This window comes from Imperialibacter sp. (genome assembly GCF_040222815.1).
Classification (GTDB): domain Bacteria; phylum Bacteroidota; class Bacteroidia; order Cytophagales; family Cyclobacteriaceae; genus Imperialibacter.
This window is the reverse complement of sequence record NZ_JAVKCH010000025.1, coordinates 1-57,671: the sequence shown is the minus strand read 5'-3', so window position 1 is coordinate 57,671 and position 57,671 is coordinate 1. Positions and strand designations below refer to the sequence as shown.

Annotated in this window: 51 protein-coding genes (1 of these 51 running past the window's edge); 21 read left to right on the top strand and 30 right to left on the bottom strand. The window is 46.1% G+C overall.

Annotated features, from left to right (window positions below; translation table 11 throughout):
• From RIF36_RS13190 to RIF36_RS13170, 5 genes are all read right to left on the bottom strand, one after another.
• Positions 1-1,988: the 5' portion of a DNA gyrase/topoisomerase IV subunit A gene (locus RIF36_RS13190; protein ID WP_350119137.1), read on the bottom strand. It extends 748 nt beyond the left edge of the window; only the first 1,988 of its 2,736 coding nucleotides appear in the window; its start codon is at positions 1,986-1,988; its stop codon lies off the left edge, out of view.
• 3 nt (positions 1,989-1,991) lie between these two features.
• Entirely contained in the window at positions 1,992-2,324 is a 333-nt protein-coding gene (locus RIF36_RS13185) for a hypothetical protein (protein ID WP_350119134.1), read from the bottom strand.
• The gene (locus RIF36_RS13180; RefSeq protein ID WP_350086084.1) at positions 2,321-2,950 is read right to left on the bottom strand and encodes a SatD family protein; all 630 of its coding nucleotides are present in this window, start codon (positions 2,948-2,950) and stop codon (positions 2,321-2,323) included. The genes RIF36_RS13185 and RIF36_RS13180 overlap by 4 nt, the downstream gene beginning before the upstream one ends.
• A gap of 92 nt (positions 2,951-3,042) precedes the next feature.
• A complete protein-coding gene (locus RIF36_RS13175) occupies positions 3,043-4,920 on the bottom strand; it encodes a DNA topoisomerase IV subunit B (protein ID WP_350119131.1) in 1,878 nt (625 codons plus the stop codon).
• A gap of 174 nt (positions 4,921-5,094) precedes the next feature.
• Entirely contained in the window at positions 5,095-5,574 is a 480-nt protein-coding gene (locus RIF36_RS13170) for a hypothetical protein (RefSeq protein WP_151998605.1), read from the bottom strand.
• 90 nt (positions 5,575-5,664) lie between these two features.
• On the opposite strand from RIF36_RS13170, the gene RIF36_RS13165 reads away from it, so the two are divergent.
• From RIF36_RS13165 to RIF36_RS13145, 5 genes are all read left to right on the top strand, one after another.
• Positions 5,665-6,891, top strand: a complete 1,227-nt coding sequence (locus RIF36_RS13165; protein WP_350119128.1) for a sterol desaturase family protein — start codon at positions 5,665-5,667, stop codon at positions 6,889-6,891.
• Positions 6,884-7,276 carry a hypothetical protein gene (locus RIF36_RS13160; RefSeq protein WP_350119125.1) on the top strand — a complete coding sequence of 131 codons (393 nt, stop codon included), beginning with the start codon at positions 6,884-6,886 and terminating at the stop codon, positions 7,274-7,276. The genes RIF36_RS13165 and RIF36_RS13160 overlap by 8 nt, the downstream gene beginning before the upstream one ends.
• A 68-nt stretch (positions 7,277-7,344) precedes the next feature.
• Complete coding sequence (locus RIF36_RS13155; protein WP_350119122.1) at positions 7,345-7,833, top strand: RNA polymerase sigma factor; 489 nt, start codon at positions 7,345-7,347, stop codon at positions 7,831-7,833.
• Entirely contained in the window at positions 7,830-8,135 is a 306-nt protein-coding gene (locus RIF36_RS13150; RefSeq protein WP_350096225.1) for a hypothetical protein, read from the top strand. The genes RIF36_RS13155 and RIF36_RS13150 overlap by 4 nt, the downstream gene beginning before the upstream one ends.
• Positions 8,136-8,145: 10 nt before the next feature.
• A complete protein-coding gene (locus tag RIF36_RS13145; RefSeq protein WP_350119119.1) occupies positions 8,146-8,865 on the top strand; it encodes a Spy/CpxP family protein refolding chaperone in 720 nt (239 codons plus the stop codon).
• Here the strand turns inward: RIF36_RS13145 and RIF36_RS13140 are convergent.
• The 4 genes from RIF36_RS13140 to uxaC are packed head-to-tail and all read right to left on the bottom strand — an operon-like array spanning position 8,862 to position 13,018.
• Positions 8,862-10,160, bottom strand: a complete 1,299-nt coding sequence (locus RIF36_RS13140) for a TRAP transporter large permease (RefSeq protein ID WP_350071299.1) — start codon at positions 10,158-10,160, stop codon at positions 8,862-8,864. The genes RIF36_RS13145 and RIF36_RS13140 overlap by 4 nt on opposite strands.
• The gene (locus RIF36_RS13135; RefSeq protein WP_350119116.1) at positions 10,157-10,630 is read right to left on the bottom strand and encodes a TRAP transporter small permease; all 474 of its coding nucleotides are present in this window, start codon (positions 10,628-10,630) and stop codon (positions 10,157-10,159) included. Before RIF36_RS13135 ends, RIF36_RS13140 begins: the two co-directional genes overlap by 4 nt.
• Entirely contained in the window at positions 10,605-11,567 is a 963-nt protein-coding gene (locus tag RIF36_RS13130) for a TRAP transporter substrate-binding protein (protein ID WP_350119113.1), read from the bottom strand. The genes RIF36_RS13135 and RIF36_RS13130 overlap by 26 nt, the downstream gene beginning before the upstream one ends.
• A gap of 47 nt (positions 11,568-11,614) precedes the next feature.
• On the bottom strand, positions 11,615-13,018 hold the full coding sequence (gene uxaC / locus RIF36_RS13125; protein WP_350119110.1) for a glucuronate isomerase: 1,404 nt from the start codon (positions 13,016-13,018) through the stop codon (positions 11,615-11,617).
• Positions 13,019-13,158: 140 nt separating this feature from the next.
• Between uxaC and RIF36_RS13120 the strand changes: the two genes are divergently transcribed.
• Positions 13,159-13,461 (top strand): hypothetical protein, encoded by a 303-nt coding sequence (locus RIF36_RS13120; protein WP_350119107.1) that lies wholly within the window; start codon positions 13,159-13,161, stop codon positions 13,459-13,461.
• Positions 13,458-14,123, top strand: a complete 666-nt coding sequence (locus RIF36_RS13115; RefSeq protein WP_350071286.1) for an ATP-binding cassette domain-containing protein — start codon at positions 13,458-13,460, stop codon at positions 14,121-14,123. The genes RIF36_RS13120 and RIF36_RS13115 overlap by 4 nt, the downstream gene beginning before the upstream one ends.
• An 8-nt stretch (positions 14,124-14,131) precedes the next feature.
• Here RIF36_RS13115 and RIF36_RS13110 read toward each other — a convergent pair whose 3' ends face one another.
• Together RIF36_RS13110 and RIF36_RS13105 are read right to left on the bottom strand one after the other, a co-directional pair.
• Positions 14,132-15,610: a T9SS type A sorting domain-containing protein gene (locus tag RIF36_RS13110; protein ID WP_350071283.1), complete on the bottom strand. Its 1,479-nt coding sequence runs from the start codon at positions 15,608-15,610 to the stop codon at positions 14,132-14,134.
• 195 nt (positions 15,611-15,805) lie between these two features.
• Positions 15,806-17,152 carry a GntP family permease gene (locus RIF36_RS13105; RefSeq protein WP_350119104.1) on the bottom strand — a complete coding sequence of 449 codons (1,347 nt, stop codon included), beginning with the start codon at positions 17,150-17,152 and terminating at the stop codon, positions 15,806-15,808.
• 77 nt (positions 17,153-17,229) lie between these two features.
• Here RIF36_RS13105 and RIF36_RS13100 point away from each other — a divergent pair, with 77 nt between their 5' ends.
• Entirely contained in the window at positions 17,230-17,931 is a 702-nt protein-coding gene (locus RIF36_RS13100) for a uracil-DNA glycosylase family protein (RefSeq protein WP_350071278.1), read from the top strand.
• A 19-nt stretch (positions 17,932-17,950) separates the two neighbouring features.
• On the opposite strand, the gene RIF36_RS13095 is transcribed toward RIF36_RS13100, so the two are convergent.
• Positions 17,951-20,179 (bottom strand): alpha/beta hydrolase, encoded by a 2,229-nt coding sequence (locus RIF36_RS13095; protein WP_350119101.1) that lies wholly within the window; start codon positions 20,177-20,179, stop codon positions 17,951-17,953.
• Positions 20,180-20,306: 127 nt separating this feature from the next.
• Here RIF36_RS13095 and serA point away from each other — a divergent pair, with 127 nt between their 5' ends.
• Complete coding sequence (serA, locus tag RIF36_RS13090; protein WP_350071272.1) at positions 20,307-22,199, top strand: phosphoglycerate dehydrogenase; 1,893 nt, start codon at positions 20,307-20,309, stop codon at positions 22,197-22,199.
• A 221-nt stretch (positions 22,200-22,420) separates the two neighbouring features.
• Here serA and RIF36_RS13085 read toward each other — a convergent pair whose 3' ends face one another.
• From RIF36_RS13085 to RIF36_RS13060, 6 genes are all read right to left on the bottom strand, one after another.
• Positions 22,421-23,329: a PorP/SprF family type IX secretion system membrane protein gene (locus RIF36_RS13085; RefSeq protein ID WP_350071269.1), complete on the bottom strand. Its 909-nt coding sequence runs from the start codon at positions 23,327-23,329 to the stop codon at positions 22,421-22,423.
• A 195-nt stretch (positions 23,330-23,524) separates the two neighbouring features.
• Positions 23,525-24,466 (bottom strand): type IX secretion system membrane protein PorP/SprF, encoded by a 942-nt coding sequence (locus RIF36_RS13080; RefSeq protein ID WP_350071266.1) that lies wholly within the window; start codon positions 24,464-24,466, stop codon positions 23,525-23,527.
• 149 nt (positions 24,467-24,615) lie between these two features.
• Positions 24,616-25,056, bottom strand: coding sequence for a DUF2214 family protein (locus tag RIF36_RS13075; RefSeq protein ID WP_350119098.1), 441 nt, complete (start codon positions 25,054-25,056; stop codon positions 24,616-24,618).
• A gap of 7 nt (positions 25,057-25,063) precedes the next feature.
• Positions 25,064-25,612, bottom strand: coding sequence for a DUF2911 domain-containing protein (locus RIF36_RS13070; RefSeq protein ID WP_350149360.1), 549 nt, complete (start codon positions 25,610-25,612; stop codon positions 25,064-25,066).
• A 66-nt stretch (positions 25,613-25,678) separates the two neighbouring features.
• On the bottom strand, positions 25,679-26,725 hold the full coding sequence (locus RIF36_RS13065; RefSeq protein WP_350119092.1) for an Ig-like domain-containing domain: 1,047 nt from the start codon (positions 26,723-26,725) through the stop codon (positions 25,679-25,681).
• 12 nt (positions 26,726-26,737) lie between these two features.
• Complete coding sequence (locus tag RIF36_RS13060) at positions 26,738-27,838, bottom strand: hypothetical protein (protein WP_350119089.1); 1,101 nt, start codon at positions 27,836-27,838, stop codon at positions 26,738-26,740.
• 382 nt (positions 27,839-28,220) lie between these two features.
• On the opposite strand from RIF36_RS13060, the gene RIF36_RS13055 reads away from it, so the two are divergent.
• Positions 28,221-29,318, top strand: coding sequence for an acyltransferase family protein (locus RIF36_RS13055; RefSeq protein WP_350119086.1), 1,098 nt, complete (start codon positions 28,221-28,223; stop codon positions 29,316-29,318).
• Positions 29,319-29,374: 56 nt separating this feature from the next.
• On the opposite strand, the gene RIF36_RS13050 is transcribed toward RIF36_RS13055, so the two are convergent.
• From RIF36_RS13050 to RIF36_RS13015, 8 genes are all read right to left on the bottom strand, one after another.
• Positions 29,375-30,280, bottom strand: a complete 906-nt coding sequence (locus RIF36_RS13050) for a Cbp1 family collagen-binding glycoprotein adhesin (RefSeq protein WP_350119083.1) — start codon at positions 30,278-30,280, stop codon at positions 29,375-29,377.
• Positions 30,281-30,522: 242 nt separating this feature from the next.
• Positions 30,523-31,152, bottom strand: coding sequence for a hypothetical protein (locus RIF36_RS13045; RefSeq protein WP_350071245.1), 630 nt, complete (start codon positions 31,150-31,152; stop codon positions 30,523-30,525).
• A gap of 29 nt (positions 31,153-31,181) precedes the next feature.
• Entirely contained in the window at positions 31,182-33,476 is a 2,295-nt protein-coding gene (locus RIF36_RS13040) for a transglycosylase domain-containing protein (RefSeq protein WP_350119080.1), read from the bottom strand.
• A gap of 44 nt (positions 33,477-33,520) precedes the next feature.
• Positions 33,521-35,977 carry a leucine-rich repeat domain-containing protein gene (locus tag RIF36_RS13035; protein ID WP_350119077.1) on the bottom strand — a complete coding sequence of 819 codons (2,457 nt, stop codon included), beginning with the start codon at positions 35,975-35,977 and terminating at the stop codon, positions 33,521-33,523.
• A complete protein-coding gene (locus RIF36_RS13030; RefSeq protein ID WP_350119074.1) occupies positions 35,964-36,806 on the bottom strand; it encodes a hypothetical protein in 843 nt (280 codons plus the stop codon). Before RIF36_RS13030 ends, RIF36_RS13035 begins: the two co-directional genes overlap by 14 nt.
• On the bottom strand, positions 36,803-37,351 hold the full coding sequence (locus RIF36_RS13025; RefSeq protein ID WP_350119411.1) for a hypothetical protein: 549 nt from the start codon (positions 37,349-37,351) through the stop codon (positions 36,803-36,805). Before RIF36_RS13025 ends, RIF36_RS13030 begins: the two co-directional genes overlap by 4 nt.
• Positions 37,352-37,413: 62 nt before the next feature.
• Complete coding sequence (locus RIF36_RS13020) at positions 37,414-37,923, bottom strand: nucleoid-structuring protein H-NS (RefSeq protein WP_350119071.1); 510 nt, start codon at positions 37,921-37,923, stop codon at positions 37,414-37,416.
• Between the two features lie 174 nt (positions 37,924-38,097).
• Positions 38,098-38,667 carry a hypothetical protein gene (locus RIF36_RS13015; protein WP_350119069.1) on the bottom strand — a complete coding sequence of 190 codons (570 nt, stop codon included), beginning with the start codon at positions 38,665-38,667 and terminating at the stop codon, positions 38,098-38,100.
• A 255-nt stretch (positions 38,668-38,922) separates the two neighbouring features.
• Between RIF36_RS13015 and RIF36_RS13010 the strand changes: the two genes are divergently transcribed.
• Positions 38,923-40,380 carry an alpha-L-fucosidase gene (locus RIF36_RS13010; protein WP_350119067.1) on the top strand — a complete coding sequence of 486 codons (1,458 nt, stop codon included), beginning with the start codon at positions 38,923-38,925 and terminating at the stop codon, positions 40,378-40,380.
• A gap of 69 nt (positions 40,381-40,449) precedes the next feature.
• Here RIF36_RS13010 and RIF36_RS13005 read toward each other — a convergent pair whose 3' ends face one another.
• Complete coding sequence (locus RIF36_RS13005) at positions 40,450-41,163, bottom strand: GDSL-type esterase/lipase family protein (protein WP_350119064.1); 714 nt, start codon at positions 41,161-41,163, stop codon at positions 40,450-40,452.
• Positions 41,164-41,379: 216 nt separating this feature from the next.
• Here RIF36_RS13005 and RIF36_RS13000 point away from each other — a divergent pair, with 216 nt between their 5' ends.
• Positions 41,380-42,159: a hypothetical protein gene (locus RIF36_RS13000; RefSeq protein WP_350119061.1), complete on the top strand. Its 780-nt coding sequence runs from the start codon at positions 41,380-41,382 to the stop codon at positions 42,157-42,159.
• A 554-nt stretch (positions 42,160-42,713) separates the two neighbouring features.
• Here RIF36_RS13000 and RIF36_RS12995 read toward each other — a convergent pair.
• Entirely contained in the window at positions 42,714-43,709 is a 996-nt protein-coding gene (locus tag RIF36_RS12995; protein ID WP_350119058.1) for a sugar phosphate isomerase/epimerase family protein, read from the bottom strand.
• A gap of 265 nt (positions 43,710-43,974) precedes the next feature.
• Here RIF36_RS12995 and RIF36_RS12990 point away from each other — a divergent pair, with 265 nt between their 5' ends.
• From RIF36_RS12990 to RIF36_RS12960, 7 genes are all read left to right on the top strand, one after another.
• Positions 43,975-46,119, top strand: coding sequence for a pyrroloquinoline quinone-dependent dehydrogenase (locus RIF36_RS12990; RefSeq protein ID WP_350119055.1), 2,145 nt, complete (start codon positions 43,975-43,977; stop codon positions 46,117-46,119).
• 110 nt (positions 46,120-46,229) lie between these two features.
• Positions 46,230-48,131 (top strand): right-handed parallel beta-helix repeat-containing protein, encoded by a 1,902-nt coding sequence (locus RIF36_RS12985; protein WP_350119052.1) that lies wholly within the window; start codon positions 46,230-46,232, stop codon positions 48,129-48,131.
• 227 nt (positions 48,132-48,358) lie between these two features.
• Positions 48,359-49,444, top strand: coding sequence for a sensor histidine kinase (locus RIF36_RS12980; protein WP_350119049.1), 1,086 nt, complete (start codon positions 48,359-48,361; stop codon positions 49,442-49,444).
• Complete coding sequence (locus RIF36_RS12975) at positions 49,441-50,223, top strand: LytR/AlgR family response regulator transcription factor (protein ID WP_350119046.1); 783 nt, start codon at positions 49,441-49,443, stop codon at positions 50,221-50,223. Before RIF36_RS12980 ends, RIF36_RS12975 begins: the two co-directional genes overlap by 4 nt.
• A gap of 95 nt (positions 50,224-50,318) precedes the next feature.
• The gene (locus RIF36_RS12970) at positions 50,319-52,742 is read left to right on the top strand and encodes an ABC transporter permease (protein ID WP_350119043.1); all 2,424 of its coding nucleotides are present in this window, start codon (positions 50,319-50,321) and stop codon (positions 52,740-52,742) included.
• A gap of 261 nt (positions 52,743-53,003) precedes the next feature.
• Entirely contained in the window at positions 53,004-53,210 is a 207-nt protein-coding gene (locus tag RIF36_RS12965; RefSeq protein WP_350071193.1) for a hypothetical protein, read from the top strand.
• 282 nt (positions 53,211-53,492) lie between these two features.
• Positions 53,493-53,843 carry an arsenate reductase family protein gene (locus tag RIF36_RS12960; RefSeq protein WP_350119040.1) on the top strand — a complete coding sequence of 117 codons (351 nt, stop codon included), beginning with the start codon at positions 53,493-53,495 and terminating at the stop codon, positions 53,841-53,843.
• Here the strand turns inward: RIF36_RS12960 and RIF36_RS12955 are convergent.
• Positions 53,840-54,985 (bottom strand): carboxypeptidase-like regulatory domain-containing protein, encoded by a 1,146-nt coding sequence (locus tag RIF36_RS12955; RefSeq protein WP_350119037.1) that lies wholly within the window; start codon positions 54,983-54,985, stop codon positions 53,840-53,842. The genes RIF36_RS12960 and RIF36_RS12955 overlap by 4 nt on opposite strands.
• A 95-nt stretch (positions 54,986-55,080) precedes the next feature.
• Here RIF36_RS12955 and RIF36_RS12950 point away from each other — a divergent pair, with 95 nt between their 5' ends.
• Together RIF36_RS12950 and RIF36_RS12945 are read left to right on the top strand one after the other, a co-directional pair.
• Entirely contained in the window at positions 55,081-55,521 is a 441-nt protein-coding gene (locus RIF36_RS12950; protein WP_350071185.1) for a peptidylprolyl isomerase, read from the top strand.
• Between the two features lie 205 nt (positions 55,522-55,726).
• Positions 55,727-56,962 (top strand): serine hydrolase domain-containing protein, encoded by a 1,236-nt coding sequence (locus tag RIF36_RS12945; RefSeq protein ID WP_502880855.1) that lies wholly within the window; start codon positions 55,727-55,729, stop codon positions 56,960-56,962.
• Between the two features lie 150 nt (positions 56,963-57,112).
• Here RIF36_RS12945 and RIF36_RS12940 read toward each other — a convergent pair.
• A partial coding sequence (locus RIF36_RS12940) for a T9SS type A sorting domain-containing protein (protein WP_350119034.1) occupies positions 57,113-57,671 on the bottom strand: 559 nt, incomplete at its 5' end.

Genomic DNA, 57,671 nt, shown 5'->3' with positions numbered 1-57,671 from the left:
GTTGACCTGCCTGCTTCCTTCAATACGATCTTTCTTACTGGATATTTCGTCAGAATATTGCCCTGCGAAGCACGGCCTTTGATCTCTATTTCCGAAAAATCAAAATCAAAAACTTTCTTCTTGGCCTTCGAGCCGGATGTAAGGCTGATATTAATGATTTCCGCCTCTCCATTAGGATTGGCCGAAAAATACAATACCCTGGAGCCTTTTTCGCCTTTGCTGACGTCATATTCTTTGTCACGGGTAACGCCCAGCACCTGGAAGCGCTTGATCATGGATCGGCCTGATTTGCCATCTACATACACGGCATTGTACACCATGCGTTCATCGTTTTTCTTGAACACACCTGCGTAAAGGATGTCCTTACCGACAAACACCTTGTCCTGTATTTTGACGACAGAAAACTTCCCATCCCTCCTGAAGGCGATGATATCGTCCAGATCAGAGCACTCGCATATGTATTCGTCCTTCTTCAGTCCGTAGCCTATGAAGCCATCTGCTCGGTTGACATACAGCTTCTGGTTGTTGGCCGCCACCACGGTAGCCGCAATAGTATCGAACTGAGCTATTTCGGTAAGCCTCTCTCTTCCTTTACCGTATTTATCAAGAAGGCTTTGGTAATACTTGATAGCATATTCCACCAGGTTCTCCAGGTTATAGTTGACTTCTTCCAACTCTTCCTGAAGTTTCTTCATCAGCTCGTCGGCCTTGAAGGAGTCAAATTTGGAGATTCTCTTGATCTTGATTTCAGTCAGTTTCAGAATGTCGTCCTGTACAATCTCACGGTAAAACTGGTTTTTGAAAGGATCAAGCCCTTTATCAATAGTATCCAAAACAGCTTCCCAGGTTTCACATTCTTCAATGTCCCGATAGATTCGGTTTTCGATAAATATCTTTTCCAATGAAGAAAAGAGCATTTTTTCCATCAATTCTGCTCTTCTTATTTCCAGCTCCCGCTTGAGCAGGTTGACCGTTTGATTGGTACAAACCTTCAGAATGTCATTGACCGACATGAATACAGGCTTGTCTTCAACAATCACACAGGCGTTGGGAGAAATGGATACTTCACAATCGGTGAAGGCGTACAAGGCATCGATAGTGATATCAGGCGACACGCCCGGTGCCAGATGCACCTCAATTTCAACATCCTTGGCCGTGTTGTCCACCACCTTTTTGACCTTGATCTTTCCCTTATCGTTGGCTTTCACGATAGAGTCCATCAGGTTAGTGGTGGTGGTGCCAAATGGAATGTCTTTGATGATGAGCGTCTTTTTGTCGAGTTCCTCTATTTTGGCTCTCACACGGACTTTGCCGCCCCTCTTGCCTTCATTGTAGTCAGAAAAGTCTGCCAGACCACCTGTAGGAAAGTCGGGCATAATATTGGTCTTTTTGCCTTTAAGCACGGCAATGGAAGCTTCGATCAGCTCCCGGAAGTTGTGCGGCAACAGCTTTGTGGAGAGGCCAACAGCAATACCTTCCACTCCCTGCGCCAGAAGTAGCGGAAATTTAACCGGAAGAGTGACTGGCTCACGTTTACGGCCATCGTAAGAAAGCTGCCAGTTGGTGGTTTGCGGATTGAAAACCACTTCGAGAGCAAACTTCGACAATCGGGCTTCGATGTAACGGGGTGCTGCGGCTCTGTCTCCTGTGCGGATATCTCCCCAGTTGCCCTGGGTTTCAATCAGCAGGTCCTTCTGACCAATATTAACAATGGCATCGCCAATGGAAGCGTCGCCGTGCGGATGGTACTGCATGGTACTACCTATGATGTTCGCCACTTTGTTGAAGCGACCATCGTCCATTTCCTTCATGGCGTGCAGGATACGCCGTTGTACTGGCTTGAATCCGTCTTCAATCGCCGGCACGGCCCTTTCCAAAATTACATAAGATGCATAATCGAGGAACCAGCTTTCGTACATACCCGAAACTGCTACCACATCGTGAATCTGATCTTCTCCTTCGTGACTGTTAAGGTTCTCTTCTTCCATACTTTACTTCAAAACTTCTCTCCAGATAATAAAATAGGCAATGGCCAGGCTGATCGACAGCAGGTTGCCTACTAAAAAGTAATCGTTTGATATTTTGTTTTCATCCTTAATTCTCGTAGCAATTTTTAGCGCTCCCAGCAGTGTCAGCACATGGGGCAAGTCGTGTGTTAGTGCGAAAAAAAGGAATAGACGCTCCACTATGCCTTTGAAAACGGATCGCTTGCTTATGCCTGCCCCGTCCTTGCCTGTGAATATTTTTGACAAGAGCCAAAACAACAGCACCGACAATGCTTCGCCGCCAATTAAAACCAGTATGATGTATACCCAGTGGCTCATTCAAATGCGTTTGCTGTTGATCTTATCAACTCCTTAGCTATGTTAAATTCATCCAGCTTGAGGGAAATACGTTTTCTCCAAACTGTGGATGGGTCTTTTGAAAGCTGCTCTCCTACCCACTTATAATCGTCCTGCTCAAAGAAGCGCTCCAGGTATTCACGGTCATTTTTTGACCAGTCACTGTAGAAAGAGTCGTACAATCGAAACAACCCATTCAACATATCGTCGGTTTGACTATCCGTTGTTACCATGCGATAGTGCAACTTCTTTTGCTTCATCTCTTCCAGGCCTTTTCTGGCCCTGGTAAGTCCTTCACCCAGCATGCCATGGGCATTTTCCTTATTGACCGGTGTGTCAATGGGGCCATATTGCATGCTGTATCGGATCCTGAACTCAGGGTTTGTGCCAATGAGCGACTGGTCTATATGAAAGATGATATCTATCACTGACCTTAGATCATGCACTACTCCCTGAAACTCATCACCTAACGTGATAGTGAGTGGAGACAATATCTGGTTCGAAAAGTTGCCGTTTGCCGATTGAATGACCGATTTAAAACTAGTCATTAAGGTCGCTCCTTTCTTTTCTGAGCTCCCAACAATGTCCCCCATTAAAACAAAGTACATAATTGCAATTTTTACTATTTTGTAATATAATTACAATTATATAAATTTTGTATAAAATTTACAATAAATGAATAATTGCAATAAAATTACAATCAATCCTCTATCACCACTTCTTCCACCAAATCCTTTTCTATCTTCAGGTTATCGATAATGAAGATCTGCCTGTCTGGTGTATTCTTGCCCATAAAAAACTCGAGTAATTGAGGAATTTTGGTTTCCTTCTTCAAAATGATAGGCTCCAGTCGCATATCTTCCCCGATAAACTTGCCGAACTCCTCTGGTGATATCTCCCCCAGTCCTTTGAATCGGGTTATTTCCGGCTTAGACCCAAGCTTGTTGATGGCCTGCTGCCTCTCCTCATCGCTATAGCAATAGATAGTTTCCTTCTTATTCCTAACCCTGAAAAGCGGTGTTTCCAAAATGTACACATGGCCGTTTCGAACCAGATCAGGAAAAAACTGCAGAAAGAAAGTCAGCATCAGTAGTCTGATATGCATCCCATCCACGTCAGCATCAGTAGAAATAATGATTTTGCGGTAGCGAAGCCCTTCCAGCCCATCCTCAATATTGAGTGCATGTTGAAGAAGGTTAAACTCCTCGTTTTCATACACAATTTTTTTCGTCAGGCTGTAGCAGTTCAATGGCTTACCACGCAAACTGAACACAGCCTGCGTTTGAACGTCCCGTGACTTGGTGATGGAGCCAGAAGCGGAATCACCCTCGGTAATGAAGATCATGGAATCATCCCGGCGCTCATTCTTCAGGTCGTCGAAGTGTATGCGGCAATCTCTCAGCTTCTTGTTGTGCAGGTTGGCCTTTTTTGCCCTGTCATTGGCCAGCTTCTTAATACCTGCAATTTCTTTGCGTTCCCTCTCAGACTGAATAATCCGCTTTTGCAGTGCTTCCGCCACAGAAGGATGACTGTGCAGAAAGTCGTCGAGGTATTTTTTAATAAAGTCGTTGATGAAAGTACGCATGGTTGGTCCTTCGGGGCCAACGCTTTGAGACCCTAGCTTGGTCTTGGTTTGAGACTCAAACACAGGCTCCTGCACACGCACGGCAATAGCTCCTACAATACTTGTACGCACGTCTGATGCATCAAAGTCCTTTTTGTAGAACTCTCTCACCGTTTTCACCAGCGCTTCCCGGAAAGCCGCCAGGTGCGTACCTCCCTGGGTTGTATACTGACCATTAACAAAGCTGTAATATTCTTCGCCGTACTGGTTATTATGTGTAATGGCTATCTCAATGTCCTCTCCTTTCAGGTGAATAATTGGGTAACGCAACTCCTCTTCGTTGGTCTTACGGTTCAGGAGGTCAAGAAGTCCGTTTTCTGAATAATACTTAACTCCGTTGAAATTGATCGTCAATCCGGCATTAAGGAAAGCATAGTTCCAAAGCAGATTGTCGAGATACTGAGGAATAAAATGGAAGTTCTTGAAGATGGTGCCATCGGGTTCAAAGACGGTCAGCGTACCATTTCTTTCAGAAGTAGTTGTTTCCGGTGCATCTGTGGTCAGCTCTCCCTGGTGAAACTCGGCCAATTTAGTGCGACCTTCTCTGAATGACTGCACCTTGAAGTAGTCCGAAAGGGCGTTCACAGCTTTGGTACCCACTCCGTTCAAGCCTACCGATTTTTGAAAGGCGTTAGAATCGTATTTTCCACCTGTGTTGATCTTTGACACACAGTCGATGACTTTACCAAGAGGTATGCCACGCCCAAAGTCACGCACCTCCACCCTATGGTCGGTCACCTTCACGTTGATCACCTTTCCATTGCCCATCATGTGTTCATCGATACTGTTGTCGATGATCTCCTTTACCATCACATAAATACCGTCATCCATCGCAGCACCGTCGCCGAGCTTGCCGATATACATACCGGGCCTGAGCCTGATATGCTCTTTCCAGTCAAGTGAACGAATATTGTCTTCGGTGTAATTTGATACTGCAGCTTGTTCGTTTGCCATAAGTCCTTCAATCGCAGAAAGTTTCCATCATTTTGACCGTATCTGGGGCCAAAAATTGCAGTGAATTTAGGATAATTATGGAAATTTTCTGGAATATAATTTCTCTTAACTTGCTGTAAATGAAGGATTTATATTCAACTATTGATTGAATACCCCAGCACTAAAATACTGATATTAAGAGGGTTGATAGCTCCGGTAACGGAGAACAAAACCGTAAGAAAGAATCCAGGCAAAAATCAGAAAAGTGCCCAAATAGACCAGATACGCAAAATTATTAAAGTCGAGGTTGACCCGATTGTTGTAAACGCCTATAAAGACAGCGCCTGTTACAAAAAATACGTTGATGAGACTGATGAGCACCTCCAGCCAAATAAGTGTTTTGTTCTTGAATACCTCAGATGAAAAGAAACCTCTTCCTTCAGTGACAGGCACACCATCGAGCACCTTGCCAAACATGAACAACAAAAGGTTAACAATGAGGGAAAAAGCAAATGAGTAATAGAAGAACTGGCTTTTAGAAATGAAATAGACCGGCGTTCCCAGTTCATCGCTGTACAACGAAACATTTTCCGGCAAGTAAGCATACACAAACAGGAGTCCGCCCAGAAAAAAAAGCAGCGAAATAATTCTGATAAATGAAAATACCCTCTTCATGCGACAGCCATCAATTTGGATGCAAAACTAGTCAGTATTCTTAAATAAACAGCTTTTTTAATTACATTGTTATCTGTATTAGTAACACCCATGAACATTAACCCTGTCATTCTTTCTATCCCTATCTATTTTCTTCTGATTGGCGTAGAACTCATCATTCAACACTTTCAGCACAGGAAAATTTACCGGCTGAATGATGCGCTTACCAACATGAGCTGCGGTATCACTCAGCAAATCACAGGCGCCTTCCTTAAAGTACTTACTGTCACTACCTATCAGTTGATCTACGAGCACTTTGCTCTTTTCAATATACCTGTGACCTGGTACACTTTTATCCTTATCTGGCTGGGTGTGGACTTGTGCTACTATTGGGCTCACCGGATGAGCCATGAAATCAACCTATTTTGGGGAGGCCATGTGGTTCATCATCAAAGCGAGGACTACAATTTCTCTGTAGCACTCAGGCAGGGCTCGTTTCAGGTGTTCTGGACCTTCTTTTTCTATCTTCCACTGGCAATTATTGGTGTGGACACACTTACGTTTGTGCTAATCGCCGCCCTGAATACGGTCTACCAGTTTTGGATTCACACTGAAACGATTGGCAAACTAGGCTGGTTCGAATACATTTTCAATACTCCCTCCCACCACAGGGTGCATCATGGCCGTGACCCAAAGTATATCGACAAAAACCATGGTGGCACATTTATTATTTGGGATCGACTCTTCGGCACTTTTCAGGAAGAGGAAGAGCGGCCGACCTATGGCATTACCAAGCCTGTGAACACCTGGAACCCCATCAAAGCCAACCTACAGCATTATATCGACATGGCGGGGCAACTCAAAAAAGTCAGATCTTTGAGTGATGGCCTCAGAATCCTGTTTAACAAGCCAGGCTGGCTCCCCGATTACCTTGGAGGCTATCAGGGTGTGTCTGAAGTTGACAAAGGCGGCTATCACAAATTCAACCTGCATCCACCGTCGGCATTTTCGGCGTACCTGATCTTCCAGTACCTGTTTGTCCTCGGAGGCACTTCGTTCTTTATGTTCAATCAAGGTAATTTCTCTATCATAGAGAAATCGGTAATAGCTGTAACTATTGTGGTTTCTATCATCATTCTTGGGGGTATCATAGAAATGAGAGAGTGGGCTTTCACCGCCGAGCGCATCAGGCAACTTATTCAACCACTTTTGGCTTATTTTTTGACCTATTCGTTAATTCCCGTCTATATACTGGGAGTTGTTGGCATTGCCTCCTTAATTTGGATGTACAAAATAAGAACCCTGACTTCCAAACCGGATCAAATCATCAATGCCTGACCTAAGCCAATTGAAAAAGTACAGTTTACTGCCCATCATTGCATTGTTGTTTTACGGCTGTGGGCTACCTGCCGATTTGGATGGGTATAATGATGTGGTATGGAAAAGTGACACCAACGGATGTAATGGAGACAGACTTTCGATGACTGAAGTGTTTGTCAGCCAAAAAGACAAAATAAAAGGCCTGGATGAACCTCAAATACTCAGGTTGTTGGGTAAACCGGACAAGCAGGAGCTTTATGTCAGAAGTCAGAAGTTTTTCGTGTATTACATGGAACCAGGGCCAGCCTGCGAGAACAGCATAGAGCCTCCCCTCCTTCTCACCATAAGATTCAATGCGCTGGGCTACACCAATGAAGTTTTTCTGGAAAACTTTACCAAGTAACCGAGCTTTTTCAACTTTTTCAGAAAGCTTGTCATATAATACCCTTCCTTTCCAGACTAAGCTAGCAGATGACAACAAGGGAGCAACTGGAAGTACATCACAAAGAGGCCTGGTTCTGGGCCAGACAATGCTGTCGCTTTCAGCCTGATTTAGCTGAAGATGTTTTGCAGACAGCTTACCTGAAGGTGCTGGAGAAAAGAGCACTCTTCCACGGCAAATCAAGCTTTAAAACCTGGCTTTTCAGCGTCATCAGGTTCACTGCCATGGACCTCCTGAGTGCTCAGCAGTTGCACGCCACCCGACACCTTGACATTGATGGCGTTCAGGTAGGTGAACCTAAGAATGAAAGTGATTTAGTTAACTATGAATACATGATAAGTCAGCTACCTGGGCGCCAGGCTGAACTGCTGTTGCTTGTTTTTTACCACGACATGACGCTGGAAAAGGCAGCCGAAGTAATGGAAACGAGCATTGGCACTGCCAGAACTCACTACGACAGAGGTAAGAAGAGACTTAGAGAATTGATATTGGCTTCACAATTAAAGAAAGCGATATGAAAAGCGAAGAAGACGAGCTAAAAGACTTTTTTCTTGAAATGAAAAAGGGCGACGCATCCCATGAGGTTCCGCCTTTGGCTAAACTACTGCTTCAGCAAAAGCAGCAAAAGCTACCCGTTTGGGCTGTTGTCGCTGCAACCATCAATATCATTCTTTTTGTCGGAGGCTTTTGGTACCGAAGTCTTCAACCGTCCAAAGTGGTGGATGCAAGATCGCTTATTGAAACACAGTCTTCAGTTGATCAAAACAGCGATATGATGACCTGGGAAACTCCCACGGACAAGCTGTTAACAAACTTTTAATCCTATCACGATGAAAAATATAATCACAATATGTTTAATGCTGCTTCTTACAGGTTCAATGACCTCCTATGCACAGATTTCTGATCCATTTGCGTCGGCACTTTACGAACCGGATTTGATCATAAAAAACAAAAATGCTATTAAGCTAACACAAGAGCAGTCAGACCAGTTACGTACCATATTCGAAAAGAATAACGCACGATTCAACGCCAAAAAGACCGAGTGGTCAAAAGCCTTGCTGGCATTTCAGGACGCTATGGCGACTTCAGAAGTCAACTATGATGCGCTAGACAAAAGTTTCAGTGAAGTCCTTGCCCTCGAAAGTGAAATAAAGAAGATAAAACTAAAATCTTTGATAGAAATCAAGAACTTACTGACAGCAGATCAGCAATCAAAACTTGATGATATCAAAAAACAAAATCCCGAGTACAGCAAAGCCTTCGAACTGACTTTAGGCTTCGATGAGGATTCAAAAATCATCATCAAAAAGCAAAGTGACACTGGTATTGATGTCAAAAAAGAGCCTCTCTTCATCCTATATGGGGGAGATGAAAAGCCGACAATCGATAAGAAAATATCGAGTATCGATGACGTCAACCCAGAAGATATCCAGGCCTTATCTGTCTACAAGGGAACAGCCGCCACTGACAGGTTCGGAGAAGATGGTAAGAACGGAGTCATTGAAATTAAAATCAAAGACCCCGCTCTTAAAAAGTATCGGAAGAACTAATACCCAAACAGTTCCGGCAACCACAAGCTGAGCGCTGGTACATAGGTAACCAGCAACAGCACAGCTATCATAGCCAAAAACAGCGGAAGTAACGGTTTGAGCACCTTTTGAATGCTTAAGTCGGCCACACTGCAACCCACAAAGAGCAGAGAGCCTACTGGCGGTGTACAAAGTCCAATACAAAGGTTCATCACCATCACAATACCGAAATGAATGGGGTTCATGCCCATTTGCACCACTACCGGCAGAAAAATAGGTGTGAAGATCAGTACAGCAGGCGTCATGTCCATAAAGGTTCCCACGGCCAGCAATAGCAGGTTAATAATTAGCAGAATCACAATCGGATTATCGCTCACATTAAGCAAAAAGTCGCTAACGCCCTGCGGAATATTTTCGTAGGAAAGTACCCACGACATGCCCATGGAGGTCGCCACCAACATCAATACGATGGTCGTCGTCATGGTGGTATCGAGCAAAATCTTTGGAAGGTCTTTGTACTTCACCTCTTTATACACGATCATCGACAGGATCAGGGTGTAGAGCACTGCAATGGCCGACGCCTCGGTGGCTGTGAAGATGCCAGCGATAATGCCTCCAATGACGATTACCAAAAGCAAAAGGCTTGGCAATGCCCCGAAAAAGCTTTTAAAGAATATCTTTACACTCGTTGTCTCGCTCGATTTGTATCCTTTTTTCAGGGCCACAACGCCAGCAACGATCATCAATGCAAGGCCAATCAGAAGACCGGGAATATAGCCAGCCAGGAACAGCGCTGCGATAGAAACTCCACCACTCGCCAGGCTAAACACAATGAGAATATTGCTCGGTGGAATGACCAGGCCAGTAGATGCAGAGGTGAGGTTCACAGCAGCGCCGAACGCTTTATCGTAACCTTCCTTTTCCATTCTGGGTACCATAAAACCACCAATGGCCGAAGCAGCAGCGACAGAAGAGCCGGAAATGGCTCCAAACAGCATACATGCCAGTATGTTAATGAAGGCCAGCCCGCCGGGAAGCGGCCCAACCATGGCCCTTGCCAGGTCAATCAGGCGACTGGCTATACCACCCTTGTTCATCAACTGCCCCGCCAGCACAAAGAACGGTATGGCCAGGAGTGAAAAGCTATCAATGCCCGTGGCCATTCGCTGTGCCAGTGTGGTAAAGGCAATCACCGGATCCATCGTAATGAGGATGGTGACAAGGGAAGAAAGTCCGATGCTATAAGCAACAGGCACACCAATGCCCAACAGCACAACGAAAGTCAATACTAAAATGGCTATCTCTGTCCAGTTCATACTTCGGCCCTCCCTTTGATCATTTCATGAATACAGTAAAAACAAATTAGAAGCCCGCTGACAGGCAGTGAGATGTATACGTAGGCTAGCGATACCTGAAGGGTGGCTGCAAGCTGACCCAAAGCGAAAGATATATACACAAGCCTGATGCCTCCAACGACCATCACTAATGCAGCGAAAATCAGTATCAAAAAATAGATGAATCGATGAAGCAAAACTGCCTTAGCTCCTTCCAGTTTACCAGGAAGAATGTCGATGGCAAGGTGCATATTTTTGCCTGTGGCATAGGCAGCACCTATGAGGGCCACCCAAATAAGCAGGTACCTGGCCAATTCATCGGTAAACGAGCTGGGACTCCTCAAAATATAGCGGGACGCCACCTGCCAAAGGACATCCAACACCAAAAGGGCCATGAGGATAACCAGGCTCGCTTCCGTTATTTTGTCAATTTTCTGTCTGAGAGCTTTCATCTACGGCTTCAATTCTTTCAAGTAGTTTTTTTCGGTATTCGGTATTCGCAAATGCATCCAGCATCGGCTTTACTTTCTCAATAAATGGCCCCTTTTCTGGATACTCAACGTGCACCCCATCGGCAATCATAGCATCCAGCGCCTCTTTTTCCGACTCCTCCCAAAGCGTTCTCTGATGCACCGCCGACTCATAGGAGGCTTCGCTAAGCCACTTCTTTTGTTCGTCGTTCAAGTCGTTCCATGTATGGGTACTCACCAGCATTACGTCGGGCACGAAAGTGTGCTCATTGAGGCTATAATAGCGACAAACTTCATAGTGCCTGGTCAGGTAAAGGCTGGGTGGGTTATTTTCCGCAGCGTCAACAACACCTTGCTGAAGAGCAGTGTAAAGCTCGCCGAACGGTATAGGGGTAGCAGAACCACCCAGCAACCTCACCATTTGAATAGCTGATGCGCTGGATTGCACCCTCACTTTGAGCCCCTGAAGGTCTTCCGGCCTCATGATGGGCTTGTCTTTGGAATAAAAGCTACGGCTGCCCGCATCATAAAAGCACATGCCCCTCATCCAGAACTCCTCGCCACTTGTCAAAAGCTCCCGCCCAATTTCGCCCCCCAGCACCTTGCGGTAATGATCTTTGCTATGAAAAACATAAGGCAGGTTAACCACGGCCATGGAGGGCATAAAGCTTTCCAACACCGCTGCGGAAGCTTTTGTCATTCCGATAGAGCCGATTTGTAACAGTTCAAGCAGCTCCCTTTCTGACCCTAGCTGTCCATTGGGATAGACATCAATTCGCATCTTGCCGTTTGACTTCTCATCTACTTTCTCGGCCAAAAAGACCATCGCCTTATGCACCGAGTGGTTTACGTCGAGAGCGTGGCCTAGCTTAATCACCTTCACATCACTTTTCACAGCGCAGCCTGCAATCGTTAGCATTAAAAAAAAGCAAAGCAGGTACCTTAGGGAAGTTGTTGTCACCTTATTTATTTATTAAATCCAAAATATGATTTAGCATTGAAATAGCAGATATCCTCCACCATTTTGCCCAGCCACTCCCGGTCATTTGGCAATTCACCGTTGTTTACATCAGTTCCGATCAAATTACACAGAATCCTTCGGAAATAATCATGCCGGGGATAAGAAAGAAAGCTGCGGCTGTCTGTAAGCATACCAACAAACCGGCTGAGGAGCCCCATATTCGACAACGCATTGATTTGCTTTTCCATCCCGTCCTTCTGGTCGAGAAACCACCAAGCCGAGCCGTATTGCATCTTGCCGGGTGTAGATCCGTCATTAAAGTTGCCTGCCATAGTAGCGAAAAGCTCGTTGTCTCTTGAGTTGAGGTTGTAGAGAATGGTCTTTGCCAGTTGATCCGTTGTATCGAGTCTATCGAAGAAGCGACTCATCGCTCTGCCATGCTCAAAATCGCCCATGCTGTCGAAGCCGGTATCTGGCCCCAAGGTATCCAGCATGCGCTTGCTATTGTTGCGAAGGGCACCGATGTGGAACTGCTGCGTCCAGCCTTTTTCATGATCCATTAGGGCCAGCTGGTGCAACATGAACGATTGATAAAGCAGCATGTCGGCCCTGGCAGGCATTTTCCCGGATCGCAGCTCCGCAAAAACCTTTGCAGCCTCCGCCTCAGTAAAGTCGGCAGCATAGAAGGTCTCCAGCCCATGGTCGCTCAGCTTGCAGCCAAGCGATGCAAAGAAGTCGTGCCGACCTTGCAATGCAGACAGGAGATCAGTGAGGGTTGAAATGCTCTGCGAGGCTGCCTTTTCAAGTCTATCCAAATAGGCATTGAAGCTGACTGCATCGCTGGCAAGAACCACTTTATCGGCCCTGAAAGCAGGAAACACCTTGATTTTATACCCTTCCTTTTGAAGCGCCTGATGATAAGAGAGATCGTCGGAAGGATCATCGGTGGTGCAAATGGTCTCCACTTTCATGTTCTCCAAAATGCTTCTTACCGTCCACTTAGCACCTAACTGTTCGTTGGCCTCATCATATATTTCCCTAGCGGAAGAAGGGTTAAGAATTTTATGAATACTAAATGGTCTTTGCAGTTCCATATGCGTCCAGTGGTAGAGCGGATTCCGCATGGTGTAGGGAACCGTTTCAGCCCATTTTTCAAACTTCTCATAGTCGGAAGCATCGCCAGTGCAATACTTTTCATTGACGCCATTGGCCCGCATGGCCCGCCATTTGTAGTGGTCGCCCTCCAGCCAAATTTCGGTCAGTGTTTTAAAACGCCTGTCCTCAGCGATGTCCTTTGGCGACAGATGACAATGGTAATCTATGATTGGTTGATCCCTGGCATGTTCAAAATAGAGGTACTCCGCAGTGTTGTTAGAAAGCAGGAAATTATGATCCAGAAAAGGCCGCATACTTACAAGCAGTGTTGTCGTTTTTAAAGTAAAGGCTTGAAGATAGCATAAATAATAGGAGCTGGTAAAATATTTCGGTTGGTCAGTCGTATTTTAAGTCAGGTGGTTGGAATGGCCGTCTTTTACCAACTAACACTGACTTGAATCGGTACTGGCAGATTTACTTATTGATTTTCAGAGCGTTCGTAGTGTATACGCTGATATTTAGTAGCTTGGCGCTGGTGATCTATGTCAATATAGGTTGGTTGGGGCTTATCTACATTTTCTGGATCAAGGTTGTCGGTTTCCTCGCTATTTGCGCTCTTTATTACTTCTCCAAAGACCACCAGCTTACATTTTTTCATAATCTTGGTCTGTCGGTGCCTGCACTTCTAGCAATAGCTGGTCTCTCTGATATTATTCTGTTCTTAGGTGCTGTAGCAATTACCAATTCGATCACATGATGCCACACCATGTATTGGAGGGTGATTCGATAGACTTCCATTATGGAAGCCACAGCGTGTTGGCTGGTGCCTACATTAAGTGTGAAACTGGTAAGGTAACGGGCTTGCTGGGCAGAAATGGTGCAGGAAAGTCAACACTATTCAATATCCTGTTTGGCACTGCCAGTCCCGGAGGCGGTTCGGTAAGATGGAATTCGAAATATATCACGAACGCTTTCCAAAAACGAGGGCTAGTCAGTTATATGCCGCAGTTTGCCAGTATTCCTACTCACCTCACATTTAAGGGGCTATTGACGCTGTTCGATTGTGACGGTAATCAAGTTGAGAGGGTTTTATGCCACGAAGTGGTCAAAAAGCATTTCAATACACGGTTTTCTAAGCTTTCTACAGGTGAAAGAAAACTACTGGAAGCACTGCTCTTCCTCCATTCCAGAAGTCATTTCGTTCTGCTGGATGAGCCCTTCTCCTTTTTATCACCTTTGCAGGTTGAGCAATTGTTGCCCGTTATCCGATCTCAGGCACAAGTGAAAGGTATCTTGCTAACTGACCATCGCTACCAGCAGGTTATCGACAGCAGCGACACCGTGCTTCTGTTGAAAAATGGCTCTGTTAATCCTATTCAGGGAGTTGATGATCTAAAGTACGCCGGCTATGCCAGGTAGCTTAGTTATTACTTCTTGATCAATCTAAACACCTCGCCACTTGCACTGCTTTTCAGGATATAAACACCAGCCTGAAGGTCGTTCAAGTCAACTGTGTTTTGGAAAGGTGCCAGCTCTACTGTTTTAATAAGCACACCAGACTGATCGAAGATATTGATCGCAACTGCTTCAGTTGATACGCTGCCTTCAGACAGGGTCAGCTCGGTGCCTGATAACGGATTAGGATAGGCGCTGAAAGATGAAGTAGCGAACCTGCTTTTTTCGATGCTCAGCACTTTGAATATCTCAGTGTAGCCGTCGAAGTCGAAAGACTGAAGTCTGTAGTACAAGCGACCAGCAGGCGCTGAAGTGTCAGTATAATCATAGTCATTCAACACTTCTGACCAACCTTTGCCATTGATTTGTGCAACTTCTTCGAAGTCAACACCGTTCGTTGAGCGCTGTACAGAAAAATATTCGAAGTTCTCTTCCATTGATGTCGTCCATTTCACCAGAATGTCCTGCCCCGATTTGCCCAAAGTGAAAGCAGCAAGTTTGATAGGGAGAACCACTGCTGAATAGCTTCCAAGGTCAAAGGGGCTACTTGAAGGAGGGTTGGTGTAATCATGTCCGTTGACAGTTGAACCATTGTTCGACATCTGAAAGTTACCACCCCAAGTCGCTGTTCCGGTGCCATTGATCTGCGAACCACCAGAGGGATTTCCCAATCTAATGTGCTGTGCCACATCTATAGCCCCGTCAATAGTGGCAGACGTCCCGCCGCTGATCCCAAAATGTCTTCCAACGACAAGTCGACCTGTAGGCGTAACTGTCAGCATTGGAGTGCCTACGCCAGGGCCAGATGATAAAGTCAAATCCCTATCAATGTTCACTTCACCACTTATATTGAACCTCCCAGCTCCACCAGAAGAAGTAACGTCTCTGTCCACGTCGAGGTAACCGCCCTGGTAGACATTGAACACGCCATTCATTTTCAAATCGGATGTTACACGCCCATTACCATAAAGATTAACTACAGCATCGCTATTGCTTGTTACTTCCATACTGGCTGCGGTGAAAGACGCTCCAGATTTAATCGTCAAGGTACTTCCGTAAGTGACAGTCAATTTACCAGTAACCACAAGCGTTCCCGAGTTGATCGTGAGGGATGTAGCTGGAATTGTCAAATCACCATTTATTGTAATTGTTCCATTGGAAACGAAATTGGTGATGTTCGACAATGTAAGGTTCCCTGTAGAAGTGAAAGTTTTTCCGCTGGTAAGGGTGACATTTCCAAGTCCGTTGATAGAGCCACTTGTCGTGCCGGTAATATTATGATTGATGGTAACGTGATTCTTTGTACCAGCCCATTCAGTTGGTACGGCGTTACCGTTCCATGTAGTTCCGGTATGCCAGTTGCCGTTGGCCTTCGACGTATAGGTCGTCTGTGCGTTAGCTACCTGCAAGGAGAAAACTAGTACTAAAATGGTTGAGAATGCTGATTTCATTGCGCTGATTGTTTCAAATAATACTTCAAATCTATTATTGAATACGGAGGGCAACTAATGCCGGAGGGCAGCATTCGACGAATGAAGACTATGACTCGATATGGGGAGTTAATCTTTCTATAGACTACTTTTGGCATTTGTAACAAAAAGCCAAAAGTGAGCATTTTTGGCTAACAGGGGGTTTCGGCGTGCTTTTTACAGAAGTACTAAAAACGCCAGAATTGTAATAAATAAGATCGTACACCCTTGAAGCAACGACATGAGGGTGATGGTACGGTAGGCGACTTTAATGTCCCTGATCCCTGAGAACTGGGCCACCACCCAAAAGAAAGAGTCATTCGCATGGGATACTGTCATCCCTCCCCCACCAATGGCTGCCACCATGAGCACAATGCCTGTAGGGTTATCAAGCCCACCAAGCGGCAACAGCGTGCCAAGTATGGAAGAGGTAATCACCATGGCCGAGGTGGTAGACCCTTGCGAGGTCTTGAGAATGGCTGTGAAAACAAAGCCCGCCAGAATAAAATAAATACCACCGGCATCTCCGCCACTTAGCCAGCCTTCCACCATTTGGGCCATAGGTGTGGCCTTTAGCACAGCACCAAACGCAGCACCAGCACCTGTGAGAATAAGTACGGGCCCGGCTTGAACAAGGCCTTCCTGAAAAGATGACGAGCGTTCGGCCTTACCTATATACTTTAACAACGGCACCGCTATAAGCAAACCTGCCAGCAAAGCGATGACGGGGTTTCCTAAAAAGACCAGGGCATCTATCAGGGTGTTTTGGAAACCAACAAACTGAGCAACCGAGCCAAGACCAATCAAGATTAATGGAACAAAAATAGGGCTCATAGAAAGGCCCAGCGAAGGCAAATACTGATCAGAAATAATGGGGCTATCAGTAAGTTCAGCTCCGTAAGGGTATTTCTTGAAAATATACTTTGAGTACGCCACGGCAATTAAAACCACGGGGATGGAAATAAGCAGTCCTGAAATGATCACCAAACCTAAGTAGCTTTCGCCGCCCAGGTTACCCGCCGCTGCAATAGGCCCTGGCGTTGGAGGCACAAGGGTGTGGGTAGTGTACATGCCGCCTGCCAAAGAGAGGAATAAAGAACCGGCGGCGACGTTTCTTTTCTTCGCCATTACATGACAAAGCCTTGAAAGGATTATAAAGCCTGAATCGCAAAAGACGGGAATACTCACAAGGGCTCCGAGGAAACCAATCCCCAGCTCAGGACTCTTTCGACCAATCGTTTGAAGGATGAATTCGGCAATCTTGATAGCAGCGCCAGATTTCTCCAGAATCACGCCCAGAATGCTGCCCAATATGATGACAATACCAATGCCGCCAATGATACTCCCGAAGCCGTCATTTATAAAACCTACTACTTTAATGGCCGGAATGCCCACCACAATGCCTACTAATAACGACGCAATAAGCAACATGATGAAAGGGTGCACTTTGAAGACCGAGGCCCCAACTACAATCAGCACAACAGCCAAAAGGATGACAACGAGCAGCAGCGGGCCTTCTATCATGATCGAGCAGGATTGGTTTTCAGATCAATAATAAAATTTGTTCTGGATAAAAGGGCTCCATTTATCATATTCATGCCATGGAACAACTACCCTCAAATAGAGATGCTACATTTGCAGATCAACTCCTTGCGTTTTTGGCAGACCTTGAGTGGCCTGAAGTGCCAAAGGACGTCGAAGTGATGAACCCATATGCAGAAGCCAAGGCATGGGCACTTACGCAGACTTTTTACAGAAAATACTATTCTGACAATCAGGCCAGAACGCTCATTATTGGCATTAACCCGGGCCGATTTGGCGGTGGGGTCACAGGCATTCCGTTCACTGATCCTTTGAAGTTACAGGACATTTGCGGTATTGAAAACAACCTCGCCAGAAAGCAGGAGCTCTCCTCAACGTTTATCTATCACATGATTGCTGCTTTTGGTGGCCCCGAAGCCTTCTACCAGCACTTCTGTTTTTCGGCTGTGTCACCCGTGGGCTTCACCATGAATGGCAAAAACCTCAACTACTACGACCACAAGGAGCTGCAAACCAAACCCTGGGTGGATTTCATGACCAACTGCTTCGAAAGCCAGCTGCAAATGGGCGTCAACCGTGAGGTGGCCTACGTGCTGGGTCAGGGACAAAACCTTAAGTTTCTCTCAAAGCTGAATGACGAAAACGGCTTTTTCAAAAGGCTGGAAGTGCTGCCGCACCCGAGGTGGGTGATGCAATACAGGCTGAAAAGGCTGGATGAGTTTATCAACGTTTACATTGACAAACTCTCCGTTCATACCTAGCTGCTTTTCGTGAAAGCCATCACCGCCGAAACCCCATATTATCAAGGTAAACAATTCCCTTCGACGGCTTTCTAAACTCAAAGCTTATCTCAGTTAGCCCGGACCAATTAAGCTCAGTGTCGCTCAGGTCTATTTCCACATACTCAAACTGTGGCTCCCAAAACACATTGAAACGATCCCTGGTCATTTTGTCCGATTTGAAATAGTGAGATTTGGCCCTGGGTGCCAGCACGTGGTAGTCACTAAGCTGCTTTTGAAGAACGACGCCCGCACTGTCTTTGAAAATGATCCTGAAGTCAGGAGACAACTCCCCGTTGATCGAATCCAGCAATTCTTTGTCCCCATGCGACAAGTCGAACACAAACTGACTGGGGTTGAACGCCTCTCCGAGGCCGTCCGGGAAGCTTACTTTATAGGTGGCTGTGCTCACAGACGCCGAGTCAAGCTGCCAGCCCAGCAGCAATGCATTGTTTTCCTGCAATAGCTTGCCTTTATACTGCATCAGCTCTTCTCGGAACACCTTGAAGCTGTCGGCTTTGGCTTTTCCATTACCAAAACTTTCAATATCAATATCAGATTCGAAGTCTTCCAGCATGGTTATCCTATTATCCTGATACACGACGCTGATATTATTTTTGGGTAACCAATTGTCGGCAGACCATCTGTTTCTGAACACAGCCCTGTAATCGACCTGATCAAAAAGTGTTGACTTGAGGAATGCACCAATCATCACTTTTGCGGTTTCACGCTGTAGGTCCCCATCGATAAGCGGCGTTTTGTTGAGCAGGTAGCTGTACGGAGGCCCGGCATCATTGGCTCCCCAAATCGTATTGAACTGCCCATGGTTGGCTCCATGAACGAGTACTCCTGCCTTAAAAGTGCTGTGGGTCAACTCTGTTCTTCTGTACTGACGAAGCCCGTAAAAGCTATCTTCATCACTATCCAGCGAACCCTGAAGGGCCAGGAAATTCACGCCTTTCAACTCCATACGCCTCTCGTACCGGTAGTCGGTTTGGGCCAGGGCAATCACCCCCTTAATTCCGAAATGAAAGTCAAAAGCTTCCAGCGCATTGTCTGGAAAAGCGGGAAGCTCATTGAAGGCAGCCGCAATACTTACAGCTTCTCCTCCCCTGCTGTGACCAATCAGCGCTATTCTGTCCAGATCAACTTTTCCAAACAGCTCATGAGTTTTGTCCTCATTCCATTGTTTCCACTGCTGCAAGTGCTTCAGCAGCAGCCAACCCCTGGCAGGCATTTCGTTGCCGCCAAAGTCTCCATCAGGTGAGCCATTCAGAAAGTTTTCGTCAACGGACACCATGATGATGCCGTTCGAGGCCATCCACTCTCCAAGGTAGCCATAACCGGGGTCGGAGTACTCCAGCATAGAGTGATTCCCATGCACGGTGAGCACAATAGGGAACGGCCCTTCCCCTTCCGGCATCCAAACCAGTCCGTTTACCGGAAGTTTTTTTGGTCCAAAACCCCAGTATTTTTCTCTGCCCTTATGTTTGTCGCCTTTCCAGGCTGGAATGATCCGGGAACCATCAACAGTAGGGGTGACAAACTTCGCCTCCTTAGCAAACACTTTCCGTCTCTTGCTATCTCCCGATCCATAGCTAAAAGACTTCACAGCAAAAGCGCCGGTTAATGTCGGGTCGGCCAGGGTCAACTGGCTACCTCTCATTGGCGGAACCGAAGGCAGCGTCGCCTCCTCGGGGCTCCGAATATAAGTAAGCCAATAGAAGCCTATGACGAGAATGAGTGAACCAACTGACCCCAGCATGAACGCAAGATTGAGAAAGGTCTTCGATGATTTTTTTTTGGAAAGAATACCAAATAAAAATGCTGACAAAGGCAACGCCGTTAGCCATACGCCCACCGCTCCCAACCAGTAGTATTGAGATGGGAAACGAAGAAAGTTACTCCCAATGAGCCAACAAACCGTTATCGAAGATACAACCCATGCACCCACTGGAGCCTGTCGCTTGTTGACCCAACGATCCAGGTGAAAATACAAAAGCCCCAGAGCATAGTGCACGGCTATCCCATAGACGATTCCAAGCACGAGATTTACCTCCCTGGGATCATAATTTCGGAAGTAGTAGGCCGCAGTTGCAGCAAAGGCGACGTTTGAAATCGCCAGGCCAAACAGCACTGATTTCTTTAAACGGTCTTTTCGCTTCTTACTTGTTAAGATTTTTTTCCATGGGTTCAAAAACCCCCAAACCTTAGGTTGATTTGATTTCAATCGTATGCGGTTAAATATGAAGTCATTTATTTAAAAGGATGGGTGCGTTTACTGTGCTTTTTATTGAAGCGTGTTCATTCTTCAGTCGAGAATATACTTAACTTAGTGCGCTTAAAACAAGCCATAAATGGAAGAAAGGAAATTCTTCGTCGTTGACTTTGACAGCACCTTTACAAAAGTTGAAGCCCTGGACGTGTTATGTGAGGTATCTTTGGAAGGCCGACCCGAAAAAGAAGAAGTACTGCAAAAAATAAAAGACATCACAGATTTAGGGATGGAAGGCAGCATCGACTTCAGGGAATCGCTGAAACGCAGGCTCGATCTTCTGCAAGCACATAAAAACCACCTGCCGCCACTTATCGAAAGGCTGAACAAACTCATTACCAAGTCGGTAAAGCGTAACAAAGACTTTTTTGAGACCTATAGCGACAATATTTTCATTATAAGCAATGGCTTCAAAGAGTTCATTGTCCCTATAGTGACTCCACATGGGGTAAAGGCTGAAAACGTATTTGCGAATGAGTTCCGCTTTGACGACAAAGGAAATATAATAGGTTTTGACGAAAACAATATCCTATCCAAAAGTAACGGAAAGCCAGCCCTTATTAAATCGCTGAACCTTGATGGAGAGGTGTATGTTATTGGCGATGGTTATACCGACTATGAAATAAAGGCGGCAGGCTTTGCCAAGAAATTCTATGCCTTCACCGAAAATGTGTCCAGAAAAAAAGTAACTGATAAAGCAGACCATATAACACCATCCTTCGACGAATTTTTGTACATGAACAAGATGAACACCACCCTTTCTTACCCTAAGAATCGAATCAAAGTACTTTTGCTGGAGAACATCCACCCAAGGGCCATAGAAATACTAAAAGAAGAAGGCTATCAGGTAGAGGTTCACGCAGCCGGCCTCGATGAAGACGAGTTGATAGAGCGCATCAAAGATGTTTCCATCCTTGGCATACGATCAAAAACTCAAGTGACTAAAAGGGTACTGGAAAGTGCTCAACGGCTTATTTCCATCGGTGCCTTTTGCATTGGCACCAACCAGATCGACCTGGAAACAGCAGAAAAGAAAGGCGTGGCAGTATTCAATGCACCATTTAGTAATACACGTTCGGTAGTGGAGCTGGCCATTGGCGAAATGATTCTTTTGATCCGTAACCTGCCCGATAAAATTGCAAAAATGCATGACGGCGTATGGAACAAGTCGGCCAACAACAGCTTCGAAATCAGAGGCAAAAACCTGGGCATTATCGGTTACGGCAATATAGGCTCTCAGCTTTCTGTCTTAGCTGAATCGATGGGCATGAAGGTGCATTTCTTTGACGTGGAAGAAAAGCTGGCGCTGGGCAATGCCACCAAATGCAATACGCTGGACGAGCTGCTGGCTATTTCCGACGTTCTTAGTCTTCACGTGGATGGCAGAAAAACCAACAAAAACATCATTGGTGCTGCTGAGTTCAAGAAAATGAAAGATGGTGTGATCTTCATGAACCTGAGCCGTGGTCATATCGTTGACATCAAAGCGTTGAAAGATGCCATTGTATCGAAAAAAGTAAGTGGATGTTCAGTGGATGTATTTCCGCATGAGCCCATCAGCAACAACGAAGAGTTTACCAGTGAGTTGAGAGGGCTACCTAACACCATCCTCACTCCGCACATTGGCGGCAGCACGCTGGAAGCTCAGGAAAACATCGCTACCTACGTGCCCAACAAAATGATTGAGTATGTGAACACTGGCTCCACCAGCGGCAGTGTCAACTTCCCTAATGTGACATTACCATTGCTCAAGGAGGCTCACAGGCTGTTGCATATTCATGAGAACATACCTGGCATTATGGCCAAAATCAACCAGGTTTTTGCCAAGCATGAAATCAACGTTGTTGGGCAGTACCTGAAAACCAACGAATTGACAGGCTACGTCATCGCCGACATCAACAAGAAGTATGACAAGGAGGTACTGACCGACCTTAAGGCTATTGAGGGGACGATTAGGTTCAGGGTTTTGTACTAAAAACAATAATGGAGCCCATGTTTGGCGAATTGGCTCCATTATTATTATCCAGGTCAGCTACCTGGGATTAAGGAATACTGTGTAGGGTACTATGTTCTGCACTATTCCGTTACGTCATTCATCTACCTGTGGATACATTAACCTTCAACGGCATCCGGTCGGTTTGAAAGCACGATTCTAACCGCCCCTCAATCAAGTCGCCAATTGTTGCACAATCAGCGTCACATAGCGGTGGTGCTCTTCCTTTTCGGACTTACCTGCAGCATGAACGCAGCCGAACGATAGCCATATGCTTGGGGAGATTGCTTTTCGAATACCTTCACACCAATCTGTAGGGCATCGCTGTAGCAGACGCCTGCAAAAACATTTGATGTGTTATTATGACTATTATTGTTTGAATATTGTGCACCAACAAACGCCCATTTGCCAATGTAGGCCGTAGCATTCAAATTCAATATTGCCGGAAGCTCTCCCGGGAGAGCATAAAGTGCCGATGGCGTAAACTTTAACCATTTGCTTAGCCTGAAATCTTGCTGGATAAATGCAATTAATTTCCTTCTTTCTTTAATTTCCGAGAAATCCTCGGAAAAATTTTCCCGATAATTATACGGGTAGTTAACAAAGCTAAGACCTGCCTTTGTGCCCTTAAAAAACGAGTAGCTCGCTCCAAGGTCGTAGCTAAAATAGTCTGACCTCATCACGCCGGCAAGGACAGAAGAGCTACCATAAACGCCTAATTTAGAAAAATCACTTTCCTGTCGGATGTAGAAAAAAGAACTACCCAAAGCAAGCTCATTCCCTCCGGAAAATTTCCATCTATAGTTGTACATCAGCGTATACCTCCACCCAGCATGCACCCCTAATGTTTCCCTGCTCATGGCTGCTCCAATGCCACTGTTGATTGTCTTAAGGTGTTGATCATAAGAAAAAGATACACTAGCTGGTGCTCCATCAATACCACTGGTTGGAACGCTGCCTATCAACGTAAATGTTTGGTCATCACTTTCACCAGCCATGGCAGGGTTGATAAAAAGCGGAGCAGAAAAATAGAAATCCTTAAGGGAAAGTGTCTGGCCCGAGGCTGCGTTTAACAAAAAAATAAGCATCAGGGAAAGTGAAATTGTTTTCATCTCTTTTAACGGTTAATAGAAAACATCATGCTTTTACTGTCTACGATTATTTTAATTAATTATTTACCCATGACTAGCATAGTAATATCAATAAGAGATGTAGTCAATTAGTAACCACCTGAAAGACGTATATTTAAAAATAAAAATAGACCACACAAGGCTTCTCCGCCGCTAATCATCGCAAGGTTACTCGTATTACATTTTATTATTAAAACCATATTTGAGCATTACTCCTACGTAGCTATCGCTGTACTGATTTTCCATAGACCACATGTTCAGGCGTGCCCTCGCAGCTACCTGAAAAGAGTCAGTAAGATTTAGTCCAGCATATACACTCACTGGCCCGACAGGGTAGTCATTGCTATAGCTTTTGTAAGGACTGAATTTAGCTCCAATAAAGACTTTATTACTGAATCTCAGAAGTAAATTAACATCCAGGATGCTCTGTGAGGAATAAGACCTGGGAAGATACAGAACATACATAAGTATAGGTTCAAGGCTAAATTTTGGCCCGAGGCGAAAAATGGTTTGGGAAAACACATTGACCTGTCTGCTGTTGTAGGCAGATAAGCCGTCTGTGAATTTGGCCTTTGATGCCGCTGCGTTCTGCATACTTAAACCCAGGAGAAATGATTTGTATTTGTAGCTCAAGCCCAGATCAACATCAGCATTGACCCCATTTACATTTCCTTCGGGCACCTGCCCATAAGGAGTATATTGCCCATCCCAATCCGAGAATAAATAGAAAGCATACTGATTCAAATTAACTCCCATCCCAATCCCCAGTTCAGCGTCAGCTGATACTTTGTGCTGGTAAGTATACATCACTGATTGAGAATAACTGGAGAAAATATTAGAGCTATTGATACCTATTACGACTCCAACAGCACCATTGATCCCCTCTACCTTACTGTCGCCAGACAGCATGTATCCATTTACAGAAGTAGCGTAACTGGGTTGCATGTCAAAGTCAGCTACCAGCAATAGGTTTTGCTTTTCATTAAGTCCAGCTAAAGCTGGATTAGTAATTTTTGGATCAAATACATAAAAATCAGACCAAGTACGTCCGGTGTTAAACTGAGCTGATAAGGAGCTGGCAAGACAAGATAAAATAAGAATACTAAAAATATTTTTCATAGTCTGCTGTAGTCAGGAAATGTGAAAGCACAGAAATCCTCTCGTAAAACTACCTTAAGTAAGGCAAATTATTCCATCAAACAACAAAGACTTTGAAAAATTTCTATATGAAATAGGTGTACTTCTCAATTAAATTGCAGCGGTGTTTCTTATCTTGCCCCCACTCCCATCGCCATCATGGCCCCGAGCAACGGAATGATCAATACAAGAGTCAGCTCGATGCGAAGAATCATTTTCATCTTCTTTGGAATGTCAATCACTTCGTCTGGATCGCCCTTCCTTTCTTTCAGAAAGTAAAAAGTGGGAATCAAAGAAATAGCTCCTACTATGCCAAAAAGAATAAGCTTGGCATAAATGATCCAACCGTTGCTGTAGAATTCTGCAGGCTTGCCCACGCCAAACCACAGTGTAAAGCCAGCGCCCATCACGAGGAGGGCGCCGATTCCATACACGGCATCTACGACGGACAATCGCTGGATGGCTCTGCGGGAAAGCTTGTCTTCCAAAAGCAGGTGCTCACCCACCAAACTACTGAATACAGCCAGGATGCCCATGTAGTGTAGGTATTTCACCAAAATGTAGGCAGTCATCTTACTATTAGTTAGCCCTTATTGGAATGGTGAACTTTACTTTTTCAAATGCCACATTGATATCCACGCCACCATCAGCCGGAGACAAAGTGATCGTGTGTTGTTCTGTCAGGGCTCCGTCTCTCACTACAGGTACTGAAGTCGTGAGTATGTCTAGCTCATGGTCAGCCTCAGAATAGCCCCAGTTTCCCAATTCTGTATTAAAAATCACCTCAAAACTCTCCGGCCCAGGAACTGCATAAACTTTGTAAGTTCCCTTTTTAAGAGCTTTTCCGTTAATATTTACGTCGCTATCAACAGTCACCTCCGTGGATTCGTTAGCTCCCAGCCTCCAGTAAACCCCATAAGGTTGCAGTGCTCCCTCCTCCTCCGTTCCAAAAACTACCCGATCACGAACAGAGGGTCGGCTGTAAGTCAAAGAGACTTTTACCCCGCCATTGGATAGTTCGGCACTACCAGGAGGGCTTAACGTCCGGTTACGATTATCCATGTAGAAGAAGGCGGCAGCAATCAGCACGACAAACACACCGACACCAATTAGTATTTTCTTGCGCATAGTAAGACGGATTTAATTGAAATGTGAATTTATGGAATTTTGGCTGATCTGGTTGAAAAAAATGCTTTACCTGATGGCAAATCTTATTTGCCAATCCTGCTTCGTCAAATCTGGGTTCTCAATTGTTGTATCTTCATCAAAAAGGCGCTGCAGGTTGTTGCCTGCCAGGTCCTCAATGGTTGGATCAATAATTAGCTGATACACACCTGCCAACCATGGCTTAGTTGGTTGAAAAGTCAGTCCGACTTCCCCAGGCTGAGTTTCAAAAGTACCCTCAATTATTTGCTGATCTGCATCTTCACTCTTCACACTAAATTTTCCGTCCAATGAGCCAAGATCCATCGGCTCACCGAATTTAACACTGAGAGCATCCCTACCTCCTGGAGCTGGGGCCACCAGTTTCCAACGCTCAAGGCTTGGCTTCTCCCTGTCGTCATCACTAGTGGAAAATGGACGACTAAACTGCTGACCTAACTGAGCTCCTTTTTGGCTACTAAAGGCTCCTTCGACTACTAATGAATATCGCTTGCCCGGTTGTAGCGGCGTACCATGCATTTGATTGGGTTGCAAGTCCCGTTTTATTTTCCCCGGATCAAACCAAAGCGTAAGTGTGGTATTTTCCGCATTCCAAAGAGGTGGTTGCAACGGCAAGATGGCTCCAGGCAACCTCCGCCCATTTTCGTCTGCCACATAAATGTCCTCGTAGACGCCGTCTGCCCTCATGGGCTGATCAAATTTGACATACATCTTAAGTTGGTTGGCGGGAACAATATTTGAGCTTGGATAAACGGCCAGTACCATGGGGGGCGGCTCGTTGTTGCCCTCCAAACGGAATTGAGCAAGCAATTTCTCCCCTTCCCTGATCACATACTCCTGCCCTTCAGCAAAAGGAATAGCCGCTCTGAAAATAGTTTTGTCTCCTTCAATAAGAAAATGTCCAAAAATGGGTTTGGGGTTATTCTGGAGTCCAACTGAAAGTCTTTTTAGGTCGCCAGTGTAAGTAAACTGAATGGCTACTGCCTTTCCTTCCTCCAAAACAAACTCAGGAGAAAGTTGAGCAGTAGCCACAAAGCAACTTAAAACCAGCAGGGGTGTTAAGTAATATTTCTTCAAGTATGGGTGAGTTTACAACCAGAAATCATTGCCAGTGATAAGGTTGAGATCGCCATTGGCTTCTCTTTTCAGCATCACAAAGTTCTTGTCTCCTAATTTATCCAGCTGCACAACATTTACCATAGGAAGAGCTATGAAATTCACGCCACCCGTTTTACCAGGCTCCTCAATCGGCTCTGTCAGGCTGCCTTCAAATCCGGCAATGTCCGAGAACCTCACCTTCATTACCGAACGGTTGCTATTGGCCATCAAAAGAAAGCTTTCACCGCCTTTATCAATCACTACCATATCGAGAGGCGTATTGCCGGCACCAAATTCGGCTACAGTGCGGCCTTTGATGTGTTTACCACCTTTCAGTTCATCCATCGGAAAAAGCACCAGCGGCGTACATGTGTAGCTAGCTACCAGATAGTCTTTGCCGTTAATCGTGCCTGTCGTAAAGGTTTTAACTGGTGCGTAAGTCTCAAAGCGGCCGTGTGCAGCGTGGTATATTTCGAGCGATGCATCGTCCTGGCTTTTCCCGAAAGGAAACGCCATACTTCTGAAAGTAGAGCTGAACTCGGCATTACTCAGCCCAGTCACCATCACTTTTCCATTCTTGTACTCTATGTCGGATACTGTCCAGACTCGTTGCGCCCGACCTCTGTCGTCCTTGTAATCTTCAGCGTAGGCGTTCTCAATGCCTCTTGAAGAATAAGAAACCTTGTCGAGAGGTACCCACTCAATTTTATCGCCGACAAGCTTCAGTAACACAGGCGTCCCGTCCTGGTTGTGAACAGCAAAATAGGGGACATTAGACAGTGGATTTACCGCCATGTCCTGAATAGAAATTTTATCGGCTGTTGTTCCCAGCGCAGCCGCAATAGCCACGTCTACATTTTTCATTTCTATTTTGGCCGGAGCCTCCGTGGATTTTGCATCTTTTGTGTCGAGGGCAACAATTGAAGCCGATTTAGAATCGCCGATAAAAAGGATACCATCCGGCCCAAAAGTCATGGCATTGATCGACTTGATATTCGGGTTGCCTTCCTTGAAATTGGCTTTCAGGGGTTGCTCTTCCGCCGAAGCAATAAAGAAAAGCATTGAAAAGAAGATTGTAAGTAGTTTTTTCATAGCGTTGGGATTTAGCATACTTTGTTAACCATTTCATCACCAATGGGTTAAAAGTTAATTATAAGCGGTTAGAATTGCCAGCAATAGCCCGACGAAAGTCTTTTAACGGACATAAATTTTTGTCTACATGGCATGGATAATAAATCCCTGACTAGTTGCAGCCGATTGTTTCAACCCCAGTAGCCATCCGGTTTTACCATTTGAAAGAAGCTCATAAACCAATTTTTCTCAACTTTACTTGGTGCCCGATATTCCAGTTATCACAAAGGTTGTTTTTATATTTTGACTTCCTCATATTAAATGGGATATTACAATGTTGCCGCCAACAACAAATAATTGGGGCGATTGAACACGTAGTGCTACATACCTAACCTTACCTCAAATGAAAAGATTTGAAGCATTGGACATTTTTCGTGGGATGACGATCTGTCTCATGATCATTGTGAACACACCTGGCGATGGTGCAAGCACCTTCTCTCTGCTGCTTCACGCCGACTGGCACGGCTTCACCCCCACCGACCTTGTTTTTCCTTCCTTCCTTTTTGCTGTAGGCAATGCCCTGGCTTTTGTAATGCCGAAATGGCAAGACTGGGAGTTTAAAGACGTTTTTTTGAAGCTTTTAAAGCGATCCGCCCTCATCTTCCTTCTGGGCTTTATCATGTACTGGTTTCCTTTTTTCAGACAGGATGCCTCTGGCGCCTGGTCGTTTATACCATTTTCCGACACGAGAATGCTAGGGGTACTGCAACGAATCGCCATTTGCTACTTCGCCGGTGCGTTGATGATCCATTTCTTTTCTACCAAAACACTCTACTGGGTATCCGCAGTGCTTTTGCTTGGCTACTGGGCGATCATGTCGTGGTTTGGCGACCTCACTATGCTGGGCAATGCCGGGCAAACACTGGATCTCCTGATTCTAGGCGAAGGGCACATGTACCACGGCGAGGGTGTCGCTTTTGAACCGGAAGGGATACTTAGTACACTGCCTTCCATTGTGAACGTCATTGGTGGCTACCTCCTGGGGCTTTATCTCAAGGAGGGTGTCAACTACGAAAAACTGGCCAAGGTCATGCTATATGGCACGTACATATTGCTGGTAGCCTACTTGTGGAACTTCATTTTCCCTTTCAACAAGAAGCTTTGGACAAGCTCTTTTGTGGTTCTTACTATTGGATTGGACTTCATCATCATTGGAATTATCATCTACCTGACCGAGTTTTCTACCAAGCCATACAAATTCAGTTTTTTCCAGACCTTCGGGAAGAATCCCCTTTTCATTTACCTGCTTTCCGAGTACCTGGCCATCACTATGTATGTTGTCAAAATAGGAGACAGAAGTCTTTTCCGTGTGATTTATGAGAGTCTTTTCAGTTGGCTGCCTCCCTATATCAACTCGCTGGCCTTCGCTCTTGTATTTATGATGATTTGCTGGGCAGCCGGCAAATGGCTTGAGAAAAGAAACATTTACATCAAGGTGTAAAAAGCAGAGGGATCCGGCGAAAGATCCCTCTTAGATGAACAAAACTGATGACCGGGTCAATTAACCACCGCCACCAGGTACTTTGAAGATTTCCAAAACTCTTCAGGGTTGGTTATTATCAGAGTAGAAAAGTCCCCGGTCTTGTCTTCTCTCTCTTTGTAAGAGTCGCCAGGGTGATTTGTAACAATGTCAACTTTTTTCCCGGCAAGTAGTATTTCACTTGTTGCTGTGATGTCTATTCGCTCAAATGAAGCATTGTTAAAATCAGCGTTCAGCTTCTCTACCTTACCCAATCCTAATACTCCCCCCTCTTTGGTAACGACTTGCTCCTCCTCCAGTTTCTTATAGGTGCCTGTGGCTACGTAACCAGTGTTGAGTCGCTCCTGCTGAGTGGCCAGCAAGTCACTTTGCTCGCTTATGGTGGTCTCATTTTCCAGTTTAAGCCCATTGAGGGTGTCCACTTTCATCGAAAGTACTGCCAAATTGTCTAAGAGCTCTTTATTGGAAGTATTCAATGCTGCCAGCGTAACTTTCAACTCGTTCACTTCCTCATCCTTTTCTTCTACCCGGGCCTGAAGATTGTTTACCAACTTATTGAATTCTTTCATCTTAACAGACGAGCCCTGCAGATTTTGCTGTAGCTCAGCAATTCGGGCCTTGTTATCTGCCAGAAGTGCGTTAATTGCTTTTATGTCTGCTACAATTGCCTTCTCAGCGGAGGGCAAATTCTCCACTTCATCAGAGGTAGCAAGCCCTATTTTCTCTTCACGCTCCTTTATCTCCGCCAGGTTACTTTCAATCTCATTGAAAGTCTCAAGGTAGCTATTGAGCGTCTCCTCCAACCTGTCATTCTCGCCCTTGAGGGCCACATTTTCAGTCGTCAAATTCTCCACCTTTTCCTTGTTGCAGCCAGCCAAAATCATCGGCACGGCCACAAACAAAATCAACTTGTAATTTTTCATAGCTAATTGGTTTATGGTAAAAAACTTATCGATGCACCCGTTTTGAGTACATCACTTAAAATACGATAAATTTTATAAATTATTGTATTTTACTAAGTAAAATTAGAACTTGTTACGGGTAGATAGAGCGAAGGATGCCCGCAGAGCGTTTGAACAACGCAAAAGGATTCTTGGGTATTAGAAACTAACTAAGTGGGTGGATTAACCAGGGTAGTCTCACCCACATACAACAAAGTAAAGGGCTATCTGCCAGCCGGAGTCTTTCTTCGAACTTCGTCCAATTGATTCACAGCTGTTTGTAATTCACGTTTCAGTTTTACCTGCTTTTCATTGGATCGTTGACGAAGCTCCTCAAGTTCATCAGATACCTGGGCCAGGTCTCTCTTGGCTCGGTTAGTAATGGAATGGCTGTTCTTGAATGAAACATACATGATGCCCAGCAAAACCAGCAGCCCCCCTACAATTCCCCAAACCACCACATTGTAGAAGGACTTATTGAGTGACATACCAAGAAAACTTATCTCGCTATTAACTTCTTCGCTGGCCTGAAGTTGCTCATTGACTACGGCCAGACTATCGTTAGCGGCTTCCAGTGTTGAGTTGATATTAGCTATGGCAGTTTTAACATCCGCTATTTCTTTGCGATAGCTTACCAAACTATCTTCCACTTCTCCCCAAAAGCTATTGAGCTGTTGAGTAGCTATTACTTTATATTTTTCATAGGTCTCTGCATCTTCCACCATTTTTTTGTACTTGGCCTGCAGCGTACCATTTTCATCACTTTGTTTGCCAAATGCCATCCCGGCATTGAGCCCGATCAAAAGGATAAGCACCCCACTCCTTCTGATCTCCGGTAAAATCATTCCTTTCATAGCTAATCATTTAAAATAAACACTGGTTACTAATTTTCCTTCTTCTTAAAAATGCTCTTTATTTTTGATAAAAAGCCCTTCTTTTTCTCCTCACCAAAGTCCCTTACTTCCTGTTCTTTTCTCGTAAGCAGTCCCTTAATGAATCCTTCCTTTTCTTTAAACGGATCACAATCAACTAAATGCAATAAGTCATCCGAAGGAGCAGCGAATCTCTCTCGGGTAATGCCATTATAATGACTGTCTTTATTGAGTTTTTCCAGGAAGAATGCAAATATAGGCAAAGCTGACGAAGCTCCCTGCCCTAATATAGTACTTTTAAAATAAATTTTAGGATTATTTGCACCAACCCAAGTGACTGTCACCAAATTTGGGAGCATTCCCACAAACCACCCGTCACGGTTCGACTGAGTAGTACCGGTTTTGCCTGCTATCGTATTGGAGAGGTTGTACCTGGAGTGAAGTCGTTTTCCAGTTCCGTCTTTTACCACTGCCTGCATCATGTCCAGCATGATCTTGCTGGTGCTTTCGCTCATGGCGGCTTGCTGCTCGTCGGCAACAAACTCTTCCAATACCTTCCCTTCGCCATCCTCCACTCTTAGCAACATTTGAGGTGCAACGGATATCCCATGATTGAGGAAAGCTGCGTAAGCCCCTGCCAGCTCTATTGTCGAAATGTCTGCTGTGCCTAGCGCCAGTGAGGGCACTTCCGGCAATGTGCTCAAAATATTGAGGTTCCTGGCCAACTTTACGGCTGACGCTATTCCCGTTTCTTCAAGCACTTTCACCGACACGGTATTGACGGAGTGCGTCAAAGCGCCTTTCATGGTATAGAAATTATGGGTCTCCGCCTCGGCATTTTCGGGTGCCCAGTTCTCCATGTTTTCGTAAGTAATTTGCCTCGAAGAAAAGTAGTCGCACGGCTTCACTCCATTTTCCAGGGCGCTGGCAAAAACGAAGGGTTTGAATGTAGACCCCACTTGTCTTTTAGTGTTGACGTTTACGTGGTCATACTCAAAGTACTGATGGTTTATACCGCCTACCCAGGCTCTCACAGCCCCGGTTTTCGGATCCATCGCCACGAAACCGGCCTGTAAAAATTTGAGGTAATGCTGCACACTGTCGTACACACTCGCCTTTAACTCTTTGTTTCCAGCCCATTCAAAAAGCTCCATCGTCCTTTCCTTGTGCAATGAGTCGGAAATCTCCTTTTCTGTCAGTCCTTTTTTCAGGAGAGAAAGATAAATGGGCGTTTGCTTAACTGCATGCTCTATCAGCGACTTGTTCTCTAGCCATGGAGCGTTGTTTCCCCACTCCTTTTCGAAGGCGGTTTGCAGCGCTGCCATATGCTTTTGCATAGCAAGCTCTGCCGCTTGCTGCATGCCGGCATCCAGCGTGGTGTATATTTTCAGTCCATCGGTATACAAATTGTAGGGTGACCCATGGGCTTTGAAATGACTTTTGCACCATTCCAGCAATTGCATCCGCATCTGCTCTCTGAAATACGGCGCAGGCCCTTCATGCAGGGTCATTTTGGTATAGTCCAGCTCGATTGGCAAATCCTGGTAGGCATGAAGCTCCAGTTCGGTCAGGTAACCGTATTTATTCATCTGCGATAAGACTACATTCCTTCTGTTCAGTGATCTCTCGGGAAACACCCTTGGATTGTAAGCGTAGTTGCCTTTCAACATGCCAACCAGCACAGCGGCCTGGTCTATCGTTAAGTCATTCACCGACGCATTGTAGAACCGCCTCGAAGCACTTTCCACACCAAATACATGATCACCAAAGGGAACGGTGTTGAGGTACAGCGCTATGATCTCATTCTTGCTGTAGACTTCTTCCAGCTTTTCAGCAATAGCCATTTCTCTGAACTTGTTAACCGGAACGCTCAGAAGCCCATAATCCTGTCGTGGGAAGAGGTTTTTGGCTAGCTGCTGGGTAATGGTACTGCCGCCACCTGCACTGTTGTCCTGCAAAACGATCGTTTTGAAAAAGACCCGCAAAAGACTTCTGTAGTCAATGCCATGATGCTCGAAAAAGCGGGCATCCTCTGTAGCAATCAGCGCATTGACCACGTGAGTTGGAAGGTAATCGTAATCCACCGAGGTTCTATCGTACAGGTAGTATTTACCGAGAAGGTCACCGTTGGAGAAATAGATTTCGGAGGCCTGGTTGTTTCTTATGCTTTGAATTTCGACAGCATTCGGAATAGCTCCGAACAGTCCGGCCTTTACCCCCCACCAGACAAAGAAAGGAGATACAAACAGTATAAATGACAAAGTGAGCAAGCCGTAAACCAGCTTCCTCGTTCGATTAGATCCCATAGCTAAATAAAAATAGGTTAACGGAAGCTAGTTCCGAAGTCGACTTAATAAAAGGTCACCTTACAATCAGGCTGCTGAGATTTGAAGTCTTCAATTTCCCTTTCCGAAACCTTCGTATTAAAGCAGGTAAGCGACTGCAAGCCTCTTATGTCTATTAAACGGTCTAACCTCCCCACTTTGGTATTTGAGAAATCAATTTCTTTTAGTCTGTCAAACCTCTCTATACCCTTAAGATTCTTCAGTTGAGTGCCAGCGCAATTAAGCGCCTCCAGCTCTCTGAAATATTCAATTTCCCGCAGGTCGGCAACAGCGGTGTTGCTTACGTCAAGCTTTGTCAGATGAATAAGACCCTGGATGGGCAGAAGATTTGAGACTGGGTTCTTGGAGATATTGAGGACTTCCAGGTTGTCGAGTCGTGATAGCTCTGTGAGCGATGAAAGGCCAATACCGCTTAGGTTGAGTGTCTTAATATCCAGAAAGGCATACAAAGGCGCCAGCGATTTAACAGACGAACCTACGGCGTCAATACTGGTTTGCGCAATTAATCGGTGCAACTCTGCGCTTGTGGGGCCTGGGCTCAACTTTTGATTTTGGCGGAACACCGTTTGCCAATCTACTGATAAGGCCTCCCACCAGGCCATTACTTCTTTTGTTTGAAAAATCACCACCGCATCAGGGTGTGTGCGTATAAAGTTGACCACCGAACCCCTGGAAACAAAGGTGTCGTCGAGGTTTAGGTATTGAAGGCGTGGCAAACCCTGTAGTACTTCTAGGTCGTACACCTTTGTGTTAATCAGCTCAATCCTTTCAAGTGTGACTATGCCTTTTAACCCAGCAATATTTTCTATCGGCGTATCATTGGCCTTCAGCACTTTGATATCCCCCAGCCTCGACAATGAAATAAGCTCATCAATCGGGTTCTTGCTGATGTCTAAGTAATTAAGCTTTTTGAATCGTTCCAGTGGCAACAGATTGGACAGCATCTTGTTCACAAGTACAAGAGAATCCATATTGACCAGCTTCACCAGCTGCTCCTTTGTAGGTTTCTGCCCCTTTGGCACCTGCATGAGCGACATCAGTGCCAGGCGCCATTCGCCGGTCAAGCCGGTCCACCATGCATCCAGCTGACGGCTGTTCATCACCACCAGCGTCTTTTTCTTTTTACTCATAAAGTCGTCGGCCTGCTTGTCTGAGACAGAGGTATTGTCGCAATACACCTTTTCCAGAGAGGCTATTCCCAGCAGGGGGTCCAATGACGAAACCGGGCAGTCATTGATCATCAGGTCTTTTAGTCCACTCAACCCGGAAAGTGGCGAGAGGTCTGAGACAAAAGTACTGTTGGCTTGAAGCACATTCAGCTTGCTGAGGTTTTCCAATCCTTCCAAAGAGGCAATGGCAGTGGACGAAACATTCAGTTCCTCCAGCTTGCTGAGTTTGATGAGTGACGCTGTGGTAGAGAGGCTTGTTTGGGAAACATCGAGCCAACGAAGTTCAGTCAGCAAGGAAATGGCGCTAAAGTCAGATGCTGGAATCCCTTTCAGCAGCAAAACACGGAGGTCAGAAAGACCAGCCAGCTCGCTTAAGTCATATACTGGCGTCAAAGAAGCATCCAGCATATTTAGCTTTTCGGAATACTTCAAAAAGGTGATATCCTCCACCTTAGTGTTTGAAATGTCAAGGTGCTGAAGGTTCGATAAGCTCCTCACCGGACTAAGGTGTGTTATCCGGGTGTTGCTCATTTTCAGGTACACCAGGTCAGGCAGCATTTCCAGCGGGTTGATGTCTGCCAGGTATCTGTTATCAGAAATATCAAGACTGTCAATTGTAGCTATAGTCTCCAACTGGGCATTGCTCACGCTATCGGCAGGTATTATGGCTGCAGTCTGCTGTAGTAACGCCATCCATTCATATGAAAGAGTGTTCCACCAAGCCCTCAGTGCTTTTTCACGACTTATCTTAGTTGTATAAATGCTGGCAATTTTCAGATCGTCCTTTTCAGCGTCGAGGTTGATCTCAATAAACCTTTTTCGGGTGTTGGAGACGGCATCGCCTTCTATTCCCGCTCCTTTTATTAATCGGTTGGTTTCTACCTTGAAATACCACTGTCCATTGTCTCTTTTGAGCGGCTCTACTTTCAGTATTTCAAACTCAAAGGAAACATGCTTAAAAAAGAAGTCAACGTCTTTGAAGTAGGCCTGCACGTCTTTGTTGATGACTACCTGCCTGTCTGTGAGCAGATCGTCTTCAATTTGTACTTTTCCGTCTCTGAACACCTTCAAATAGCTTTCAGAAATGATCACCTCTTTGTCTCTGGCAGAAGTTGTCTGATCGCCAACAGTGTTGAGCATAAACTGTAGAAAAGACACCAGGTCTTTGCTTTTTTGCTCATAGATTTTCAGGTCGTCCTGGTTAAGATTGACAGCTTGAGAAAACACTCCGGTAGTAGAGAACGCTCCAACTAATAAAAAGACAACGGCATACCGAAGACTAATTCTTCCCATATAAATAGTTCTTGATCGCTTTTTTATTCTCCTCAGACGTTTTTACAATATTAGAAATCAACCAGCCTGAGTTATAGCCCGACCGATTGAATTGAGACACTTCAAAATACCAATTGTTAAGCTGAAAAAAATGAAACTTCACCTCCCTGACGGTTTTGAATTTCAAATTTCCCCTTTTCATTTCATAAAGAAAAAGCGTGAGGTAGCTTGGTGCAAATTCATCCGGCGTATACGACTCGGGGTTTTCGCTTTCCTGAAACGCCTTGCGCAGGTTCATGAAATCCAGCTCATGGCTCATTGGGTGTAGAAACTTCTTTGCAGCCGTGGTATCTTTGTGGAAATATTTTTTGAAGGGCTCAAAATATACTTCTTCAATTACCCATTCGTAACCCAGGCGCTGAGGTTGAAGCTTCATAAACAGCGTGACTGGCTGTTCTTTCCCCTGATAGGTAAAGAGGGCATTCACCTCAGCCATCCAATTGCCGGAGTGAAAGTCAAGGAACTTCTGCCCCGACTTGTCAGTCATCTCCTGGGCAAACTCCTTTTTCAAGGAGGCCGGAATCATCGTATTCTGGTTATCAAAAAGAATCCCTATATACCTCCTTCGGATGGCCGGATCATGGAAGTTTTTGTTGCCTTCGTAGTAGCGCTCGCCTTTTTCATCTTCCTCGCCATTAAAGCGGCGGAAAAACTGATTTACCAGCTTCGTAGAGGCATACAACTTACTTTCGTCCCCCATTTCGTCAATCACCTGAGCGCTGACCTGCCCGGCTGACAAAATGGAGAACAAAAGAAGAAGCGCATAAAACAGCCGCTTCATCCTTATCATGCAGAAGTTTCGGTTACCCTGATATCACCCAGCATCACGTCCCAAAACTCAATGGTGCGACCAGAAATTTGGGTTTTCTTTCTCTCAACGTAGATGGTGATGTCCTTCTTGGTGGTGTCCTTGTAGGTCATGCCATCGTCCGAAGTACCCTCAAAACGCTGATAGACAGTAATCACGCCTACATAACGACCATCGGGCTGGCGCTCCAGGTCACTGATGTAGTGAATGTCGTACCACTTGATGTTTACTTTGTCGTAGTTGAGGGCCATCAAGCGCTCGAAATACTTTCTTACTTTATAATAATTGATGTCGGTAGAGCTAAGGGAAGACACGCCCATCTCGCTATCAGGGGCAAATAGTTCTTCCGCCCTGTCCATTACCCTTACAGCCTCTGAATAGGCTGTTTTTTTATCACCAATAATGCTGATGTACTTGCTCAGGTCTTTCACTTTTTCAAGTGCCAGTGAGTCGATCGCCTGCTTTCTGCGGGGGCTGATGTCGGCGGTTTGGGCCATCGCTGTGCCCATCATCGCAACAAGCATCATTGAGAATGTATATTTGAATATCTTATGCATGGTTATTTCTTTTTTGGATGGTTATCGTACCTCTACCTTTTAATGAGCTCGAGTTCTGTGATTTTTCCTGAGGCATTGGTCTTCATGTCCCGGATATTGTTCAGGTTCTTCTTTTGGTCTTTCAAATAGTTGAGGTACTTCTCCGCCGTGGTTGGCTCATCATAATCCACTTCTCCTGAGGAAGACTCATAAATGATAATAAAAACGGGAACGCCCGGCGAAGCAAACAACATCAGCGCTTCATTGATGCTGCTATTGGCCGAAGCGACAGTTGGCGCAGAAGAAATAGCGGCGAAGTATCCCGATAATTTAGTTGATAGCGTAGCCGGAGGGGCAGTCTTTGCCTTGTTGGCATCGTTTTCCATCTCCTTGTTCGCATTGTCATGAGAAATATCCTTTTCCACCTTTTCCATAGGCTCTTTGTTGGACACTTCCCTCATTTTCTTCTTGCTTTTGCAGGAAGAAGCTCCTAAAACAATCAATAACACAAGTAGGCCATTTAGGGTACCTGTTTTCATCCACCTGTTTACGTGTTGTAACATAATTTGTCAGTTGTTTAATTTTGCTCAAAAGTTACGGTATAACAATAAGTCATACCAATTGATTTTCATTTTCTCTTAAAGGGGTTTAATGAAATCACCACACACAAAATGTTTGCCATGATTTGATATACCGGCCTTCGGGGAAAATAATATTTTTCGTGGAAACCTTAAAGGTTATTTGCTTGTGGCTGGCGTGCTGGCGTTAACTTCGTCCCGGGCCTTTTCAAGCTTCGTGATAGAGGTATTTACCTCAGTCAAATGCTTACTACTGAACGACCTGCCCTGCTCCTCTTTTCCATCGGAGGCATAGGCTTTCATCATTTTCTCAAGGTCGGTCAGGTATCTGAGTGATTCGTTGATATAGTAGAGATCAAATTTGTCCGTTCCCGCCTGCTTTTCGATAAACTGATAGTCACGGTCTGCATCACTGTCCAGCGCCCTGGGTAGTTTCATTCCCGACTTGGTCGAAACAATACTTAAGTCGAACAGCACATCGCCCATGAGGGAAGCGACGTCATTGGCTGCCAGATAGGTTGTTCTCAGTTTGGAGTCTTTTCCGGCGAATACTGAGGCATTCTTGATAAACTGGGTTTTGTTTTGCACTTCAACCAGGTAGTTGGCCATTTCTTCCTTGGTACCTGTAAACTTGTCCTCGTTGTAAGTAATAGCACCGTAGTAACTATTGCTTTTACAACTGGCGAATAAAATGATAATTAATCCAAAAACTAATTTGGTAGAATTCATGATTTGCTGGTTTAATTGATGGTTGAACTTGTTGTGCCATATAGCCTTAGATAACTGCATAGACTACAAAAAGTTATAATTTTTAACGTATTAATACAATTATTAACGCTTCCGGCGGCAAATTGTTGCGCCAAGAGGTTATTGATTCCAATACTATCGTCCCGCTGGCTCAAAGCTTGGTTGCACAGAATTGCCGAAAACCCTCCGGCTGTTAATGCATAAGTCCTTATATTTCGACATCCAACAATTTGACTTATGACCCGATCCTCCTTTCTTAAGATATCAGTCTTCTTCGTGATCATTTCGGCTGCCTGCGAAACCAAACCAGTTGTGCCGCCGATGCCTGTTTTTCCTGTGCCTAGCGAAGAGCAGCTTAAGTGGCATGAATTAGAGCAATATGCCTTTATTCACTTTACAACGAATACTTTTACTGATAAGGAATGGGGGTTTGGCGATGAGCCGGAAAGCATATTCAACCCAAACGGACTGGATGTTAGCCAATGGGTAAAAGTGATCAAAGATGCGGGGCTAAAGGCGGTTATTTTAACTGCCAAGCATCACGACGGCTTTTGTCTTTGGCCCAGTATCTATACTGAACATTCCATCAAAAATAGTCCTTATAAAAATGGTAATGGGGATTTGGTGAAAGAACTTTCAGAAGCATGTAGAAAGGAAGGGCTGCTATTTGGCATCTATCTCTCTCCGTGGGACAGGAATCATCCGGAATACGGCCGCCCAGACTATGTAACTTACTACAGGAATCAACTACAGGAGATCTTCACCAACTACGGGCCCATCTTCGAAATGTGGTTTGACGGAGCCAATGGCGGTGATGGCTATTATGGAGGAGCCAATGAAAAGCGTCGCATTGATGGAAAAACTTATTACGACTGGCCAACCACCATCGAGATAGTGCGGAAGATGGAGCCAAAGGTGCTGTTCTTTAGCGATGCGGGTCCGAGTATCCGGTGGGTGGGCAACGAAAGAGGGCTCGCAGGGGAAACCAACTGGAACACTATTAGCAACGATACTTTGTACGCTGGGCAGGCTGGCATCACCGACTTGTTGAATACGGGCCACGTTGAAGGGCAGCAATGGATTCCGGCCGAAGTAGACGTGAGCATCAGGCCAGGTTGGTTTTACCATGCGAAAGAAGACAGCCTCGTTAAGACTCCGGAAAGATTGTTCGAGATTTATATGACGTCGGTGGGGCGTGGCTCCAACCTGCTGCTCAATATCCCGCCGGATCGCCGGGGTTTGATTCATGAAAATGATGTGGCCGCCCTGCAAGGCTGGAAAAAGCTGCTTGATGCTGCCTTTAGCACCAATGTGGCATTAGATGCCAAAGCAACAGCGTCGACGGTGAGAGGAGAAGCTGAGGCGTATGGTGCGGCTAACCTGACCGATGGAAAAACTGACACCTACTGGGCAACGGATGATGAGGTAATCACGGGCAATGTGGAGATTACCTTGCCTGCATTGACGACCGTTAGTTATGTGACCCTCAAGGAATTCATCAAGCTGGGGCAAAGAGTAAAAGCATTTACTGTGGAAGCCAAAGTGGATGGTGCCTGGAAACAAGTTGCCATGGGTACCACTATCGGCTACAAGAGGATATTGAAGCTGGATGCGCCTGTAGAGACTGAGGCTATTCGGGTGAACATTGCGGAGAGCAAGGCTTGCCCGGTGCTGGCGGAGGTGGAAGTATATTGACCTCAACCCAAGTCACGGAGCGACTTTCCCCCTCTCCTGCTAGGAGAGGGGAAGAAATCCTTCGGATTTCTAGGGGTGAGGTAAATACCCCATCTCCTTCAAATGCTCCACCCAAATTTCATAGCCTTGGCGGTTGAGGTGCAGCCCGTCTTTTGTGAGATTGGCATCCAGGCGCTGACGGTTGTCAAGGAACAGCGGAAACAGGTTAACGAAGGTCACTTTAGTGTCGAGCGCTACTTTATACAATAACTGATTGGTCATCAACACATGGTACTGCTTGTCGTAGTGCTGAGGAAACCTGGGGTACTCAGGATTGACGGGCAGAATGCTTTGGATGTAAATCTCCGTAGCGGGGCTTTCAGCTTTTAGCCTGGTAACGATCTTCCTGACATTGTCAGCAATGACGGCATCCGGGATGTCGTTACCGATATCATTCACGCCGATCAAAAGAAAGAGCTTAGACGGCTTGCGTTCAATGATTTCATCCAACCGATTGAGGATACCAAAGCTGAAATCGCCGCCAATACCCCGGTTAACTACAGTCGGGTCGCCGAGCAGTTCGGCCCAGGGGCCGCCTTCGGTGATGCTATTGCCAAGGAAAAGAATCTTGCCTGTGCTCATGGGTTCTTTTGAAAACTTTTCCAGCCTCCGCTTGTGGTGATCCATGATAAACGGGATGGTATCGAACACATTCTGGTGGGTGACACTCTGCTGAGCCGTGGCGGGCAAGTATAGCGTGAGTATCGATAAAAGGACTATGGAGAGGAGTAGGCGTTTTTTCATGGAGGTTTTCTAAAATAGTAGCTACAATCGTTTGAGATAAAACTAGTTAAGAGGACTTCAAAAGTAAAGGACAAATAGGTCGTGCCATCAGCTACGGCTGTGGGCACGACGGTGGTGCCCACAGCCCTAGCTGGTGGCATCACCTCACCTGATCCCAAAAGTATTCCGAGCAAAAAAAGGCACAATACTTGCTGCATTATTTCGAAACCCTGCGCCATGAAGACTTATGCTACTCTCCTATTGCTACTGGTTGGCTCAACGGCCTTTGGTCAGCGCCTTGTACCCATCAATTTTTCAAAAGCTTATCAGGATCCATACTATATGGTGCTGGAAGCAGATAGCATCACAGCGGTGCTTGAGCATGTGGAGACAGAAAACAGGTTGGTGATCTTTGACCTGGAGATAGTGAACAAGAGTGGCCTGCCGCTCAAGGTTGACCCCAAGCTATTTCATTACTACGCAGGGAGCAGCCCCTTTCCTGAGCTTTCTGATATGGCAGACAATATCCATCAGGTATCATTTCCATATAGTCAAGTGCCTGGTTATCTTAGAAAGTCTCTGACCAAAAACGTGGTGGAAGACCACTACGAAACGCAAATTAAGCAGCAGCAAACACTGGCCATTATCTTCGGCGTGCTCTCGGTAGGCATGGTGGTAGCTGACGTAGCCAGCGACGTGAGAGATTCAAAGAAAGAGTTCTATACCCAAAAGGACTGGAACAAATCACAAACCAGGGATGCACTGACTGCCTCGACACTGATCACAACTGACGCTGTCATTCGCTCAACTCAGGAGAGAAACTACTATACCAGAGAAGACCTCCACTACCTCGACCAGGAAATCATGCAGCCGATGGACTTACCCGACACTTCAGCATTGAGAGGTAAGGTGTATTTCCCTAAAAATGGATACTACAGGTACTATCGGGTGGTGGTGCCTGTCGAGGGGTATAATTTTGTGTTTGATTTTAGAAAGGCGAGGGTGAGCGACTACTGAGAAACCATCATTTTCAGTACTATTCTATGAAGAAATTGGTGACATTAGAGAAATGGTTAGCTTATTTTTCATACTTCTAATTTTCAGTCTAGCGTATTTTATTCCCCGCCTTGGCTCTGTATCACGAACACTTTATTCAAAAAGGAATGGCACAACCTTTTCTGAAAATAGAAAGACTGCTTTTAGCAGACTCAAGGACACTTCCGTCGGTCTACTTATTTACTTAACTATTGTTTTCGGCAGTTCCATTACGAATTTGTTAGACGACAATCTCGTATTTGCAGCCATTTTCTTTCCGATGTTCCTCTTTGTGTTTCCTATAGTCGGCTCAGGATTTCGTTGGCTAATTTTTTACCGAAAGTCAAAGAGCTTCTCCGATACATATGATGGCGGACATATTATTGATATGTATATTGGAATTTTCATGTTGGGCATAGGCTATCTGCTATTGGACAACTACGGTCTTATACCTCTCGACTGGAGTCTGACAGGTACTTAAAGCGCAACTGACAACAATCCTCAAAGCGTACGGAGGTGCTGATGATTTCTGAAGGCTAATACACCTTCCCTCCCACTTTCTCCAACAATGCCTTGGTTAACTTAATGCCCTCCTCTTCCGTCGGGTAGTTGCCTTCTACGCCAAACATCTTCATGGCGGCGCCTTCGGCTTCTATGCCCATAAACCCTTTGAAACCGGAGTCTTTGATGATGGTGAGCATCTTAACGAAGTCAGTTTCTGTATCGTTGCCCTTTGCATCAAATCCATGGGTTTTGGCACTTACTCCTTTGGCATACGGCATCATGGCTTTCACACTTTCGTACTTATCAAAAGTGGCAATGACTTTGGCGTTTTTGAAAGCCTCTATAGTCATCTCTTCCATGCGCTCCCTGCGAACGAAGTTACCGAAGTCAGGCAGTAGCCCTGCATAAGGGTTGTTTACCTGCTTCATTACCTCCACCAGCCATTTGGCATCGGTCGACGGGCCAAAATGGTTTTCAATGATGACACTGATGCCTGCCTGCTGGCCGAATTCTACCAGACTGCCGTAGCCATCCACGCCTGCTTTGGCAATTTCCTCATCGGTGCCAGGCCCGTCCAGGTTGACCCTGATCGCATGACAGCCAATCTCTTTGGCAGCTTCCACCCATTTGTAATGATTTTCAACGGCTTGCTTCCTGGTAGCGGCATCAGGATGGCCCAATTCACCTTCGGCATCTACCATGATGAGCACATTGCGCACACCAAGGTCGTCGGTGCGGGTTTTCAGTTCTTTAACGTACGCTTTATCTCCTCCTTTTCCATTCCAAAAAGTAGACACGTATTCAATATTGGAAATACCATAGGTGTTTTTGGCCAGCGCCGGAAACTCGATATTAGTTAGCTTCTGGCTGAAAAAGGAGCCCGCCAGAGAAAACTGAGCAAGGGAAATATCGAAGAACAGTTTTTTGGCTGGCGCTTCTGCGAAAAGGTCAAATGGTAAGGTGGCAGCAAGGCCCAAACCAGCAGCTCCTGCGCCAGTCTTTTTTAGGAAATCTCTTCTGGTGTTCATGGTGTCTAGAGAAAATTGGAAATTGTGTCTAATCCATCAGCATCACTTTCGGGGGATACGATGGAATCCGGAGATGACTAGGTAGACACCCACGGGAGTCAAGCTAAGCTAAAGAATGTCTTGTCTTTGTCAAAGCCTTGATGCGTCTTTTTAACACAATGATGTGTAGCTCTACAATCACCTGCTTATCAAATACGGGTTCCAATAATTGCGAATTCTGTCTATCTTCCCTCCGGCAGCGCTTTCATTACCTACAACACCCTTTATGAAAAATATTATTAGCGTTAGTTTTTGGAAAGCTTTTTTCATTGCGTGTCTTTTTCCTGCGCTGTTCTGTCTCTCATCATGCCAAAACGGAACTGCTACGAGAGATAGTTGGTCGGTGTACAAGGGAGATGCCGCCAGCAGCAGCTATTCCAGTCTCACTCAAATCACAAAAGACAACGTGAGTCGGCTGGAAGTAAGTTGGGTTTTTGAACCCACCGACGCTCCCGAAGGTGCCAGAGCGGTCAAATACGAGTGTAATCCAATCGTTGTCGGCCCTGTGATGTATCTCACGTCTGCCAGACACGTGGTGTATGCGCTTGACGCTGCCACCGGGGACGTCATCTGGTCGTTCGATCCATTTGATGGAAAAGGGGGCGCCATCAAAAGAGGGGTGTCTTACTGGGAAGGTAGTGGTGAAAAGCGAATTCTGTTCACCGCCAGGAATCATCTCTTTGCTTTGAACGCCACCAATGGAGAACAGATACTGGGCTTTGGTGAGCAAGGAAAAGTCAACCTGAATATCGAAAACTTCTCGGGCGAAGAAGCCTGGGTGGTGCCCACTTCACCCGGTATCATTTACAACGATCTGATTATCCTTGGCTCGGAGGTTTCAGAATCCTATGGCGCCGCTCCGGGTTACATTCGGGCGTACAACGTTCGCACAGGGGAGCTTGAATGGACTTTTCACACTATTCCCTGGCCGGGAGAAGTTGGGTACGATACGTGGCCACCCGACGCCTGGAAGAAGGTGGGTGGTGCCAATAACTGGGGCGGTATGAGTCTGGATGAAAAGAGGGGCATTGTCTACATACCATTAGGCTCGCCTACTTACGACTATTACGGATCAGACCGGAAGGGAATGAACCTTTTTGGCAATAGCCTGGTGGCTTTGGAAGCGGCAACCGGAAAGCTCGTCTGGCACTTCCAAACTACTCACCACGACCTGTGGGACTACGACCTGCCTGCTCCTCCCAACCTGGTCACGGTAACGAAAGGTGGACGAGCGGTCGATGCAGTGGCGCAAACCACCAAGACAGGATTCTTGTTTATATTAGACAGAGAAACCGGCGAGCCAATTTTCCCCGTAGAAGAAAGACCTGTGCCAGCCAGCAACATTCCTGGTGAGGAAGCCTGGCCCACGCAGCCATTCCCTACCAAGCCTTTGCCTTATTCAAAACAATATATTTCCGAAAGTGATTTATTGGACTTTACCCCTGATGCAAAAAAAGAAGTGCTCGATGCCTTTAAAAGTTTTAGGTATGAAGGGATTTATACCCCACCCGACACGAGTGGCACACTGCTGACACCGGGCAGCCGTGGCGGCTCAGAATGGGGTGGTGCCGCCTGGGATCAGGAAACAGGCTTGCTTTACCTCAACGCCAACGAGTCGCCCGAAATTGCCAAAGTAAGCCGGGGTGTGGCGTGGAAGAGCCCGAGAGACCAAAGCATGTTCAATGTGGGCCGGTCTTTCTACAACACTTACTGTGCTTCATGCCATGGCAAAAACAAACAGTCCGAAGACCCATCCATTCCATCGCTTACGACAGTAGGCAGCAAGCTGAGCAAATCCGACATCCTTGACCGGATAAAATATGGCAAAGGGAAAATGCCTGCCTTTGGTCAGGTGGCGACTGGCAACGAAGAAGAAATTCTTTCGTTCCTGCTGGAGATTAACACGGACAAGATTTCTCAAAAACCCCAGAATGAGTCTGACACCGGCATGGTTTACCTCAACCTGACGGCTTATGGATATTTTAGAGACAACGAAGGACGACCAGCCATCAAGCCACCCTGGGGCACATTGAACGCCATCAACCTGAATACAGGAGAGTATTCCTGGCGGGTGCCGCTGGGCAATATTCCCGAACTTCAGCAGCCTGGCGATCCTGCGACGGGTATTGAAAATTACGGTGGGCCGGTGGTAACAGCTGGTGGATTGGTGTTTATAGCAGCTACCGGTGACCAAAAGATTCGGGCGTTTGACAAAGAGACAGGTGATGAGATATGGACGGCAGACTTGCCAGGAAACGGGTATGCCAGTCCGGCGGTATACGAAGCAAACGGCAGGCAGTATGTGGCTATTGCGGTCACTGGCAACCGGGAGAAGCCGGGCGGTTGGATGGTCGTTTTTTCCCTGCCCTGATCGAAAGCGTAGCAGTCAGCGCTTTTGAGGCAGCACCGGCAAACACTAATTAGGGGTGGTTCCTCCTATTTCGGTTTCCGTTCAGCGTTTATCCACGTAACTTCTTTGCCATGAAAACAATCACCCTTATTGCTCTCCTCGCCTCTTTACTTTTCGTCAGTTGGCAGTCTGCTTCGGTAGCTGACAAGACCATGGCAGACGAGTTTATCGTCGAACCCTCTACCCTGTTGTGCGCTGGCTTTGAATGGAAAATTTTTGGTGATGACAACAGGAATGCCACCGTGGCGGTCGACTATCGAAAGAAGGGAGATACACAATGGAAACACGGACATCCGCTGCTGAGAATCGGCGATGAGAAAGTGTATGGTCACGATCAGCGCTGGGTGTACACCGTGCCTGATATGTTTGCAGGCAGCATTTTCAACCTCGAACCGGACACATGGTACGAAGGTCGGTTCATCCTAACTGATCCTGATGGCGTATCAGGAATAGCCGAGAAAATAGTCACCTTCAAAACAAGAGCCGAACCCCAGCCATATGTCGGTGGCCAAACTTATCATGTCTATCCTATAGGCTACGACGGGCCAAAGGAAAGTCCGGCTTTTACCGGCTTGAATGCTGCATATTATGGCGAAGGCAACCAGGGTGACTGGTGGATGGTGCCCGAGCCTCGTGTGCAGCCAGGAGACATTATTCTCGTGCACGCCGGTCTTTATAAGGGGGACAGAAGAAAGTACGCCCATGAGCTGGCGCTTGATTTTCATGGTGCTTACGTGCTCACGCAAAAAGGAACTCCAGAAAAGCCCATCACTATTAAATCGGCCGGTGATGGCGAAGTGATTTTCGATGGAGATGGTGCATACCGTTTGTTCGACGTGATGGCCGCCGACTACCATTACTTTGAAGGGCTCACCATCAGGAATACCGAGGTGGCTTTTTATGCCGGGCTAAAAAGAGTGATGGGTGCCAGCGGGCTAACCGTGAAGCACTGCAAAATGGAAGACATAGGCATGGCCGTGATGACGCACAGCGCCGATTCCAAAGATTTTTATATCGCTGACAACACCCTCATTGGTCGGCACGAGCCCGACACGCTCATTGGTTGGTATGGCTTCGAAAAGCCTGCCCCGCTTACCTCCTACGTGGCCATCAAGGTTTATGGTCAGGGGCACGTGGTGTGCCACAACAGCATATCGTTTTTCCACGATGGCATCAGTGTTGATACACATGGGCTGCCTGAAGATGGCAAGCCCAAGTGTGCGTCGATCGACTTTTACAGAAACGATATCTTCAACATGGCCGACGACTTTATTGAGGCCGACGGTGGTGTGCATAATATCAGGGTGTTTGAAAACAGAGGCTTCAATTCATACCATGCCTCCCTGAGTGCCCAACCTATGTTTGGCGGCCCTGTATACTTTATTCGCAATATCTGCTACAATACACCAGGCACTGCACTGAAATATATGATCAGGCCAGCAGGCATTTACACATACAACAACACCTTCATTACCGAGGCCGCCATCAGTGTGTTTTCGAATGGCCACTTTCGTAACAACATTTTTATGGGCCCTTCCGACAGTCGGCCGGCATTGAGTGCAACCACCCTTACAGCTTATTCGACCATGGACTACAATGGGTACGGGAAAAAGTCAGGAGCAGAGAAAAGCTACCGGCTACGCTACCCAACGACTGACGCTCAAAATCATGCTGATGAAAAAGAACTAACATGGGTGGAAGCATCGTCAATCAAAGAGCTAAGCAAGTTGACTAGTTTTGAAACACACAGCGTTGAAGTTGATTTCGACGTTTTCGAAAACGTGCCCATTCCCGACAAAAGGGGGCACATTTACCCAGTTGAGGGTGTCAATTTTAGCCTAAAGAAAGGCAGCAAAGCAATCGACGCCGGGGTATCAATTCCAAACATCACCGATGGATTCACGGGGAAAGCACCTGATTTGGGAGCATTGGAGGCTGGAGCGGCGTTGCCGGTTTATGGGCCGAGGAATTGAGAGGCCTGTGCGTTGCTCAGAGCAAGGCTATTTTAAGGACATTTTGTAAGAACTCCTCCAAGGGTTCACAATCATATAGTCGCACTATGACCTTCTATTGCGCTCACTACAACAAACTCTTGGAGGGTTGTAAGTGAAAGCGTTTACCTCAGGGTTATGTAAACTAGATAGTCCTGAAACCCAACAATTGACTAATTTGGAGGCTTGGTATTCCTCGCACCCAACCAATGGCACCAAACGATTCATTTTCCAGCAAGCAATTCGCTCCCTACAACACCCTGGTGCTGGCCGGGCTTTTTGGCTTTGTATGGGCCAGAGAGGCATGGACTGATGGGCTAATCGTCGACAATATCCTTTTTTGGCCTGGCGGCTACTTCCTTTCCCTTTGGATACTAAGCCCCTTAGCACTGTATTTCTTCAAATCGCTGGAAACAACTGGGCGGCGGGCTTTCATCAAACGACATTTGGCAATAAGCGCTGGCTTTGGCATACTTCATTTTTTCTTAACCGGTCTATTAATTATCTTATTAGAACGGTTTTTCCGTCTCCCCGAACATTACAATTTCTATCAATCTGGCAGCTACTTCAGGCAGTCCTGGCCCTATGCGGTTGATGGCATGCTCTGGTATTGGAGCTATATTTTCATTTTTTTGTACCTACAGACAAGAGAAAGACTGGCCTTTGAAAAACAGCGATCAGAAGTCATCCAAAAAGAGCTTGCAGCGTCCGACCTCAGTGTACTGCGAACGGAGCTCAATCCACATTTTCTGTTCAATGCCATGAACAGCATCGCCATGAAAGTGAGGCTCAAGGAGAACAAACTTGCTGTAGCAATGATCGCCTCCCTTAATGACCTACTGAGGTCTGTGTTGTCGAGGCAGCGGGAGAAAACGGTTCCCCTATCTGAAGAAATTGACCTCCTGAACAAATACCTGATGATTGAAAGTGTGAGGTTTGGCGAGCAGGTAGAAGTAACACAAGATTTCAGCGAAGACTTGCTCCCAGCCGAGGTGCCACAAATGATATTACAACCACTTGTTGAAAACGCCTTCAAACATGGGGTGAGAGATAGCCTGCGGCAGCAAAAGATCAGCATCACAGGAGCAAAAGAGAACGACGCTCTGGTACTCACCGTCTTCAACACTACCGAACAAATGCGACGGTTCGATACGGTCAACGGATCAGAAGGCGTGGGTTTGCCCAATGTCATTCATCGGCTCAGGCGGCACTATGGCACTGACTTTCGCTTCCAAAGCATGAGCACTGGCGCTGGCATTGCGTTCAGAATTACTTTACCTTTTAGGTTGATATGAAGATTAAGTGCCTTGTGATAGACGATGAGGAAACCGCCCGCAGAGGATTGGCTGTGCTGCTGGAGGATTATGAAGAGGTACAGCTTATCGGACTCTGTGTCAATGGTGTGGAAGCCATCGACCAGATCAGGGCATTGAAACCCGACCTGATCTTTCTGGATGTACAGATGCCCGGCGTGAATGGGTTTGAAGTACTGGCAAGCCTTCCGAAGCCCTGGCCGCAAGTAGTTTTTATTACTGCTCACGATCAGTTTGCACTGAAGGCATTTGAAGTCAACGCAGTGGATTACCTGCTTAAACCCTTCAGCGACGAAAGGTTTGATCAGGCGCTTCAGCGAGCAAAAACAAAACTAAAGGCCCAGGAAGTAGAAAATGGGGCAGTCAAAACCCTGATAGATCAAACTAAAGCCAGTTTGAAAGGGACGTCGTCACTTGTTCGAAATGATGGCGATCAGGGGAGGCTGGTGATCAAAGTAGATGGCAGCATTCATTTGCTGGAACTTCCCGACATCCGGTATGTGGAAGCATTCGACTACTATGTAAAAATTCACGTGGCAGATCGTTTCTTCCTGCTAAGGGAAACCATGAAAAAAATGGAGGAGCGCTTGCCCGACAGCGGCTTTACAAGAATACACAAGTCATACATTGTTAACCATGCGTTTGTCAAGGCCCTCCACAAACAGGAAAACAATGAATACGAAATTGAATTGATCGATAGCTCCCAACTAAAGGTCAGCCGAAACTTTCGGGTGAAATTACTGGAAAGACTAGGTATTTAACCTGTTCCTGCACTCAGTCTACCTCTTGCTGCAAGCTCCAGTCGTGGAATGGCTACATTCGTTATTTTTGATGTAACAACTCAAAATACTACCTCATGCTTCGCAACCACCTCATCTTTGCCCTCAGGTTATTTCTAAAAGACAGCGTTTACTCTGTGCTCAACATCCTCGGGCTGGCACTGGGTATCACCGTGGGCATCATACTCCTGCTGTTCCTGCAGGGAGAACTCACCTACGACCAACACTTTGCCAAACACAAGCAAATTTATCGCTTCACGAACCACCTGAAAGCTGACGGTGCCGATTTCAACACGGCAAATACCGCCAGAGAGTTGGCTCCGATACTCAAAGCCGACCTCCCCGAAGTGCTGGAGTATGTGCGCTTTCTGGGATATAATGAGTCGATGGTAGAGTACAAGGAGCAAGATGGGGTGCATAAGCAATTCTACGAGGATAAGATTTGGAGGGCTGACAGCAATATGTTCTCCCTGTTTGATCACATTTTTTTTGAAGGCGACCCAAAATCATGCCTGGAAGGTCCCGGCAAGGTCGTTATCACAAAGAGCATTGCCGAAAAGTATTTTGGTGAAGATGAGGCCGTTGGCAAGCTGCTGATTTTTCCGGAAGGAGACACACGCAAAGTTACTGCTGTTATTTCTGACCTTCCCGACAACTCCCACCTAAAATACGAGATTCTCTTATCACATATTGCTCCACGAAATTGGATTGAAGAAGGCGATGCTACCCGCAAATCGGAAGGATTCTGGAATCCTAACGGGTACACTTACCTGCTGATGCCCGTTGACTATGATCCCAAAACATTCGACGACAAATTCCCGGCTATATTTGACAAGACCTTTGGCCTTTTTGCCAAACGCATCAACGGAACTGTTATACCGAAATTACAACCCCTTGCCGATATCCACTTCAATTCAGACCTTTCCGGCGATGAGCCGGTAGGCAACATCAACTATGTCTACACCTTCGCCATAGTGGGCATTTTTATCATCATTTTGGCCTGTATTAACTATATGAACATGGCCACTGCCCGCTCGGTGGTAAGAACAGGCGAAATGGGCATCCGAAAAGTGCTTGGGTTTTCAAAAGCTGAGCTTTTCCGCAATGTCATGCTGGAGGCAATTCTAATAGCTTTCATTGCTATGTTGATAGCTATAGCGCTTTCGTATGTGGTCTTGGAACTCACACCTTTCAACTCCTGGATTGACAAAAACCTGTCGCTCAACTTCTTTTCCAACCCATTCCTCACCTTCGGAATGCTTATTATCACCCTGCTTGTAGGTGTTCTTTCCGGGGTCTACCCCGCCCTATACATCCCCTCCGTACCAGTCGTGCAGGCACTCAAAGGAACCTTCACTGGCGACAAGTCCGGCACTCTGCTAAGAAAAGGGCTCATTGTCTTTCAGTTTGTGGTATCACTGTTTGTTATCATTTGCACCGTGCTTATGGACAAGCAAATTGAGTATATGCAAAACAAGGAGCTCGGTTTTGCAAAGGACAACGTGCTGGTGATAGAAGTAAAAGACACCGTTACAGCCAACCACATGGATGCCATTAGAACTGAGCTCAGGAAAAACCCCAATATTATCAGCGCCGCTACTTCCTATGGCACGCCAGGCATGGGGTTTGGAGGTCAGGTGGTATGGGTGGAAAAGGACACGGCCATGGCACAGCAAAGCATGACGATGATTTGGTCGGGGCCCGACTACCTGGAAACCATGGGTATAGAAGTAGTCGACGGTCGTGATTTTAATCCCGATTCTGAAGCAGAGTACGTTATGAAGTTCATCGTGAACGAAACAGGCGCCAGAGAATTGGGTTGGGGAGACAATGCCGTGGGCAAAAAGGTGAAGTACTTTCACGGTGAGGACTTCGGGCAGGTGATTGGCGTGGTTAAGGACTTTAATTTCGAATCGCTGCACAACAAAATTGAGCCTCTGTTCATTGTGTTGGACGAGAGCAATGGTGGTCGCATTCACATACGCATGAAGGGCGAAGACATGAAGGCAACAATTGCCGATATTGAAGAGATTTGGACTGGCTTTGATCCCAACCATCCTTTTGAGTACACTTTTCTGGATCAGGAGTTTGCCAAGCAATACCGGGTCGACCAAATTCAACTAAAACTCATTTCAACGTTGTCCTACATCTGCATAATTGTGTCAATTCTCGGCCTTATCGGGCTGTCGGCCTTCACCGCCAGTCGCAAAGCCAAAGAGATCAGCATAAGAAAAGTGCTGGGTGCCAGTTCAGCCACCATCGTGCTGTTGTTTTCAAAGGACTATGTTAAGCTAATCCTCATCGCCTTTGTCATCTCAGTACCCCTGGCTAACTACATCATCGTAGAATGGACATCCAAGTTTGCCTACCAGATGTCCATCCATTGGTTCTATTTTGTGCTACCAGGGGTGTTGGTGCTTACGCTTGGTCTTTTAACTGTGGGAGCCCAATCATTGCGGTCGGCCAGGGCCAACCCTGTTGAGGGGCTAAGGCGAGAGTAGGGTTCTCAGTATTTGTGCAGGCTGAAAGCCACCGTTGCGTTGTTTTGTGCCTTCACATATTACTGCTGGAAAGGCAGGCATGTGATGCTAAAACAGAGCAAGGAATACCTTTTTAGTTCCCTTAGCTGCTGACAACGAAGACTAGATTAATGCGTTGATTCGTGATGGCATACTCCAGGGCGATAGCCACAGGAATCCTCTACATCTAAACTATTTTCGGTTGCTGGCCGTTGTCAATAGTATAATTTGAACCACAAAATCATGGATATAGCAACGAAAGCAAAAGAAGAAATTGAAAGCAGGCTCAAGAAAATTGAAAGCTTCATAGAAGAAAAGGGGCTTGGCTCTTCCTACCTGACAAAAGCAAGACGCACGCAGCGCAACGTTAATCTCGCCATTGCTGTGGGTAGCCTTATCACTGTGGCGGGCATCAGTATCTGGCTATTCAGTAGCTCTCGTAAAGATTAAATCTTCTGCTTGTGTCGGTTAAGATCGTTGTGTTAGTCGGCTAGCTTTACGATTGTGGCTGTCTTTACCAAGCTGTTCCAGCGAATCCACTTATCGGATGGTGAAGTCCAAGTAATAGGTGGAATGTGATCCCAAGTAATTTTTACCGTACCTGGCACCGTTGTGAAGTGAGGTTTTTTTAGGCAGCACATAATGTCACTTGTCTTACAGTAAACGTACAAGATCAGTGGCTAGCACCATCTTTTCTGGGTTACATCTCGCAGATTTTTCTTTCTTTGCATCATGAAGAAAGTATATCACCTCTCCACCTGTTCCACCTGTCAGCGCATTATCAAAGAGCTGGGTATTGGCAAAGAGTTTATTTATCAGGACATCAAAAAGGAGGCTATTACTCCCCAACAAATCGATGAGATGAAAGCGATGGCGGGCTCATACGAGGCGCTATTCTCAAGAGTAGCCATGAAATACAAAGCCCTTGGCCTGAAAGATAAAAACTTGGGCGAGCAAGATTACAGAAACTATATTCTTGATGAGTATACCTTTTTAAAACGCCCTGTTTTTCTCATAGACGGGAAAATCTTCATTGGCAATTCGCCAAAAAATGTCGCTGCGGTAAAAGAAGCCATTTCCTAAGGATTATTACTGGCGGGGTCATAATCGTTGGGCAGCATCATGGCGACCCAACCCTGGCTCATGGCGCCTGACACAAGTAGCTGATCGGGCTGCTGGTTAAGCCCGGTTTTCGTAACATCTACGTAGCCTTCCTTCACCTCCAGCCACGACACCTCCACCAATGTGTCATTGTAAATCGTGTTTTTGGGCACCCCCAGCTCCCTTTTGTAATGCACCTCTACTTTGCCATTGAGCAATATTCTGTAAAGCCCTGTCCGATATGAGGCTCCCACCATGTTTTCTATGGGGTAGTCAATCAGGACTTCCTTTTTTGTTTTTGCGAGGTCGGGGTGCCGCACAATAGGCCCCTCCCTTGGAAACTTCTCCTGAAACAAAGCAAATCCTTCCTGTTGCAATTGTCCTTGTTGAATATACTCATAAAGTATGGCCAAAAAGAGATGCCTGGTCGACCCTTTAAAGGCGATGACTCTATTTTTGATCCACTGGCTCTTTTGCTGCTCATCTGCGGGGATCATTTCTTCGAACCTGGTTTCCCCTGTAAAAAAGAAATAGCTCGAATTGGCATTGAAAAGTCGTAAATGATAGAACACCTTGTAGCCCAGTGCGTGGTTCTCGATTTCCACCGGAGTGTTTGCTGTAGCTACCAGGCCCTTGTCTTTGTCTTCGGCAAACTCAAGCACCCAGGGGTTCAGAATTTTGCAGCGCCTTGAAAATTCCGTATCACCGAGAAACACTTTGGTAAACTTCGATAGATTTCTTTCCCACTTTTTGTCCTTCTTCGAAGCAACCTCAATGGCGGATAGCTCTTCTAAAGCTGGCTCGAGTGCTATGGCAGTGCTCAGGTTGGAGCTTTCCGTAAAATCAAAATTGAATTTTTGGTGCTTATAGCCCACGTATGAAACAACCAGTTGCACCGATCCGAAAGGAACTCTCTCAATCAGGAACGAGCCATCCAGCGCTGTGGTGGAGCCCAAAGTCGTGCTACTGATAAAAACATTGGCAAACGGCAACGGCTCTTTGGTACTCGCATCGACCACCCTCCCAAACAACGATCCTGTTTGAGCCTTAACTGTTAATGAGCACGCCAGAAAAAAAACGGCAAAAAGAAATCGTTTTGATAATAATGCAGGGATCAGTTGCATACAAATACTACTTTTGTGTGTTTTGCAGGCCGAAATAGGTATAACAACCGAAAGGCTGTCTTCGCTTAATTTACACTAAAATATCAACTAACATCATGCAAATAGCCGAAATACACACCAAGAAAGGCGTTATGAAGATCAAGTTCTTCGAAAAAGACGCACCGAAAGCAGTTGCCAACTTCAAAGAACTGGCCAACCATAATTTCTACGACGGGCTTACCTTCCACAGGGTGATTCCTGATTTTGTTATTCAAGGTGGCTGCCCTAAAGGCACTGGTGCAGGTGGACCTGGCTACACTATTCCCTGCGAGCTTGACGGCGAAAACCAATACCACGACCGTGGCGTACTCAGCATGGCACACGCTGGCAGAAACACTGGCGGTTCACAATTCTTCATTTGCCATAGTCGCAAAAACACTGCCCACCTCGACAGAAACCACACCGTTTTCGGCAAAGTATACGAAGGCCTTGATGTGATCGATGCGATCAGAGAGGGTGAAGTGATGGAGAAGGTGGTGATTGTTGAGGAAAAGTAAGAAGTAATTTAGTAAGGAGTAAATGGTGAGTAGTTAGTGGCAGATCCTGTGTACAAGAACCGAATCGTACCTTTATCAAATACTCGATTACTCAAATCCTCGTTCTTTCTGTGACAGGTGGTCAATGGTTTTTCTTGTTGAATTGTAATTTTGTTCAACAGTCAATCATCGACTGCCTTTTTTCATTTTAAGCCGACCTTGTTTCATGAAGTCTCTGAAAGCCACCCTCCTTCTGCTTGTCATGGTTTACCCACTTTTGACGCATGGTCAAAAGAGCAAAACCCCGAAAACGTATTTTCCACCCGCAGGCAGCTGGGAAGAACGCACGCCAGCCGCTATGGGAGTGGATGCCGCTTTGCTGCAAGAAGCCGTTGATTTTGCCATTGCCAGTGAGTCAAAAGCTTCAAAGAACTTGAAGGAGGCTCACTACTTGAGCTTCGGGAAAGAGCCATTCGGCGATGCCGTAGGCCCCTTGAAGGAAAGAGGCCCTGCTACGGGCATGGTGATTAAAAGCGGTTATATCATCGCTAAATGGGGCGATCCTGATCGGGTAGATCAAACGTTTAGCGTGGCAAAAAGCTTTCTTTCCACCACTGTTGGCCTCGCTTACGACAAGGGCATGATCAGAGACATCAACGACAAGGTTTATCCCTACATCGGCCCGGTGATTCCTTACGAGCCTGCCCGGATGTCGCTCAACAAAGCTGAGTCGTTTGAAGAGCCTGACGTATTGGAACTGTTTGAGTCAGCACACAACCGCAAAATCACCTGGGACCACATGCTGCGCCAAACCAGCGATTGGGAGGGCACGCTCTGGGGCAAGCCCGACTGGGCCGACCGTCCACCCCGTGACACTGAAGGATGGATTGGCAGAGAAAGAAACGAGCCGGGAAGCTTCTACAAATACAACGATACCCGGGTAAATCTGCTGGCCTTGTGCATTCTCAATGTTTGGAGAAAGCCACTACCAGAAGTGCTTAAAGAAAACATTATGGATCCTATCGGTGCCTCACCTACCTGGCGCTGGCTAGGGTACGAAAACTCGTGGATTGTGCTCGATGGTAAGCCCGTGCAGTCGGTGAGCGGCGGCTCGCATTGGGGCGGCGGTATGTTCATCAACGCTTATGACCAGGCCCGATTCGGCTACCTCACGCTACGCAATGGCAATTGGAATGGCCAACAGCTGATCTCGGAAAAATGGCTGGGCATGGCCCGAACGCCAACGCCCGTTCAAACCACTTACGGCTTTATGAACTTCTTCCTTAATACTGAGCAAAAGCCTTTGCCGAGCGCTCCAGCTTCGGCGTTTTACCACCTTGGTGCCGGTGCTAATATGGTGTATGTAGATCAGGAAAACGACCTCGTTATCGTTGCCCGCTGGATCGACAGCAGCAGCATGGATGGGATTGTGGGGAGGGTGTTGAAGAGTATGGGGAAGTGAGTAGCCAAAACCGTGGATGATCTCGGAGCATTGAACTAGTAGATTTTTCTAAAAGCGACAGCAACTCTAAGACAAGAGTGAATACATATTTACAAGAAATGGTCCGGACTTGACATCCGGGCCATTTTATCTTTCAAGACTCCAAGTCTGTTATTCCTTCACAATCTTATGTGAGATCATCTTATCACCCTGAGTTAACATCAACATATACATACCTCGTTTGATGGTCTTTACCTGAATATCAAATTGCTCCGCTCCAGCATCTCTTTTCTCTAAGAACACGATCTTACCTGCCTGATCGATGATCCTGACTTCCACTTCACCTTTGCCCTGATAAGGGTTGATGACTGTGAAGTTGGATTCGAATGGATTGGGGTAGATGACTGATGGAATTAAGGTGCTTGATGAAGTATCCAAGGCGGTGGCTTCAGTCATTCGGGCCATTGAGGATGAACCTGCACACGGGTCGTTGCTAAATGTCCAGCCAGAATTACCACCCTGGTTGTCATAGCCCTGTGCCGCAGTGAAGCTCGCCCCACCAATAGCATTGATGTCTTTTATGGTTAGATTTTCAAAGCAATTATCAATTCCTGATGGCATACTGATTGTAGCGGGGCTTCCAGATACTACTGATTTGATCGTACTTCCAGATGCTTCCAGGAAGCTATTCACTGTAACCACTCCGACAGGATCGATATGCAGGGTTGAT

Bases quoted from the DNA above. Each gene is read 5' to 3' on its own strand.
- RIF36_RS13080 (WP_350071266.1), bottom strand. From the start codon at position 24,466: ATGAAAAATATTTTTAGTATTCTTATTTTATCTTGTCTTGCCAGCTCC.
- RIF36_RS12950 (WP_350071185.1), top strand. From the start codon at position 55,081: ATGCAAATAGCCGAAATACACACCAAGAAAGGCGTTATGAAGATCAAG.
- RIF36_RS13025 (WP_350119411.1), bottom strand. From the start codon at position 37,351: ATGATGCTTGTTGCGATGATGGGCACAGCGATGGCCCAAACCGCCGAC.
- RIF36_RS13020 (WP_350119071.1), bottom strand. From the start codon at position 37,923: ATGTTACAACACGTAAACAGGTGGATGAAAACAGGTACCCTAAATGGC.
- RIF36_RS12955 (WP_350119037.1), bottom strand. From the start codon at position 54,985: ATGCAACTGATCCCTGCATTATTATCAAAACGATTTCTTTTTGCCGTT.
- RIF36_RS13040 (WP_350119080.1), bottom strand. From the start codon at position 33,476: ATGGGATCTAATCGAACGAGGAAGCTGGTTTACGGCTTGCTCACTTTG.
- RIF36_RS12985 (WP_350119052.1), top strand. From the start codon at position 46,230: ATGAAAACAATCACCCTTATTGCTCTCCTCGCCTCTTTACTTTTCGTC.
- RIF36_RS13150 (WP_350096225.1), top strand. From the start codon at position 7,830: ATGAAAAGCGAAGAAGACGAGCTAAAAGACTTTTTTCTTGAAATGAAA.
- RIF36_RS13160 (WP_350119125.1), top strand. From the start codon at position 6,884: ATGCCTGACCTAAGCCAATTGAAAAAGTACAGTTTACTGCCCATCATT.
- RIF36_RS13010 (WP_350119067.1), top strand. From the start codon at position 38,923: ATGACCCGATCCTCCTTTCTTAAGATATCAGTCTTCTTCGTGATCATT.
- serA (WP_350071272.1), top strand. From the start codon at position 20,307: ATGGAAGAAAGGAAATTCTTCGTCGTTGACTTTGACAGCACCTTTACA.
- RIF36_RS13165 (WP_350119128.1), top strand. From the start codon at position 5,665: ATGAACATTAACCCTGTCATTCTTTCTATCCCTATCTATTTTCTTCTG.
- RIF36_RS13045 (WP_350071245.1), bottom strand. From the start codon at position 31,152: ATGAAAGGAATGATTTTACCGGAGATCAGAAGGAGTGGGGTGCTTATC.
- RIF36_RS13155 (WP_350119122.1), top strand. From the start codon at position 7,345: ATGACAACAAGGGAGCAACTGGAAGTACATCACAAAGAGGCCTGGTTC.
- RIF36_RS13110 (WP_350071283.1), bottom strand. From the start codon at position 15,610: ATGAAATCAGCATTCTCAACCATTTTAGTACTAGTTTTCTCCTTGCAG.
- RIF36_RS12980 (WP_350119049.1), top strand. From the start codon at position 48,359: ATGGCACCAAACGATTCATTTTCCAGCAAGCAATTCGCTCCCTACAAC.
- RIF36_RS13005 (WP_350119064.1), bottom strand. From the start codon at position 41,163: ATGAAAAAACGCCTACTCCTCTCCATAGTCCTTTTATCGATACTCACG.
- RIF36_RS13145 (WP_350119119.1), top strand. From the start codon at position 8,146: ATGAAAAATATAATCACAATATGTTTAATGCTGCTTCTTACAGGTTCA.
- RIF36_RS13130 (WP_350119113.1), bottom strand. From the start codon at position 11,567: ATGCTAACGATTGCAGGCTGCGCTGTGAAAAGTGATGTGAAGGTGATT.
- RIF36_RS13000 (WP_350119061.1), top strand. From the start codon at position 41,380: ATGAAGACTTATGCTACTCTCCTATTGCTACTGGTTGGCTCAACGGCC.
- RIF36_RS13060 (WP_350119089.1), bottom strand. From the start codon at position 27,838: ATGAAAAAACTACTTACAATCTTCTTTTCAATGCTTTTCTTTATTGCT.
- RIF36_RS13100 (WP_350071278.1), top strand. From the start codon at position 17,230: ATGGAACAACTACCCTCAAATAGAGATGCTACATTTGCAGATCAACTC.
- RIF36_RS13115 (WP_350071286.1), top strand. From the start codon at position 13,458: ATGATGCCACACCATGTATTGGAGGGTGATTCGATAGACTTCCATTAT.
- RIF36_RS13180 (WP_350086084.1), bottom strand. From the start codon at position 2,950: ATGTACTTTGTTTTAATGGGGGACATTGTTGGGAGCTCAGAAAAGAAA.
- RIF36_RS13035 (WP_350119077.1), bottom strand. From the start codon at position 35,977: ATGGGAAGAATTAGTCTTCGGTATGCCGTTGTCTTTTTATTAGTTGGA.
- RIF36_RS12975 (WP_350119046.1), top strand. From the start codon at position 49,441: ATGAAGATTAAGTGCCTTGTGATAGACGATGAGGAAACCGCCCGCAGA.
- RIF36_RS13140 (WP_350071299.1), bottom strand. From the start codon at position 10,160: ATGAACTGGACAGAGATAGCCATTTTAGTATTGACTTTCGTTGTGCTG.
- RIF36_RS12960 (WP_350119040.1), top strand. From the start codon at position 53,493: ATGAAGAAAGTATATCACCTCTCCACCTGTTCCACCTGTCAGCGCATT.
- RIF36_RS12970 (WP_350119043.1), top strand. From the start codon at position 50,319: ATGCTTCGCAACCACCTCATCTTTGCCCTCAGGTTATTTCTAAAAGAC.
- RIF36_RS13075 (WP_350119098.1), bottom strand. From the start codon at position 25,056: ATGACTGCCTACATTTTGGTGAAATACCTACACTACATGGGCATCCTG.
- RIF36_RS13170 (WP_151998605.1), bottom strand. From the start codon at position 5,574: ATGAAGAGGGTATTTTCATTTATCAGAATTATTTCGCTGCTTTTTTTT.
- RIF36_RS13030 (WP_350119074.1), bottom strand. From the start codon at position 36,806: ATGATAAGGATGAAGCGGCTGTTTTATGCGCTTCTTCTTTTGTTCTCC.
- RIF36_RS12945 (WP_502880855.1), top strand. From the start codon at position 55,727: ATGAAGTCTCTGAAAGCCACCCTCCTTCTGCTTGTCATGGTTTACCCA.
- RIF36_RS13135 (WP_350119116.1), bottom strand. From the start codon at position 10,630: ATGAAAGCTCTCAGACAGAAAATTGACAAAATAACGGAAGCGAGCCTG.
- RIF36_RS13175 (WP_350119131.1), bottom strand. From the start codon at position 4,920: ATGGCAAACGAACAAGCTGCAGTATCAAATTACACCGAAGACAATATT.
- RIF36_RS12990 (WP_350119055.1), top strand. From the start codon at position 43,975: ATGAAAAATATTATTAGCGTTAGTTTTTGGAAAGCTTTTTTCATTGCG.
- RIF36_RS13050 (WP_350119083.1), bottom strand. From the start codon at position 30,280: ATGAAAAATTACAAGTTGATTTTGTTTGTGGCCGTGCCGATGATTTTG.
- RIF36_RS12965 (WP_350071193.1), top strand. From the start codon at position 53,004: ATGGATATAGCAACGAAAGCAAAAGAAGAAATTGAAAGCAGGCTCAAG.
- RIF36_RS13055 (WP_350119086.1), top strand. From the start codon at position 28,221: ATGAAAAGATTTGAAGCATTGGACATTTTTCGTGGGATGACGATCTGT.
- RIF36_RS12995 (WP_350119058.1), bottom strand. From the start codon at position 43,709: ATGAACACCAGAAGAGATTTCCTAAAAAAGACTGGCGCAGGAGCTGCT.
- uxaC (WP_350119110.1), bottom strand. From the start codon at position 13,018: ATGCGGCCTTTTCTGGATCATAATTTCCTGCTTTCTAACAACACTGCG.
- RIF36_RS13015 (WP_350119069.1), bottom strand. From the start codon at position 38,667: ATGAATTCTACCAAATTAGTTTTTGGATTAATTATCATTTTATTCGCC.
- RIF36_RS13085 (WP_350071269.1), bottom strand. From the start codon at position 23,329: ATGAAAACAATTTCACTTTCCCTGATGCTTATTTTTTTGTTAAACGCA.
- RIF36_RS13185 (WP_350119134.1), bottom strand. From the start codon at position 2,324: ATGAGCCACTGGGTATACATCATACTGGTTTTAATTGGCGGCGAAGCA.
- RIF36_RS13105 (WP_350119104.1), bottom strand. From the start codon at position 17,152: ATGATAGAAGGCCCGCTGCTGCTCGTTGTCATCCTTTTGGCTGTTGTG.
- RIF36_RS13070 (WP_350149360.1), bottom strand. From the start codon at position 25,612: ATGCGCAAGAAAATACTAATTGGTGTCGGTGTGTTTGTCGTGCTGATT.